Annotated in this window: 60 protein-coding genes (2 of these 60 cut by a window edge); 36 read left to right on the top strand and 24 right to left on the bottom strand. The window is 64.7% G+C overall.

From position 1 onward, the window contains the following. The 3 genes from A7A77_RS17755 to A7A77_RS03975 all read right to left on the bottom strand — a co-directional run. Window positions 1-4, bottom strand: the beginning of a protein-coding gene (locus A7A77_RS17755) for a hypothetical protein (RefSeq protein ID WP_156500399.1). It extends 161 nt beyond the left edge of the window; the window shows 4 of its 165 coding nt (coding positions 1-4); its start codon is at window positions 2-4; the stop codon falls past the left edge of the window. A gap of 184 nt (window positions 5-188) precedes the next feature. Further along, complete coding sequence (locus A7A77_RS03980; RefSeq protein WP_066553967.1) at window positions 189-782, bottom strand: SOS response-associated peptidase; 594 nt, start codon at window positions 780-782, stop codon at window positions 189-191. A gap of 321 nt (window positions 783-1,103) precedes the next feature. Next, entirely contained in the window at window positions 1,104-1,772 is a 669-nt protein-coding gene (locus A7A77_RS03975) for a hypothetical protein (RefSeq protein WP_156500395.1), read from the bottom strand. 172 nt (window positions 1,773-1,944) lie between these two features. Between A7A77_RS03975 and A7A77_RS03970 the strand changes: the two genes are divergently transcribed. After that, window positions 1,945-2,133 (top strand): YgaP family membrane protein, encoded by a 189-nt coding sequence (locus tag A7A77_RS03970; protein WP_066554462.1) that lies wholly within the window; start codon window positions 1,945-1,947, stop codon window positions 2,131-2,133. Between the two features lie 3 nt (window positions 2,134-2,136). Here A7A77_RS03970 and A7A77_RS03965 read toward each other — a convergent pair whose 3' ends face one another. Next, window positions 2,137-2,490 (bottom strand): YbaN family protein, encoded by a 354-nt coding sequence (locus A7A77_RS03965; RefSeq protein ID WP_066554456.1) that lies wholly within the window; start codon window positions 2,488-2,490, stop codon window positions 2,137-2,139. Between the two features lies 1 nt (window position 2,491). After that, window positions 2,492-4,570 carry a transglycosylase domain-containing protein gene (locus A7A77_RS03960; RefSeq protein WP_172799829.1) on the bottom strand — a complete coding sequence of 693 codons (2,079 nt, stop codon included), beginning with the start codon at window positions 4,568-4,570 and terminating at the stop codon, window positions 2,492-2,494. 628 nt (window positions 4,571-5,198) lie between these two features. On the opposite strand from A7A77_RS03960, the gene A7A77_RS03955 reads away from it, so the two are divergent. The 7 genes from A7A77_RS03955 to A7A77_RS03925 all read left to right on the top strand — a co-directional run bounded on the left by A7A77_RS03955 (window position 5,199) and on the right by A7A77_RS03925 (window position 10,695). Further along, on the top strand, window positions 5,199-6,389 hold the full coding sequence (locus A7A77_RS03955) for a hypothetical protein (protein WP_156500393.1): 1,191 nt from the start codon (window positions 5,199-5,201) through the stop codon (window positions 6,387-6,389). 4 nt (window positions 6,390-6,393) lie between these two features. Next, window positions 6,394-6,960 carry a GTP-binding protein gene (locus tag A7A77_RS03950; protein WP_066553945.1) on the top strand — a complete coding sequence of 189 codons (567 nt, stop codon included), beginning with the start codon at window positions 6,394-6,396 and terminating at the stop codon, window positions 6,958-6,960. After that, the gene (locus tag A7A77_RS03945; RefSeq protein WP_066553942.1) at window positions 6,957-7,373 is read left to right on the top strand and encodes a roadblock/LC7 domain-containing protein; all 417 of its coding nucleotides are present in this window, start codon (window positions 6,957-6,959) and stop codon (window positions 7,371-7,373) included. Before A7A77_RS03950 ends, A7A77_RS03945 begins: the two co-directional genes overlap by 4 nt. Window positions 7,374-7,452: 79 nt before the next feature. Continuing rightward, a complete protein-coding gene (locus A7A77_RS03940; RefSeq protein WP_066553940.1) occupies window positions 7,453-7,815 on the top strand; it encodes a hypothetical protein in 363 nt (120 codons plus the stop codon). A 173-nt stretch (window positions 7,816-7,988) separates the two neighbouring features. Next, on the top strand, window positions 7,989-8,804 hold the full coding sequence (locus tag A7A77_RS03935; protein WP_066553937.1) for an outer membrane protein assembly factor BamD: 816 nt from the start codon (window positions 7,989-7,991) through the stop codon (window positions 8,802-8,804). 141 nt (window positions 8,805-8,945) lie between these two features. Next, on the top strand, window positions 8,946-9,749 hold the full coding sequence (locus A7A77_RS03930) for a class I SAM-dependent methyltransferase (RefSeq protein WP_156500392.1): 804 nt from the start codon (window positions 8,946-8,948) through the stop codon (window positions 9,747-9,749). A gap of 76 nt (window positions 9,750-9,825) precedes the next feature. Beyond that, window positions 9,826-10,695: a transglutaminase-like cysteine peptidase gene (locus A7A77_RS03925; RefSeq protein ID WP_082835881.1), complete on the top strand. Its 870-nt coding sequence runs from the start codon at window positions 9,826-9,828 to the stop codon at window positions 10,693-10,695. A 121-nt stretch (window positions 10,696-10,816) separates the two neighbouring features. Here the strand turns inward: A7A77_RS03925 and A7A77_RS03920 are convergent, their stop codons facing one another. The 3 genes from A7A77_RS03920 to A7A77_RS03910 all read right to left on the bottom strand — a co-directional run bounded on the left by A7A77_RS03920 (window position 10,817) and on the right by A7A77_RS03910 (window position 12,095). After that, window positions 10,817-11,215 carry a VOC family protein gene (locus tag A7A77_RS03920; RefSeq protein WP_066553925.1) on the bottom strand — a complete coding sequence of 133 codons (399 nt, stop codon included), beginning with the start codon at window positions 11,213-11,215 and terminating at the stop codon, window positions 10,817-10,819. Window positions 11,216-11,394: 179 nt separating this feature from the next. Further along, a complete protein-coding gene (locus A7A77_RS03915) occupies window positions 11,395-11,628 on the bottom strand; it encodes a hypothetical protein (RefSeq protein ID WP_066553923.1) in 234 nt (77 codons plus the stop codon). Between the two features lie 20 nt (window positions 11,629-11,648). After that, complete coding sequence (locus A7A77_RS03910) at window positions 11,649-12,095, bottom strand: MarR family winged helix-turn-helix transcriptional regulator (protein ID WP_172799828.1); 447 nt, start codon at window positions 12,093-12,095, stop codon at window positions 11,649-11,651. 98 nt (window positions 12,096-12,193) lie between these two features. Between A7A77_RS03910 and A7A77_RS03905 the strand changes: the two genes are divergently transcribed. After that, window positions 12,194-13,249 (top strand): aromatic ring-hydroxylating oxygenase subunit alpha, encoded by a 1,056-nt coding sequence (locus A7A77_RS03905; protein ID WP_066553917.1) that lies wholly within the window; start codon window positions 12,194-12,196, stop codon window positions 13,247-13,249. A gap of 60 nt (window positions 13,250-13,309) precedes the next feature. Here A7A77_RS03905 and A7A77_RS03900 read toward each other — a convergent pair whose 3' ends face one another. Next, window positions 13,310-14,407 (bottom strand): glycosyltransferase family 4 protein, encoded by a 1,098-nt coding sequence (locus A7A77_RS03900; protein ID WP_066553913.1) that lies wholly within the window; start codon window positions 14,405-14,407, stop codon window positions 13,310-13,312. Continuing rightward, window positions 14,407-15,354 carry a UDP-2,3-diacylglucosamine diphosphatase gene (locus A7A77_RS03895; RefSeq protein WP_245638385.1) on the bottom strand — a complete coding sequence of 316 codons (948 nt, stop codon included), beginning with the start codon at window positions 15,352-15,354 and terminating at the stop codon, window positions 14,407-14,409. The genes A7A77_RS03900 and A7A77_RS03895 overlap by 1 nt, the downstream gene beginning before the upstream one ends. Before the next feature lie 192 nt (window positions 15,355-15,546). Between A7A77_RS03895 and recN the strand changes: the two genes are divergently transcribed. Then, the gene (gene recN / locus A7A77_RS03890; protein ID WP_066553911.1) at window positions 15,547-17,208 is read left to right on the top strand and encodes a DNA repair protein RecN; all 1,662 of its coding nucleotides are present in this window, start codon (window positions 15,547-15,549) and stop codon (window positions 17,206-17,208) included. A gap of 54 nt (window positions 17,209-17,262) precedes the next feature. On the opposite strand, the gene A7A77_RS18445 is transcribed toward recN, so the two are convergent. Both A7A77_RS18445 and A7A77_RS03885 read right to left on the bottom strand, forming a co-directional pair. Beyond that, on the bottom strand, window positions 17,263-17,388 hold the full coding sequence (locus A7A77_RS18445; RefSeq protein WP_281179977.1) for a hypothetical protein: 126 nt from the start codon (window positions 17,386-17,388) through the stop codon (window positions 17,263-17,265). A 146-nt stretch (window positions 17,389-17,534) separates the two neighbouring features. Further along, window positions 17,535-18,032 carry a DUF2165 family protein gene (locus A7A77_RS03885; protein WP_066553908.1) on the bottom strand — a complete coding sequence of 166 codons (498 nt, stop codon included), beginning with the start codon at window positions 18,030-18,032 and terminating at the stop codon, window positions 17,535-17,537. 153 nt (window positions 18,033-18,185) lie between these two features. Here A7A77_RS03885 and ligA point away from each other — a divergent pair, with 153 nt between their 5' ends. From ligA to A7A77_RS03870, 3 genes are all read left to right on the top strand, one after another. Continuing rightward, on the top strand, window positions 18,186-20,246 hold the full coding sequence (ligA, locus tag A7A77_RS03880) for an NAD-dependent DNA ligase LigA (RefSeq protein ID WP_066554452.1): 2,061 nt from the start codon (window positions 18,186-18,188) through the stop codon (window positions 20,244-20,246). Window positions 20,247-20,328: 82 nt separating this feature from the next. Then, on the top strand, window positions 20,329-21,186 hold the full coding sequence (locus A7A77_RS03875; RefSeq protein ID WP_066553903.1) for a transporter family protein: 858 nt from the start codon (window positions 20,329-20,331) through the stop codon (window positions 21,184-21,186). A 22-nt stretch (window positions 21,187-21,208) separates the two neighbouring features. Then, complete coding sequence (locus A7A77_RS03870; protein ID WP_172799827.1) at window positions 21,209-21,778, top strand: GNAT family N-acetyltransferase; 570 nt, start codon at window positions 21,209-21,211, stop codon at window positions 21,776-21,778. A gap of 3 nt (window positions 21,779-21,781) precedes the next feature. Here the strand turns inward: A7A77_RS03870 and A7A77_RS03865 are convergent, their stop codons facing one another. From A7A77_RS03865 to bla, 4 genes are read right to left on the bottom strand one after another with little or no spacing between them, the layout of a single operon-like run. Beyond that, window positions 21,782-22,183, bottom strand: a complete 402-nt coding sequence (locus tag A7A77_RS03865; RefSeq protein WP_156500388.1) for a hypothetical protein — start codon at window positions 22,181-22,183, stop codon at window positions 21,782-21,784. 16 nt (window positions 22,184-22,199) lie between these two features. After that, entirely contained in the window at window positions 22,200-22,937 is a 738-nt protein-coding gene (locus A7A77_RS03860) for a DUF2459 domain-containing protein (protein WP_245638384.1), read from the bottom strand. Next, entirely contained in the window at window positions 22,910-23,815 is a 906-nt protein-coding gene (locus A7A77_RS03855) for a 50S ribosomal protein L11 methyltransferase (protein WP_066553896.1), read from the bottom strand. Before A7A77_RS03855 ends, A7A77_RS03860 begins: the two co-directional genes overlap by 28 nt. Next, window positions 23,812-24,729: a subclass B3 metallo-beta-lactamase gene (bla, locus tag A7A77_RS03850; RefSeq protein WP_066553893.1), complete on the bottom strand. Its 918-nt coding sequence runs from the start codon at window positions 24,727-24,729 to the stop codon at window positions 23,812-23,814. The genes A7A77_RS03855 and bla overlap by 4 nt, the downstream gene beginning before the upstream one ends. Before the next feature lie 214 nt (window positions 24,730-24,943). Between bla and sdhC the strand changes: the two genes are divergently transcribed. The 5 genes from sdhC (at window position 24,944) to A7A77_RS03825 (ending at window position 29,059) form a co-directional block, all read left to right on the top strand. Next, window positions 24,944-25,333: a succinate dehydrogenase, cytochrome b556 subunit gene (gene sdhC / locus A7A77_RS03845; RefSeq protein WP_066553890.1), complete on the top strand. Its 390-nt coding sequence runs from the start codon at window positions 24,944-24,946 to the stop codon at window positions 25,331-25,333. An 11-nt stretch (window positions 25,334-25,344) separates the two neighbouring features. Further along, complete coding sequence (gene sdhD, locus A7A77_RS03840) at window positions 25,345-25,722, top strand: succinate dehydrogenase, hydrophobic membrane anchor protein (RefSeq protein ID WP_066553886.1); 378 nt, start codon at window positions 25,345-25,347, stop codon at window positions 25,720-25,722. 4 nt (window positions 25,723-25,726) lie between these two features. Further along, on the top strand, window positions 25,727-27,547 hold the full coding sequence (gene sdhA, locus A7A77_RS03835) for a succinate dehydrogenase flavoprotein subunit (RefSeq protein ID WP_066553883.1): 1,821 nt from the start codon (window positions 25,727-25,729) through the stop codon (window positions 27,545-27,547). Window positions 27,548-27,571: 24 nt separating this feature from the next. Beyond that, window positions 27,572-28,435, top strand: coding sequence for a glycoside hydrolase (locus tag A7A77_RS03830; RefSeq protein ID WP_245638383.1), 864 nt, complete (start codon window positions 27,572-27,574; stop codon window positions 28,433-28,435). A 75-nt stretch (window positions 28,436-28,510) separates the two neighbouring features. Then, window positions 28,511-29,059 carry a hypothetical protein gene (locus A7A77_RS03825; RefSeq protein WP_156500386.1) on the top strand — a complete coding sequence of 183 codons (549 nt, stop codon included), beginning with the start codon at window positions 28,511-28,513 and terminating at the stop codon, window positions 29,057-29,059. Here the strand turns inward: A7A77_RS03825 and A7A77_RS03820 are convergent. Beyond that, the gene (locus A7A77_RS03820; RefSeq protein WP_066553871.1) at window positions 29,056-30,207 is read right to left on the bottom strand and encodes an alpha-hydroxy acid oxidase; all 1,152 of its coding nucleotides are present in this window, start codon (window positions 30,205-30,207) and stop codon (window positions 29,056-29,058) included. The two genes, A7A77_RS03825 and A7A77_RS03820, sit on opposite strands and share 4 nt — an antisense overlap. A 135-nt stretch (window positions 30,208-30,342) precedes the next feature. Between A7A77_RS03820 and A7A77_RS03815 the strand changes: the two genes are divergently transcribed. From A7A77_RS03815 to creD, 3 genes are all read left to right on the top strand, one after another. Further along, entirely contained in the window at window positions 30,343-30,726 is a 384-nt protein-coding gene (locus A7A77_RS03815) for a BlaI/MecI/CopY family transcriptional regulator (RefSeq protein ID WP_066553869.1), read from the top strand. Further along, window positions 30,723-32,270 (top strand): M56 family metallopeptidase, encoded by a 1,548-nt coding sequence (locus A7A77_RS03810; RefSeq protein WP_066553866.1) that lies wholly within the window; start codon window positions 30,723-30,725, stop codon window positions 32,268-32,270. Before A7A77_RS03815 ends, A7A77_RS03810 begins: the two co-directional genes overlap by 4 nt. 80 nt (window positions 32,271-32,350) lie before the next feature. Then, entirely contained in the window at window positions 32,351-33,757 is a 1,407-nt protein-coding gene (creD, locus tag A7A77_RS03805; RefSeq protein WP_066553864.1) for a cell envelope integrity protein CreD, read from the top strand. An 81-nt stretch (window positions 33,758-33,838) separates the two neighbouring features. Here creD and A7A77_RS03800 read toward each other — a convergent pair whose 3' ends face one another. Then, entirely contained in the window at window positions 33,839-34,237 is a 399-nt protein-coding gene (locus tag A7A77_RS03800) for a hypothetical protein (RefSeq protein ID WP_066553863.1), read from the bottom strand. Between the two features lie 170 nt (window positions 34,238-34,407). Next, the gene (gene ypfJ / locus A7A77_RS03795) at window positions 34,408-35,268 is read right to left on the bottom strand and encodes a KPN_02809 family neutral zinc metallopeptidase (RefSeq protein ID WP_066553862.1); all 861 of its coding nucleotides are present in this window, start codon (window positions 35,266-35,268) and stop codon (window positions 34,408-34,410) included. 71 nt (window positions 35,269-35,339) lie between these two features. Here ypfJ and A7A77_RS03790 point away from each other — a divergent pair, with 71 nt between their 5' ends. The 6 genes from A7A77_RS03790 (at window position 35,340) to A7A77_RS03765 (ending at window position 40,842) form a co-directional block, all read left to right on the top strand. Further along, entirely contained in the window at window positions 35,340-36,125 is a 786-nt protein-coding gene (locus A7A77_RS03790) for a 3-hydroxybutyrate dehydrogenase (RefSeq protein ID WP_066553861.1), read from the top strand. A gap of 33 nt (window positions 36,126-36,158) precedes the next feature. Next, window positions 36,159-37,199 (top strand): M28 family peptidase, encoded by a 1,041-nt coding sequence (locus A7A77_RS03785; protein ID WP_066553859.1) that lies wholly within the window; start codon window positions 36,159-36,161, stop codon window positions 37,197-37,199. Window positions 37,200-37,289: 90 nt separating this feature from the next. Further along, window positions 37,290-38,774 carry an IMP dehydrogenase gene (guaB, locus tag A7A77_RS03780; protein WP_066553856.1) on the top strand — a complete coding sequence of 495 codons (1,485 nt, stop codon included), beginning with the start codon at window positions 37,290-37,292 and terminating at the stop codon, window positions 38,772-38,774. Further along, window positions 38,774-39,067: a hypothetical protein gene (locus A7A77_RS03775; RefSeq protein WP_066553854.1), complete on the top strand. Its 294-nt coding sequence runs from the start codon at window positions 38,774-38,776 to the stop codon at window positions 39,065-39,067. Before guaB ends, A7A77_RS03775 begins: the two co-directional genes overlap by 1 nt. After that, complete coding sequence (locus A7A77_RS03770; RefSeq protein WP_066553852.1) at window positions 39,064-40,257, top strand: RsmB/NOP family class I SAM-dependent RNA methyltransferase; 1,194 nt, start codon at window positions 39,064-39,066, stop codon at window positions 40,255-40,257. Before A7A77_RS03775 ends, A7A77_RS03770 begins: the two co-directional genes overlap by 4 nt. 75 nt (window positions 40,258-40,332) lie before the next feature. Then, a complete protein-coding gene (locus tag A7A77_RS03765; RefSeq protein ID WP_156500380.1) occupies window positions 40,333-40,842 on the top strand; it encodes a tetratricopeptide repeat protein in 510 nt (169 codons plus the stop codon). Window positions 40,843-40,883: 41 nt separating this feature from the next. On the opposite strand, the gene A7A77_RS03760 is transcribed toward A7A77_RS03765, so the two are convergent. Next, window positions 40,884-41,366, bottom strand: coding sequence for an RNA pyrophosphohydrolase (locus tag A7A77_RS03760; RefSeq protein ID WP_066553849.1), 483 nt, complete (start codon window positions 41,364-41,366; stop codon window positions 40,884-40,886). A 185-nt stretch (window positions 41,367-41,551) separates the two neighbouring features. On the opposite strand from A7A77_RS03760, the gene A7A77_RS03755 reads away from it, so the two are divergent. Genes A7A77_RS03755 through A7A77_RS03745 form a run of 3 tightly spaced genes read left to right on the top strand, consistent with a single transcriptional unit; the run spans window position 41,552 to window position 45,530 of the window. Then, the gene (locus A7A77_RS03755) at window positions 41,552-43,474 is read left to right on the top strand and encodes a 2-oxoacid:acceptor oxidoreductase subunit alpha (RefSeq protein ID WP_156500378.1); all 1,923 of its coding nucleotides are present in this window, start codon (window positions 41,552-41,554) and stop codon (window positions 43,472-43,474) included. 11 nt (window positions 43,475-43,485) lie between these two features. Next, window positions 43,486-44,520 carry a 2-oxoacid:ferredoxin oxidoreductase subunit beta gene (locus A7A77_RS03750; RefSeq protein WP_066553846.1) on the top strand — a complete coding sequence of 345 codons (1,035 nt, stop codon included), beginning with the start codon at window positions 43,486-43,488 and terminating at the stop codon, window positions 44,518-44,520. Between the two features lie 47 nt (window positions 44,521-44,567). Continuing rightward, on the top strand, window positions 44,568-45,530 hold the full coding sequence (locus A7A77_RS03745) for a metal-dependent hydrolase (RefSeq protein WP_066553844.1): 963 nt from the start codon (window positions 44,568-44,570) through the stop codon (window positions 45,528-45,530). Here A7A77_RS03745 and A7A77_RS03740 read toward each other — a convergent pair. Continuing rightward, on the bottom strand, window positions 45,527-46,297 hold the full coding sequence (locus A7A77_RS03740; RefSeq protein ID WP_082835880.1) for a phosphatase PAP2 family protein: 771 nt from the start codon (window positions 46,295-46,297) through the stop codon (window positions 45,527-45,529). The two genes, A7A77_RS03745 and A7A77_RS03740, sit on opposite strands and share 4 nt — an antisense overlap. 57 nt (window positions 46,298-46,354) lie before the next feature. On the opposite strand from A7A77_RS03740, the gene A7A77_RS03735 reads away from it, so the two are divergent. Further along, on the top strand, window positions 46,355-47,740 hold the full coding sequence (locus A7A77_RS03735; protein WP_066553843.1) for a cryptochrome/photolyase family protein: 1,386 nt from the start codon (window positions 46,355-46,357) through the stop codon (window positions 47,738-47,740). Window positions 47,741-47,804: 64 nt separating this feature from the next. Then, window positions 47,805-49,064 carry an SAM-dependent methyltransferase gene (locus A7A77_RS03730; RefSeq protein ID WP_066553842.1) on the top strand — a complete coding sequence of 420 codons (1,260 nt, stop codon included), beginning with the start codon at window positions 47,805-47,807 and terminating at the stop codon, window positions 49,062-49,064. 18 nt (window positions 49,065-49,082) lie between these two features. Here the strand turns inward: A7A77_RS03730 and A7A77_RS03725 are convergent, their stop codons facing one another. The 3 genes from A7A77_RS03725 to purF form a co-directional block, all read right to left on the bottom strand. Continuing rightward, window positions 49,083-49,436: a PilZ domain-containing protein gene (locus tag A7A77_RS03725; RefSeq protein WP_066554440.1), complete on the bottom strand. Its 354-nt coding sequence runs from the start codon at window positions 49,434-49,436 to the stop codon at window positions 49,083-49,085. A gap of 107 nt (window positions 49,437-49,543) precedes the next feature. After that, a complete protein-coding gene (locus A7A77_RS03720; protein ID WP_066553840.1) occupies window positions 49,544-50,275 on the bottom strand; it encodes an SDR family NAD(P)-dependent oxidoreductase in 732 nt (243 codons plus the stop codon). Continuing rightward, window positions 50,275-51,753: an amidophosphoribosyltransferase gene (purF, locus tag A7A77_RS03715; protein ID WP_066554437.1), complete on the bottom strand. Its 1,479-nt coding sequence runs from the start codon at window positions 51,751-51,753 to the stop codon at window positions 50,275-50,277. The genes A7A77_RS03720 and purF overlap by 1 nt, the downstream gene beginning before the upstream one ends. A gap of 291 nt (window positions 51,754-52,044) precedes the next feature. On the opposite strand from purF, the gene A7A77_RS03710 reads away from it, so the two are divergent. From A7A77_RS03710 to dnaE, 4 genes are all read left to right on the top strand, one after another. Continuing rightward, the gene (locus tag A7A77_RS03710; RefSeq protein WP_066553838.1) at window positions 52,045-53,286 is read left to right on the top strand and encodes a lipoprotein-releasing ABC transporter permease subunit; all 1,242 of its coding nucleotides are present in this window, start codon (window positions 52,045-52,047) and stop codon (window positions 53,284-53,286) included. Further along, window positions 53,279-53,959, top strand: coding sequence for an ABC transporter ATP-binding protein (locus A7A77_RS03705; protein WP_066553836.1), 681 nt, complete (start codon window positions 53,279-53,281; stop codon window positions 53,957-53,959). Before A7A77_RS03710 ends, A7A77_RS03705 begins: the two co-directional genes overlap by 8 nt. Before the next feature lie 81 nt (window positions 53,960-54,040). Then, window positions 54,041-54,325 (top strand): hypothetical protein, encoded by a 285-nt coding sequence (locus A7A77_RS03700; RefSeq protein WP_066553834.1) that lies wholly within the window; start codon window positions 54,041-54,043, stop codon window positions 54,323-54,325. Between the two features lie 97 nt (window positions 54,326-54,422). After that, window positions 54,423-54,536: the start of a DNA polymerase III subunit alpha gene (gene dnaE, locus A7A77_RS03695; protein WP_066553833.1), read on the top strand. 3,372 nt of this gene lie beyond the right edge of the window; the window shows 114 of its 3,486 coding nt (coding positions 1-114); it begins with the start codon at window positions 54,423-54,425; the stop codon falls past the right edge of the window.

The following is a 54,536-nucleotide window of genomic DNA, read 5'->3' as shown; positions in this document are numbered from 1 at the left end:
TCATAGCTGGGTTGTACGCAGAGGGTAGCGGCCCCGCACCTTATTTGTCTGAGTCCCTCAAGCGCCGGGCGCGGGCCATCCGGCCCGCTTGGCTACCTCGCACAAGCTCGGGCGGCCGTTCGGCCTTGCGGGAGTCGCTTCGCGCCCCGTTTTGGTGTTGGCCAGCGGACTTGGCTTGGTTGTGGTGCCTAATTGGTCGCCGTCACACGCATCAACTGGCTCGGATAGCTCGCCTGCAAGGCGCGTGCTTCTTCCGCCGTTCCGCTCAACCATCTTTCATGATCCTCGGCCAGCAGCACCACGGGCATCGCCTTGGGGTGGAGCGGGGCGGTCAGGGCATTGGGTTCCGTCGTGCAGAACGCGAACACCGGTCCGCTCTCCGTCTTGCGCCACAATCCGGCGAACGCCGCGATCTCCTGATCCTCTATCGTGAACCAGTATTGCGCGGGCCTTCCTTCCCCGTCCTTCCCCGCCTTGGGTTCGGCAAAGCTGGTAAACGGCACAAGGCAGCGGTGCGCCGCAAGGCTCCCCCGCCACATCGGGCTGTCCAGATTGCGGGCATTCGTGACATGCTTTGTGATCATCTTCGTCTTGCCCTGCACCTCCAGCGGAAAGCCCCAGTGCATGGGGCCAAGCCGCCTTTCGCCATGCGCGGAAACGATCACCGGCGCTTCCATGCGCGGATAGATGTTTTCGGCCCACTCGAACGCGTTGCCCTGCGCGGCGTCGAACAGGTTCGCGATCTCCGCGACGGACTTTCGCATGCGGTAGAGGTTGCACATGCGCTAAGGCTACTGCGGTTGCGCGCTTTGCTCAATCGCGGGGCCGGCCCGCGGCGTTGCGGGGGAAGGGGGCGGGCGGCTCCTGCCAAGGGTCGGCCACTCCCAACATCACCCGCAGCTTGCGTTGGTGCGAAATCGGGTAGCCTAAGTCGATGGGATCACACTTCAGGAAATCGGGAATTGATCTGATGGTCATCGGGGTAGGTCCTTTTTGTTCTGGGCCCTCAAGCGCCGGGCGCGGGCCATCCGGCCCGCTTGGCTACGCGCCAATAAGGCGCGGCGGCCGTTCGGCCTTGCGGGAGTCGCCTTCGGCGCCCCGATTCAGTGTTGGCCATCTTGGTCGTCCTGTTGCGCCGCTTCTTCTGCCGCCCTCGCATCCTCGTCGCGTTCGGCTTCCTCCATCCTCTCGCGCATCATATCCAGCTTCCTGTTGATGCTCTCGACCGTGGCGGCTTCCTCCTCGGCCCATCTTGTCGTCAGTTCGCGCTCCCACTCGGCGCGCCATTCCTTTTTCAACCTCGCCAACATCGTGCGATCCAGCGCGGACAGGCCTCTCGCCCCGTCCGCTGCGAACCTTTCCGGCGCGCGGTTCCTCAGCAGGAACATCAACAACCTGTCATTATAGATCCGCCTCGTGCCCACCACGGCGCCGAAGTGGTACACGGGCACCTCCACACCATTGAGCGCCCTTTCCATCGCCACATCCTCCAGCCGCTGGACGCCCAGCGCCAGTGCGGCTTCCCAAGCCTTGCGAAAACTTTCCGCGCCCGGCTGTCGCCGCAAATAATATGCGCTTTCCGGCGTCATGTTCATCGTGCGCGCTGCGGTCTTCACACTGCCGGTATCGGCCAGCGCCTCGATAAACCCCGTCTGCCGCTGTGGCGTCCATCCGTCGTGCCTTTGGCACTTGCGCGGAACGGGGGTGAAGGCGGGAAGCGGCGCGGACTTGCGCCGGTTGTCTTTAAGGCGGGGTTGCTTGTGGACGGTCACGACAATTCTCGCTGCTGCCAAACGGGGCAGGGGCCATGCCACAAGCGGACCTGTGTAGGACAATAACACGGGTGGATTGCGCAAAAAGGGGGGCGATTTGATCTTCGTCATGGATCGCGGGCCGGTGGCTTGCGAAAACGCGGATGTGGTCGCGATGTGGAGGAGGCAGGATATGCCCTGCAACGAAGGCAAGATCGACCGCGCGTTGCGCGTTCTCGTTGGGCTGGTGCTGATCGCGCTGGTCTTCGTTGGCCCGCAAACCGCCTGGGGATGGCTCGGCCTGATCCCGCTGTTGACGGGGCTGTTCGGGTTCTGCCCGCTCTATGGCCTGATCGGCGTGAATACCTGCAAGTCGGAGTAGGGGCTAGGCTTCCGGTCTGGTCCAGATCCACGCACCCCCGATCAACGCTGCCGCCAGCGTGATCAACGGTGCGGGCATCGGGGCAAAGGCAAAGGCAACGATCGCACTGACGGCAAAGGCGGCAAGCGCGGCCCGCTTGCCCTTGCGGCTGATCGCGCCCTTTTCCCGCCACGCCACGATATGGGGGCCGAAGCGCGGATGTTCGACCAGTCGCCTTTCCAGCGCGGGGCTGGATCGGGCGAAGCAGAACGCGGCAAGGATGACGAACGGCACGGTGGGCAGCAGCGGCAGGAGCGCCCCCACCGTGCCAAGCGCCAGAGAGGCGAACCCGCCCGCGAGATAGAGCGTTCGTTTCAGATCACTGCTCGCCCTGCGCGCCTTCGCGGGCAGCGGGCACTTCCTGCGGCTGGCCAACCGGCGGCGCGGCGGGTTGCGCATTGGGCTGGGCGGCGGGGGGCTGGTCGTCCGGATCGCCTTCGCGGAACACGGTGCCGGGCAGCTGGATGCCTTCTCCCTCCGGCAGTTCGGGGATTCCTTCTAGGATGAATTCCACCTCGCCCTCCGGCAGGTTGTCGATGTCGATGGCGCTCATGTCCGCCTCGTCCGCGCTCGTCGTGCGTTTGGGCACGGGGCGCTTGATCGCGGCGGCCTTGATCGGCAGGTTCAGCGGTTCCAGCTTCACCCCGCTCATGAACTGGCGCCAGATCTGCGCCGGATTGCCGCCGCCGTGGTTGCCGGGAATGGCAGCGTTGTCGTCGCGGCCGACCCACACGGCGGTGATCATGTTGCCGGCAAAGCCCACGAACAGCGCGTCGCGCCCTTCCTGCGAAGTACCGGTCTTGCCGAAAGTCGGTTGCCCGTCGATCAATGCCGCGCGGCCGGTGCCGTGGTTGGCGGCATTATAGAGCAGCGTCAGCATCGGCGCCCATTCGCGCTGCGGGTCCAGTTTGCGCGAACGGTCCCGCCCGCCGGTCACGATGCCATGCGGGCGCACCGGATAGCGGCCGCCGGCAAAGGCGGCATAGGCACCGGCCAGTTCCTTCAGCGTCAGGCCCGCGGTGCCCAGCGCCATGCTGGGCGTTTCGGGGATCTCGGACGCGATGCCCAGATCGCGCGCGGCCTTTATCACCGCGTCGTGCCCCGCCATGTCGGCCACGCGGATCGCCGCCGTGTTCGAACTGATGGCAAAGGCGCGCGACAGCGGCATCGGGCCGTAATATCCGGAATAGGCATTGCGCGGTTGCCAGCCGTCGACGTCGATCGGGCTGTCGCCGATCATCGTGGACGGTGTCATCCCGCTGCGTATCCCCGCGAAATAGTCGAACAGCTTGAACGTCGATCCCGGCTGGCGCTGCGCCGTCGTTGCGCGGTTGAAGGCCTGCGGCGTCCATTCCTTGCCGCCGACCATGGCCGCGATCGATCCGTCGGGGCGCAGCGCGATTAGCGCCACTTCCGCCCCGCCCAGCCGGGCATTGCGCACGACACGTTCGGCCCGCGCCTGCGCGTCGGGTTCCAGCGTGGTCTGCACTTGTCCGGAGAAATCCTTGTCCATGTCCTGCATCAGCCAGTCCACGAACCACGTGCCGCTCGGCCCGTCGTCATCCTCTGCGCCGGGCGTGACTTTCGGGTCCGCTTCGTCCTTTGCCGCGTCTTCGGTAATGAAACCGGCATAGGCCATCGCGCCCAGCACGACGCGCATGCGTTTCACCGATGCTTCGTAATCCACCGTGGGGGCAAGCCGCGAAGGGGCCTTTACCATGCCCGCCAGCAGTGCCGCCTGCCCCAGCGTCAGCTCGTCTGGCGTACGGTCGAAATAATGGTGGGCGGCAGCGACAAGGCCGTATTGGCCTTCACCGAAATAGCACAGCTCCAGATAGCGCGAGAGAATCTCGTTCTTGCTCATCCATAGCTCGGCCCAGTCGGACAGGATCATCTCCTTGCCCTTGCGGGTGAAAGTGCGATCCTGCGTCAGGAAGGCGTTTTTCACGTATTGCTGGGTGATCGTCGACCCGCCCTCGACCACGCCGCCTGCCTGCAGGTTGGCCAGCGTCGCGCGCGCCAGCCCGCGAAAATCGATGCCGCCATGGTCGAAGAAACGCCGGTCCTCGATCGCAAGGAAGGCCTGAACGACATGATCGGGCAATTGCGCGGCGTCGACCGGGGTTGCCGTCTTCGGCCCGCGATGGGCGATAAGGGTGCCGTCACGGGCCAGAAAGTCGATGCCCTGCGGCGGGGGCGGGCCGCCCAGTTTCCACGGCGGGGCGGCATATGTTTCCCACGCGACCAGCAGCGCCAGCGCCACGAGCAGGGCCTGAAACCACAGCGGCCAGCCACGGAACATGCCGTAACCGCGCCCGGCGCCGCCGGAAATACGTCGGCCTACACCGTGCAGGGGAGGCTGGCCGGTGGTGCCGTCTGGAAAGGTTTGCGTATTCATCCTGGCCTTGTCGTGCAGTGGGCGGGGTAACCGGTCGAACGGATCGTCCCGCATTGTCGGGCAAAACGCGGGCGAGGACGACAGGAATCTTGCGTGTCGAACGCACGAAATTCGCAAATGGGACCCGGATCGCTATGCCGCAGGTGCGAAAAAACATGTTTTGCGAAATTTTTTCAGCCCTGCGAATGATCCGGCCAAGAGGCGCAATCCTTACCCGCAATGCGCCGCAATGACGAACGCAACTGGTTAACCCGGCCTTGTCGATGATGACGTTTGCAACCGGTTCTGTCGAAAGCCGCCGATAATATGCATTTTCGATGCCGGAAAAGTCCCGCATTTCACACGGGATAGTCCGATAACGCGTAAACGGTATCCAAAATACATAATTTTTCGATCACGCAGCGGGATTAACTTTGCTCCCTCGGCGTTAGGGTAAGTTAAGAAGACGCTGCCTCCCAAACCTATGGGATTGGGCGGTTTTTAGCAGTTTCATAAGGATCGGGTTTAACCGTTAATTAGGCGGCCCTGCCATAGCTCTGCGGTCCTTGGCGACGCGCAACGGATCATTTTCGAAGCGGTCGTGTCATGTGGAATGGCCCTCTTCGGAGTCTCGCGGGCAATGGTATCGATGACCAAAGCACGGCACAGCCTGGGTCTCGTCGGTCTTTCGCCGATCGAATGCGCGAAAATCGCGACGTTTATCGAAAGCGAGGCCGAGGCCGCCGGCTGCCCGTGGCTGGTGCTCCATTCCGACAGTTGCGACGCACTGATTGTTCCAGCCGACGTCGAATTCAGCGCCGACCCCTATCAAGTACTCATCCGGCTCGTTCGCTTTGGCGGCACGCCGGGCGAGGGGCTTTCGATTACCACGCCGATCAGCGCACGGGAACTCATGGACGTATTGAAGCAGGCGCAGGAACTGCTGGGCAGGCAGCAGAAACCCGCGGCCACCGGCAGCCTTCGCGTGAAAATGGAAGACTGGGGCGGGATGCCCGCCAATGACCGGCATGATGTTCCGGCCAGAGATATCCCGGCAGGCTTTGGCACCACGGCACGTCACATGACCGACGGGTCGGCCGCGCTGAAGACGGACCCTTATGCCGTTGCCGCGCAAATAACCCATCCGCATGCGCAGCCCAGCGCCATGGCCACGCCGCAGCCGGTGCAGCAGATGCCGCCGCAACCGGCCGCGCACGCCGGTTATGGCGAGGCGGGCGAGTTTTCCGCCGCGTGGGACCAGATCGCCGTCGCGCTTTATTCCATCGTGCAGAATTCCGCGCCCGCCGTGGCCGAAATCCGTGTCGAAAACCTCGACATGATCCGCATCGATTTCCGTTTCCGCGCCTACAACTCGCGCATTCCGCTGGAACAGGTGAACACCCACGGCCATCGCATCGCGATCCGGTCCACGCTGGTGGAAGCCTATCGCCCGCCGATCGTGAACCTGCCGGGGGAATCGCTGGACAAGCTGTTCTGGTTCATCGGCAGCCAGGCGTTTCACGGCATGGCCGCACCATGGCTGAAGCCGGAGGAGCGTTATCGCCTGCGCCGCTGGCCCAACTTTACCGAATTGAACCACGCGGTTGCAGACATGCGCACGGCGGCGGCCATCGGCAACTGCTACCTCAATGCGGCAGAGCTTTCGTCTGCGGCGGGGATCACGCCGGAGGCCGCGACTCGCACATTGAATGCCTATTCGCTGATGGGCCTGCTCGAAATTCAGGCCAACCGCTCTGCGCCGCCGGTGGTGTTCACGCCGCCGCCGCCTGAAAAATCGGGCGGACTGTTTTCCAAGCTACGCACGAAACTGGGGCTTTAGGACCATGGCCGAACACGTCATTCTCTTTGCAGGGCCGATGGGTGCGGGCAAGACGACCGCGATCGAAAGCCTTTCCGAAATCGAGACGATCCGCACAGAGGCGAACAACACCGATCGCGAGACCGCGGACAAGGATACCACTACCGTCGCGCTCGACTATGGCGAGATCACGGTGGGCGATGAAGACAAGGTGCGTCTTTACGGCGTGCCCGGCCAGCGCCGGTTCAATTTCATGTGGACCATCCTGAAGGAACGCGCGGTCGGCCTTGTCCTGCTGGTCAACAACGATGCAGCCGATCCCATTCAGGAACTGGCCGACTTTCTCGACGAATTCGGCGACCTTCATGAAAAGGGCGGCGTTGTCGTGTGCGTCACCCGGTCCGACGTCGCGACCAGCCCGCATATCGACCAGTATGCCGAAAAAATCCGCGAAGTGCTGCCCGGACGCATGATCCCGGTCTTCACCGCCGATGCCCGCAACACCGATCAGATGCGCACCTGCCTGATGAGCCTGATCGCCAATATCGAAATGACGGCGATGATCGCCGCAAGCCAGGAACGCGCAGCATGAACAACGCCGCACCCAGTGCCCACAAGGATCCCCACATAATTGCCTGCGCCGGCGAAGTGCTGGAAGGGCTGAACGAATTCTGCCGTTCGCTGCGCTATGCCACGTTTCTGACCGACGACGGGTTCGAAGTGGCCAGCTTCGGCGGCGACGACAAGCAGAACCGCCGCGTCGCATCGATGGCCAGTTCGATGCAGGCGCTGGGCGACGCGGTCGCCAAGGACCTGCGCATCGGCGCGGCCGAATACATCATCATCGCGGCAGAGACCGGATACGTGATCCAGATGCGCGTGCCCGACCAGCTGATGGTGCTCGCCGCCCATTTCGACGCGGCCGAAACCGTGGGCAAGGCGCTCTCGGTCGTCCGGCTGGCGGCATCCAACATGTGCGCGATGATCCGCCGTGAAGCGGCGTAGGAGGAAGAGTTTACCGACCCAGGCTTTGGCGGGGCAGGGGTCGGTTCAAATTAAACCGCTGATAAAAAGGAATATAAATATGGCTAGCATCAATGAAACCCTTGAAGAACTGCTGACCGTCGATGGCGCGAAGGCTGCTGCTGTCGTCGATTCGGATTCGGGCATGGTCCTGGGCAAGATCGGTGGCGGTCTCGACCTCGACGTTGCCGGCGCCGGAAACACCGAAGTGGTTCGCGCCAAGCTGAAGACGATGAAGGCCCTGGGCCTTACCAAGGACGTGATCGACGACATCCTGATCACGCTGTCGTCGCAGTATCACATCATCCGCCCGATGGCGCAGCGCCCGGCGGTGTTCATCTATCTCGTGCTCGACAAGTCGAAGTCGAACCTGGCCCTTGCCCGCATCAAGACGGCCGAGTGCGAAGGCTCGCTCGCTCTCTGAGCTGACGGAATATAGTGGCGACCGGTCCCCACGACCGGTCGCCACGGTATCACCCGGACGACGGGGTGGGCCTGAAGAAGGCTCACCCCGTTTCGCATTTGTCGCAGTGCCTTCGGTGGACAGGGGTGCAAGCTTCACTTGGCGTTCACGAGGGGCGAGGCTATAGGCGGCGCATGACAGCCTTCGATCGTTCGGCCAGCCCGCTTGTAAAGCCCGTCCGCATCCTTGCGCTCGCCCTTGCGGCTGGCGCCATGTCGCTGACCGCGGCCTGTGCCGGCGGCGGCAAGCCGGAAGATACCGCATACGTCGCGCGCGACGTCGAATCGCTTTATTTCGCGGCCAAAGACCGGCTGGACCGCGGGCAGGTGAAACAGGCCGCCGCCCTATTCGACGAGGTGGAGCGCCAGCACCCCTATTCGCCGTGGGCCCGCCGCGCCCAGTTGATGAGCGCGTTTTCCTACTACGTTGCCAAGGATTACGGACAGGCGATCAGCGCGGCACAGCGCTTCCTGTCGATCCACCCCGGCAACAAGGACGCGCCCTATGCCAGCTACCTGATCGCGCTTTCGTACTATGAACAGATCAGCGACGTGGAGCGTGACCAGCAGACGACGGCTCTGGCCAAGACCGCGCTGACCGATGTCGTGCGCCGCTATCCCGAAAGCGACTATGCCGCCGATGCGCAGCTGAAGCTGGACCTTGTCAACGATCACCTCGCCGGCAAGGAAATGACCATCGGCCGGTTCTACGAAAAGACGGGCAAGTGGCTGGCCGCCACGATGCGCTTCCGCAAGGTGGTGGACGAATACCAGACGACCAGCCACACGGCGGAGGCACTGTACCGCCTGACCGAAACCTACCTCGCGCTCGGCCTGCCGGAAGAGGCGAAGAAGAGCGCGGCCGTGCTCGGCGCCAACTATCCGGGCGACGAGTGGTACGAGAAAGCTTACGAGCTGATGGAAAAGAAGGCACCCGGCTTCACCAGCTGAGGGTGTCCGGCAGACTCCGGTCTTCCGTCGCGCGGTTGCCAAACGGGGCTTGCTCGGTCACAGTTCCCCCTTCGGACGGGCACCGGCCTGATCGCTTCGACGCGATCGGCACGAAGGGTGCCGATTGAGGAGGAGGCCCCCATGAAACGCCACCCGCGCCTTTGCCTGGTCGCGCTTATAGCCCTGTCGGCCTGCAACATGCATGAACCGGACGTCGCATCGACGCCGGTGGTCGATCCCGCCCCCGCTTCCGCTGCAACCCCCGATTATGCGGCGATTGTCGCCGAAACCGCGCGTCCGCAAGAGGACCGCGCCGCCGATGCAATGCGCAAGCCCGCCGACATGCTGGCATTCGCGCAAGTGCAGTCGGGCATGGCCGTTGTCGACATGCTGCCGGGCGCGGGCTATTTCTCGCGCCTGTTCGCGGGCACGGTGGGCGATAAGGGCCGCGTCATGCTCTACGTTCCCGACGAACTGGTCGACAAGAAATGGGTGCCGCTGGAAAAGGCCGAAGCGCTAAAGGACGAGATGGCCAATCCCATCGTCTCTGTCGCGCATTTCCCGCTGGCCGGGCCGGTGCCCGAAGCGATGGGCGAAAACTTCGACGTCGTCTGGACCTCTCGCAATTATCACGACTTCCACAATGTCGACGGGTTCGACGCCAAGGCGTACAACGCGATGGTGCTGGACCTGCTGAAGCCGGGCGGCATCTATGTCGTGCTGGACCATTCCGCACCGCAGGGGGCCGGCGCGTCGGCCACCGACACCACCCACCGGATAGAGGGCGAGTTCGTGCGCCGCGAAGTGGAAAGCGCAGGCTTCCTCTATGACGGGTCGAGCGCGGTTCTGGCCAATCCGGAAGACGACGGGACGAAGGGCGTGTTCGATCCCGCGCTGAAGGGGCACACCGACCAGTTCGTCCTGCGTTTCCGCAAGCCCGGCTGAAGCGGCTGGCGGCCGTGCCGTGCCTTGTTCACAGGTGGCGGCACAGGGGGGGCGTAGCCGTGCCGAAACTGGTAGAATGAGCGCCATGCCGCTGTCTGCGATCCTGCCCCTGCTTCAGCTGGCCGCCGTGGCGGAAGCGCCGCCGGTGCCGGTCGTGCAGAGCGCGCCGCAAGTTGCGTGCGCTGCCCCGGAAGCAATTGGTGATGTGTCGCTCGACGGGGTGCCGGACGATCCGGCGCAGGCAAAGGCAGCCGCGCCGCAAACCTACATCCTGCCCGAAACCGGCTTTGCATTCGTCATTCCCGGCACGGAGGAAGACGCCGCCGCCGATCCGGTATTGCCTCCGTGTGAGCCGGTTGTGCCCATGCCGGTCCGCCCGCGCGATCCGGCCATCTTCGGCTTTTACGCCCTGCCGGTTACCAGCCAGCGCATTGCCGCGCGCTGGCAGGAAGGGCGGCTGCTGGAACTGGCCGAAAACGACGCTCTTGCAGCCTCGCTTTCGTGGGGATTGAACCGTCCGGGCACAAACCCGCTGGAACTGGTCAACAGCCGCGTGAACAGCGAATTCCGCCAGACCGACGACGTGGCCGGCGACAGCTGGGCCAGCGCGACCGAAACGCTGGTGAAGGGGGCGGGCGACTGCGAGGATCTGGCGATCCTGAAGCTCGCCCTGCTGGCCCGCGCCGGGCTGGCGATGGACGACCTGTTCCTCGTCATCGTGCGCGACACGGCGCGGAAGATCGACCACGCCGTTGCCGCCGTGCGCTACGAAAACCGGCTATGGGTGCTCGACAACCGGATAGACCGGCTGCAACCGGCAGAACGGGTGATGGATTATGTGCCGCTGCAAAGCTTCTCCGGCCCGTGGGCATGGACTTACGGCTACAAGGGCGGAACCAGCGCAGGGCGCACCGTGCGCGCGGCCTATCGGCAGGCGGGGCGGTAAGGGCGACTTTCGGTGTTTCGGGCGGCTTGCGGGGATGGCGGGAATGGGGTGGGAAGCGGCCATTCGCGGGATCGTATGATCGAGGTCCGCTAGGTTTAGAAGCAGACCCGTGCCGGACAGATCAGGCAGGAAAATGAATTCCGCACAGTTTGTTGCCGTCAGGATCACGAAAATAAGCCAATTCGATGGTGCCCATGCAGGCAGTTTCGCGCGGTCCGGGCGGGGCTTCGATCGAGGTTCCGCCAGCGGCTACGGCGGTATCGTGAAGCTGCTTCACCTGCTCGGGCGAGTCGCAGGAAAAGGCGACGGTGCTGCCGTTGGCGACGCTTGCCGGTTCGTCGTTGATTGGCTGGCTGACGATGAAGTTGGTTCCGCTGCCGTTATTGTAGATCAGACGTGTATGGCCGCTGTCGGCGATATTCCGCGTCCCTTCCCCTGCACCCAAGATGCCGAGCACCGTGTCGTAGAAACGCTTGGATCGTTCAATGTCGTTCGATCCGACCATGGTGTGAAAAAGCACGCATACTCTCCTGAAGGCTGATCAACTTCCGATCGCCATTAGCGGTCTCACCTATCAGGCACGTAGCTCGCAGTCACCCCGGCTCTCGAAATGCGGGCGATTGGGTCGTTAGCCGTCAGACAACTTCTGGCTGTATCTTTCGGAAAGATGCCATGCCCCTGCAGGACAGCCCCATGCCCTCAGGCCGCGACTGCTTCCGCCTCTAGCGCGCCTGTCAGCGCGGCGACGAACTGGTCGGTTGCCGCTTCCCAGCTATATTCCGCGCCGTAGCGGGCGCAGTCTTCGCGGCGGCATTGGAGGGCGCGGGCGATGGCGGCGCCGAGATCGTCGTCCACCGCGCCGATCGGGAACAGCTGTTCGTCCAAACCGCCGCATCCTGCGGGGCCGATGGCGTTACGCCGGGAAATGGCCATCTACGAACAATCTTGCAGCGTCAGGGCTTGCGGGAAATCCGTCCTGCCAAGGTGCGCAACACGGAAAAGAAGACTGCGCGTTCCTGATCCGGAATGCCATCCATCAAGCCGGCAATCATTTGTTCTTCAACCAGACAGGCCGCTTCCAGCCGCTCCAGCCCCTTGCCGGTTATCGTCAACCCGGTGCGGTTACGCCCCGGTAACGGTTCGCGCGACACCAGGCCTGCTTCTGCCAGTTGGACGGACGTCGCCATGGACGACGCGCGATTGACGCACAGCTTCCTTCCCAACGCCGCCTGTGAAATGCCCGGATGCTGTTCGATGATGGCAAGCGCCGTGACCCAGCTTGGCCGCAGGCCCAGCGGCACCAGCCGGTCACGATAGGCGCTGTAAAAGGCCGCCCCGCCAAACGACAGCCAGACACCCGGCCGGTCACGAAAGCGCGCGATCCCGTCGGCATCGGGCACATAAGTCGAAATATCTGGCGATCCCTTGCTCACACGATGGCGCTAGCAAATTTTGAGTGTATGGCATACATACGCTCAAAATTCGGGAGACCCTGTCGATGTTCCTGCGCAATTGTTGGTACGTTTTTGGATGGTCGCGCGATGTCGTGGCGGGCGGGAAGCCTGTCGGTCGGGTCATCATCGGGCAGCCGATCGCGGTCTGGCGCAGCGATGCCGACGGCCGGTTGCACGCGGCAGAAGATCGCTGCCCCCACCGCCACGCCCCGCTTTCGGCCGGGCAAGTCGAAGGTGAGGCGATCCGCTGCCTTTACCACGGCATGAAATTCGGCACGGACGGCCGGTGCCTGCACGTGCCATTGCTGGAAACCGCCCCCGACATATCCATCCGCATTTATCCGGTGGTGGAAAAGGACAGCTGGATCTGGATCTGGACAGGCGATGCCGACAAGGCGGATGAAAGCCTGATCCCGGACGCCTTCGGGCTGGATAACCCGGATGAACCGATGCAGGCGAACAGCATCGAATACGATGCCAACTACCAGCTGATCCACGACAACCTGTGCGATCTGTCGCACGTCGATTTCGTGCATGAAAGCACGCTGCGGCTGGCGTCCGGTGCCTGGTGGGCGCAAAGCAAGCCGCGCATCACGACGCGCGACCGCGCGATCCGGTTCGAACGCTGGTTCGTCAACGCGGACCTGCCCGGCGGGCAGTCCGGTGAGAAGGTGGATACATGGATCGCCTATGATTTCGTCGTGCCGGGTATCTTCATCATGCGCGGCGCGCGATATCCGGAAGGGACCGCGGCGCGATGCGGGATGCAGGAACCGGTTGGCATCGAACCGCATACCCGCAATATCGAGCAGCAGGCGGTTACCCCGATCGACGAGGCGCGTACCGCATACCATTTCGCGACAGGGTTGATCGGCAACACGCCGGAACTGACGCAAAAACTTGCACAGCGTATGGGCGTGGTGATCGCCGCGTTCGCCGAAGACCGGACCATGATAGAGGCGCAGCAGCGCATCTGGAACAGGACCGATCCTTCGGTTGAGAAATATTTCCTGCCGCAGGACAAGGGTCCGCATCTGATGCGCAAGCTGATGGAACGGCTGGTCCGCGAAGAGCGGGAGGCTGCAAGTCAGGGCGCGTGAACGCCAAAGCCGGCGTTCCTGCTCTCCACCATTAGCGCACGGGCAGCGGGTGGGCCGGCTTCAGGCCGCGACCGGATCCACTTCCAGTGCGCCTGCCAGCGCTTCGGACAGTGCGGCGACGAACTGGTCGGTTGCCGCTTCCCAGCTATATTCCGCGCCATAGCGGGCGCAGTCTTCGCGGCGGCACTGGAGGGCGCGGGCGATGGCGGTGTCGAGATCCTCGTCCACCGCGCCGATCGGGAACAGCTGTTCGTTCATGCCGCCGCGCCCTGCGGGGCCGACGACGTCGATCGGGCCCTGCACCGGAAAGCCCGCGACCGGCACGCCGCAGGCCAGTGCCTCCACCATGACAAGGCCGAAGGTGTCGCTGCGGCTGGGGAAGACGAAGCAGTCCGCCGCGGCATAGGCGCTGGCGAGCGCGGTGCCGGTCAGGCGGCCCATGAAATGCGCATCGGGATAACGGGCCTTCAGCGCGGCGAGCGCGGGGCCGTCGCCCACCACGACCTTGCTGCCGGAATGCTGGCAACGCAGGAAATCGTCGAGGCCTTTTTCCGGCGCGACGCGCCCGACGTAGAGCAGGACCGGACCCGGCAGATTGGCGATGGCCGGATCGGCATCGACGTTCGGGTGGAACAGTCCCGCGTCGATCCCGCGCGACCACGGCATGACCGGCGCGATACCGCGCCCGACCAGTTCCTTACGCAGGCTGGGCGTTGCCGCCAGCACGGCGCGGCTGGGTGCGTGGAAACACTGCATCATCGGCCAGAACCGTTCCGGCGACAGGCCGGTGCGCACCGCGACGTAATCGGGAAAGCGGGTGTGGAACGCGGTGGTGAAGGGCACGCCGTGCTTCAGGCACCAGCGGCGGGTGGCCCAGCCGATCGGCCCTTCGGTGGCGATGTGGACGATATCCGGCGAAAACGCCGCCAGCCTGCGGGCGGCGCCGCGCCAAGGGGCCAGCGCCAACCGAATTTCGTTATAGAACGGCATCGGCAGGTTGGCGAACAGGTCCGGCGTGATCGTCATCACCTCGTGCCCGCGCGCGGCAAGGCGGGAGATCGTTTCGTCCAGCGTGCGAACGACACCGTTTACTTGCGGCTTCCACGCATCGGTGGCGATGGCGATGCGGGCAGGAAAGGTCGTACCGGCAAGTGGCATCAGGCAGGAACCTCGGCGGGAACGGGGGCGGCTTCGAACGGCTTTTTCGCGGCGCGGGCGCGAACTTCGGCGGCCCAGTCGAGGATTTCGAAATGCCCGCTGGCATCTTCCACCAGCGCGGTGCAGCTTTCCACCCAGTCGCCGTCATTCATGTATTCGATCTGGCCGATCTTGCGGATTTCGGCGCAGTGGATGTGGCCGCAGACCACGCCGTCCACCCCGCGTTCGCGCGCGGCGTGGGCAACCGCTTCCTCGAAATCGCAGACGAACTGGACGACGTTCTTCACGCGGTGCTTCAGGTATGCCGAAAGCGACCAGTAGGGCAGCTTCATCGCCTTGCGCGCTTTGTTGAACCAGACGTTGGCCTGCAGCAGCATGCCGTATGCCTGATCGCCCAGAAATGCGAGCCAGCGGTGATAGAGCACGACCCCGTCGAAGGCATCGCCGTGGGTGACGAGCAGCCGGCGGCCGTCGGCGGTTACGTGGATCGCCTCGAACGCGATCTCGATCCCGCCGAAGTGCATGCCGGCGTAAGATCGCAGCATCTCGTCATGGTTGCCGGCCACCAGGATGACGTGCGTGCCGCGGTGGGCCATCTTCAGGATGCGGCGCACGACTTCGCTGTGTGCGTCGGGCCAGTACCAGCCCTTTTTCAGCCGCCAGCCATCGACGATGTCGCCGACGAGGTAGAGCGTTTCGCATTCCACCGAATGCAGGAAATCGAGCAGGAGTTCGGCGTTGCACCCCTTCGTGCCGAGGTGGACGTCGGAAATGAACACGGTGCGGAACTTGCGTTTCGGCACGAAGCCGCGCGGGCCGCCGGTGTCGGGAAGGTCCAGCCATTCGGGCGCGCGACCGGGAAGCGAGAAGGCGGCTGCCTCCTTGCCGAGGTGGGTGAAGACACTGCTTTCAATCCGATCGACCTTCATCGCGCTGGCCCCCATCATTGGCTTCGACGGGGCCTTTGTCTCATGCGCAGGTTGCGGTTGTGCGTCGTTGTGACGGGCCGGTTACAGCCGCGTGAATGACTTTGTGGATAAGCGGGGCAAAGCCTGTGCGCGGGTGCGGGAGAAGCTGTGGGAGAATGTGCCGCGCGGGGCTGACTGGCGCGGCGCGGACGGATAGGACATAGAGCGAACATGCTGACGCAACTGGCCATCCGCAACATCGTGCTGATCGAGGCGCTGGACCTGTCCTTCGCGCGCGGCCTTGGCGTGCTGACCGGCGAGACGGGGGCGGGCAAGTCGATCCTGCTGGATGCGCTGGGGCTGGTGCTGGGCAACCGGGCGGACAGCGGGCTGGTTCGTGCGGGCGAAGACAAGGCCAGCGTTACCGCCACGTTCGAATTCGCGCCGATGCCCGACGGACTGGCCGAAGTGCTGGACGACGCGGGCGTGGAAGTGGAACCGGGCGAGGCGCTGGTTCTGGGCCGACAGGTCAAGGCTGATGGCGGGTCGAAGGCCTTCGTCAACGGGCAGCCGGTGGGCGTGGCGACGCTGCGGGCGCTGGCCCCCTTCCTTGTGGAACTGCACGGGCAGCATGACGATCGCGGGCTGGTGAACGCGCGCGGGCACCGCGCCCTGCTTACCCGTTACGCGCAGGCGGACGAGGCTGCCGTGGCAGAGGCCTGGCGGCGCTGGCAGGCGGCGGAAAGCGATCTGGCGGCGGCACACGCGGCGGCGGACAACGCGGCGGCGGAGCAGGAGCTGGCTGCGGCGCATCTGGCCGAACTGGAACGGCTTGCCCCGCAGGAGGGTGAGGAGGAAGACCTCGCCGGACAGCGCGCAGACATGCAGAAGGGCGAGCGTCTGTCGGAGGATCTGTCATCCCTGCAGCACTTGTTCGCAGGGTCGGATTCCGCACTGGCGCAATTGCGCGCCGCCGCCCGCCGGCTGGACCGGATCGCGCCGGAGCACGAGGCGCTGGCCGAAGCGCTGGCCGCGCTGGACCGCTGCCTGATCGAAGGGGGAGAGGCGGAGGCTGCGGTTGACCGCGCGCTCGATGCCCTGAGCTTCGATCCTGCGCGGCTGGACGCGGTGGAAACACGGCTGTTCGATCTGCGGGCGGAAGCGAGGAAGCACGGCTGCGCGGTGGACGAACTGCCCGCCAAGATGCGCGAGTTGCGCGAAACGCTGGACGCGATCGAGGGCGGGGAGGCGCGGATCAAGGCGCTTTCCGCCGCCGCGTTCGAAAAGGGCGCCCATTACCGCGCATTGGCCGAAACGCTGTCGGCGCAGCGGGTGGAAGCGGCGAAGCGGCTGGACGCGGCAGTGGCAGCGGAACTCGCGCCGCTGAAGCTGGATGCGGCGAAGTTCAAGACTCTTGTCACCCGCACGGCGGAGGATCGCTGGGGCCCGCACGGGATGGACGCGGTGGAATTCCTGATCTCCACCAATCCCGGCGCGCCCTTTGCGCCGCTGGCCAAGATCGCTTCGGGGGGCGAACTGTCGCGCTTCATCCTCTCGCTGAAAGTTGCCTTGGCCGAAGAGGGCGGGGCGGCCGTCATCATCTTCGACGAGATCGACCGCGGCGTCGGCGGCGCGGTGGCCAGTGCCATCGGGGAACGGCTGGCGCGGCTGGCCTCTGGCGGCCAGCTTCTTGCCGTGACGCACAGCCCGCAAGTCGCGGCGCGCGGCAATATCCACTTCATGATCGCCAAGTCGAGCGAGGGCACGGTGACGCGCACTTCCGTCGGCCAGCTGGATGCGGGTGGACGGCAGGAAGAGATCGCGCGGATGCTGTCCGGCGCGGAAATCACGCCGGAGGCACGCGCGCAGGCAGAGCGGTTGCTCGAAGCCTGAACATATCGGGCAACGCCCCCGCCAACGGCAGGGCCGCCGCCCGTTTCGCCGCGATCAGACCGTGTCCATCACGCCCATCAGCACGAAAGCCACGAGCAGGATCGCCATGCCGGCGATCACGAGGATCCAGCGCAAGTTGTAGTCGGGTTGGTGTTCCCGAAACCATTGGGGCAGGTGCATGACGCTCTCCTTTCCCTTGCCCGTACGCGCCCCGCACGCGCGGAGTCGCTTGAACAGGTGCGATTATACGCCTTTTTGGTGCGGTTTCCCAGCGATGCGGCGGGGTGGGGTAGCGCAGAGCTAGCGGCCTGCGACTGTCTTACGTGTCATGCCGCCACCCGTTCCTCCGGCATCGAGATGTAGATCAGGCTCGCCATCGCGATCGTGCCGAAGAAGAACGAGCCGTAGAACGGGCCTTCGCCCAGCGGCATCTGCCACAGCTGGTATCCGGCGACCGCAACGCCCTGAAACAGGCCCCACCAGTTCAGCACCGCGCAGCCCGCGCCGATCTTTGCCCATTTCTTCGCGGCGAGGAACGTGGCCGCATCGGCATCGCGCGCGGCGAAGATCTTCCATGCCCCGTAAAGGCCGAGCAGGCCCGCCGCCATTTCCAGCGCGAAGACCACGACCATCGCCACGACGATCAGGATGGCGGGCGGGACGGGCAGCAGCGTGACTGGATAGGCCGCCTGGTCCACGTGGCTGGTCGTGTAGACGAAGAATTCATAGGCCGGGCCCACATTGGCGATGTTGTGCAATACATACAGCAGCGCCATCAGCCCCGAGACGGCGCTTGCCATCGCTTTCAGGATCCGGTCGGTCATGCGTGCAGTCCCCCAGTTGCTTCGGCCAGTGGTTTCGGCCCGCTGTTTCGACAGGGCAATTCGGCCCTGTATTTCTGCGCCCCGGCGGTTAGATAACATGGAAATACAGGGCAGGGAAAACGCGTGACCGAAGCATTGGAAGACCTTGGCAGCATGAGCGAGGCTGAGGCCGCGAACCAGTTGATGCGGCTGGCGCGGCAGATCCGCCATCACAACAAGCTGTACCACGCAGAAGACGCGCCGGAGATTTCCGACGCCGATTACGACGCGCTTGTCCGCCGCAATGCCGCGATAGAGGCAGCCTTTCCGCACCTGATCCGCGATGACAGCCCGTCGAAGGCCGTGGGGCACGAGGTTGCCGCGTCGCCGCTGGCGAAGGTTCGCCACGAGGTTCGGATGATGAGCCTCGACAATGCATTTTCGGACGAGGAAGTGCGCGATTTCGTCGCCCGCGTGCGCCGTTTCCTGTCGCTGCCCGAAGACGAGCCGATGGCCTTTACGGCAGAGGACAAGATCGACGGATTGTCCTGTTCGCTGCGCTACGAACAGGGCAGGCTGGTCCGCGCCGCGACGCGCGGTGACGGGCAGGTGGGAGAGGATGTGACCGCCAACGTCGCCCACATCGCCGACATACCCCAGCAGCTGCACGGCAACGTGCCCGACATTTTCGAGATCCGGGGCGAGGTGTTCATGGCGAAGGCCGACTTCCTCGCGCTCAACGCCGCGCAGGAGGAAGCGGGCGGCAAGCTGTTCGCCAACCCGCGCAATGCCGCCGCCGGATCGCTGCGGCAAAAGGACGCTAGCGTGACGGCCAAACGTCCCTTGCGCTTCTATGCCCACGGCTGGGGCGCGGCGAGCGATTTGCCGGGCGCGACCCAGTTCGGCGTGATGCAGGCCATCGGCAATTGGGGCGTGCCGATTTCGGCGGCGCTGTTCCGCTGCCGTTCGGTGGACGAGATGCTGGAGCATTATCGCCAGATCGGCGCGATGCGGGCGGACATGCGCTATGACATCGACGGCGTCGTCTACAAGGTGGACCGGCTGGACTGGCAGCAGCGGCTGGGCTTCGTGGCGAAGGCTCCGCGCTGGGCGCTGGCGCACAAGTTCCCTGCCGAACAGGCCCAAACTACGCTGGAGGCGATCGACATACAGGTCGGTCGCACCGGCAAGCTGACGCCGGTGGGGCGTTTGACGCCGGTGACGGTGGGCGGTGTCGTCGTGTCCAACGTGACGCTGCACAACCGCGACGAGATCGCGCGGCTGGGCGTGCGGGTGGGCGACCGCGTGGTGATCCAGCGCGCGGGCGACGTCATCCCGCAAGTGGTGGAGAACCTGTCGCGCGACGAGGAACGCGACGCCTACCTGTTCCCCGACCATTGCCCGATCTGCGACAGCGAGGCGGTGGCAGAAGAGGGCGAGGTCGACGTGCGTTGCACCGGCGGCCTGATCTGTCCGGCCCAGCGGACAGAGCGGCTGAAGCACTTCGTCAGCCGCGGCGCGCTGGATATCGAGGGGCTGGGCGAGAAGACCATCGACGAGTTCTTTGCCTTGGGCTGGCTGGAAAGCCCCGCCGATATCTTCCGGCTGAAGGCGCGGCGGGACGAGATCCTGAAGCTGGAGGGGTGGAAGGAAAAGTCGGTCGACAACGTGATCGCCGCAATCGATGCCAAGCGGGAACCCGATGCGGCGCGGCTGTTGTTCGGCCTTGGCATCCGGCATGTCGGCGCGGTGACGGCGCGGGATCTGATGAAATCGTTCGTGACACTGCCCGCCCTGCGCGACGTGGCCGAACGCGCGCGCAACGGCGCGGGCGAAGTGGCAAGCGAGGCCGTGTCCGACCTTACCAGCATCGACGGTGTCGGCCCCGTGGTGGTGGAAGCGCTGGGCGACTTCTTCCACGAGGATCACAACAAGGCGGTGTGGGACGACCTGCTCTCGGTCGTCTCTCCGCCCGACTACGTGGTCGAAACGAAGGACAGCGCGGTCGCGGGCAAGACGGTGGTCTTCACCGGCAAGCTGGAAACGATGAGCCGCGACGAGGCCAAGGCACAGGCCGAGCGGCTGGGCGCGAAGGCGGCGGGCACGGTGAGTGCCAAGACCGACCTTGTCGTCGCCGGACCGGGTGCGGGATCGAAGCTGAAAAAGGCCGCGGAACTGGGCATCGAGGTGATCGATGAAGCGGCGTGGGCGGAGATCGTCGCCGCAGCCGGATAGGTTTTTCACGAAGCAAGCGGATTAAACCGGCGGGGCCATTCGTCTGTCCGGGGTGAACTTTTACCCCAGGACAGGAATTTCCATGACGTTTGTACCCCGTTCCGCCGCGCTAGTTCTGGCGCTGGCCGTTCCCCATGCCGTGAATGCCGAGCCCGTTGTGCAGGTCGGCGTGGGCGCCGACTATTCCAGCGGCGACTATGGCGCAGAGGACAAGACCGAACAGCTTTCCGTGCCGGTTTCAGTGCAGGTCCAGTCGGGGCGGGCGTGGGTTCGCGCCTCTGTGCCGTACCTCAATGTCAGCGGCCCGACGGGCGTCGTCGTCGGTGGCGGCAACGGGTCCGTGGGCGGCGCGACGGGCGGTGTGGTTGGCGGCGGCGGCCTGATCGGCGGCCTGCTGGGCAGCGACACAGGCAGCACGCCAAGCAGCGCCGAGACATACGAGATCGTCAACTATTCGCGCAGCGGCATCGGTGATGTCGACCTGTCTGCCGGTTATTCCGTGCCGCTGGGCCGGCGCAGCTGGCTGGGCGCGGCAGGCGCGGTGAAGTTGCCGACCGCGTCGGAAGAGAAATTCCTTGGCACCGGCACCACCGACTATACCGCCGCAGCCGAACTGGGCCACGATTTCGGCGGCTTCACCCTCTCTGCCAATGGCGGGCGGCGCTTCAACGGCAGAAACGAACGATACGCCTTGCGCGATACCTGGCAGGCGGGCGGCGCGGTGCGGGCGCGCGCGTCGGACAATCTCACGCTCGGCTTGGGCTATAGCTGGCGCGAGGCGGCGCTGGCGGGTTTTGCCGAACGCAGCGAGGCGAGCGCATCGGCCAGCTATCGCCTGAACGGCGGGCTGACGCTGCAGGGTTACGGCTACACCGGCTTTACCGAAAGCAGCCCCGACATTGGCGGCGGGGTCCAGTTGCTCTATCGACTGGGCGGTTGAAACTGCCCGAAGGATGATTGCCTTGCCGATCGAGATCGTTCCGCTGGCGCCGGAACGCGCCGACCTGTTCATGGAACTGTTCGACGGGGAAGGTTTTGCCGACAATCCCGGATGGTCCGGCTGTTACTGCCGCTGCTACCACTTCGACGACGCCGGCGGGGAGTGGGACGAGAGTGCGGGAACGGCCAACCGTGCGGCGTCTTGCAGCCTGATCGCGGATGGCACGATGCGCGGCTGGCTGGCGCTAGATGACGGTCGGCCCGTCGGCTGGATCAGCGCCGCGCGCAAGAACAGCTACATCGCCTTTCGCGATGCAGACACGCCGGGGATGAGCGGCGACGATGTCGGTATGGTCACCTGCTTCCTCGTCGCGCCAAGCGCGCGGGGGCAGGGCGTGGCGCGCAAGTTGCTGGATGCGGCGCTGGCCGGTTTTCGGGCGGAAGGGCTTTCATGGGCCGAGGCGAAGCCGGCGAAGAACCCCGACAGTGCCGCGCGCAACTATCACGGCCCGCTGAAGCTATACCTCGACAACGGGTTCGGGATCGTGGGCGAGTTCAGCGAGCGGCAACACCTCGTACGGCTGGCGCTCTGACGATCAGTCGGCGACGGCGCCCGGCACCGGTGGCTTGCCGGTGCGTTCGTCGATGACGCCCACCTCATCCTCGGTCACCTCGTCCTGCGGCACGGCTTCGGGCGCGCCCATCGTCTGTTCGCCGTCCAGCGCGCGCGGGTCGTGTTCGCTGCCGCAGATCGGGCTCATCCTGTCGCCGTGGCGATTGGCCGCGCGGCGCACCGTCACCGCGGCAATGCGCGACTGTTCGATCGATGCGGCGGTGTTGTTGAAACTGGGCGAGATGACCTGCGGCAGGACGCAGCCTTCGCGGTTGGCATAATCGACCGCGGCGTCGCGCTGGTCGTTTCGATCCGGCGCGCGTGCGATGGCGGGGGAACAGGCCGCGATGGCCGCGAGTGTCAGGATCATCTTGCGCATAGGCATGGTTTGTAGCCCTGCGCTAGTGAACCGGCATTGAATGCAGTTCCGGCGGCGGCGAATGCGGTTCCGGCGGCGGCACCCATTTCATCACGCCGCCGGGAAACGGTGTCCACGCGCCCGTCTCTATCCCCGCCATGCGCAAAGTCTGGCCGGTCCATTCGTTGCAGGTCTTGTAGACGGTGTAAGTGCCGCGCGCGTCATAAAATACGTCCTGATCGGTATAGCCGGGATATACGGCGCGGGTTCCCGTCCGTTCCGGCAAGTCGCGCAGCAGCGCGCGGACAAGGCGGCGGTATTGCGCGCGGCTGATCCGCATCGGCCTGAAATTCGCGGAAGGTGCGGGGCGGACCCAATGCTCGACATGGTAGAGCGCGTCGCCGCCCACGCTTATGACGCGCAGCACCGTCAGTGGCGAGAGATCGCCCCATGTCGGCGTGTCGAGGAATACCGCCCGCTCGCCCCAGCTGATCGCGACATGGGTATAGGGGCGAAACGGGTTCGCCGTGTCCGATGGCGGGAATACGCGGGTCCAGTCCATATCCGCGCTGCGCAGCGGAACGGCGATGGTGGTGTGCACGCCGTTGGTGCCGACGATGATGTCCACGCAGCACTTTTCGATAGGCGGCGTGGTCAACACGCGGTTGACCGGAAACGACGATCCGATCCAACCGGCAAGGAAATAGCACCCCACCGCCAGCGCCAGCCAGCCAAGCACGGCGCGGACAGCGTTCAGCGCGCGTTTCGTCTGCGCAGCCACAGGATCGACCAGTCGCCGTTCGTCATCCGGCGCGCCAGCCGGAAACCGGCCTTGAAACAGGCGCGGCGCACCCCCTCTTCCTGCGTCGTCAGCAGGCCTGCCAACAGCAGGTGCCCACCCGGCAGCACGGCGCGTCCGAAATCGGGCGCGAGTTCGACCAGCGGCCCGGCAAGGATATTCGCGATCAGCAGGTCGTAAGGCGCGCGCGCGGCGATCAGCGGACTGTCCGTGCCCGCCGCCACCGTCATCACCAGCCGCCCCGGCCCTTCGCCCAGCGGCACGCCGTTGGTGGCCGCGTTATCCTCCACCACGCCCACGCAGACCGCGTCGATGTCGCTGGCAAGGCCATGCGCCATCGACCACAAGTCGCGCGCGGCAAAGGCCAGCAAGCCGGTGCCCGTGCCGATATCGGCGTAGTTGCGCACATTGACGCCCGCCGCCTTCATCTCGGTCAGCATGGCAAGGCAGCCGGCGGTCGTCTCGTGCTGCCCGGTGCCGAAGGCCTGGCTGGCGGGAACCGTGAAATCGGTCACGCCCTGCTCTTCCACTGCGGGAAAATCGGGGGTGTGGACATGGAACCGCCCTGCGCGGATCGGCGCGACATCGGCCTGCGACAGGCTGACCCAGTCGGCATCGGGCAGTTTTTCGGCCTTCAGGTCCGGCGCGTTGTTCGCAAACAGCGCGGCCAGCGCGGCGTGGTCGGCCTTCGTCGGGCGGCGCGGGTAGTATGCTTCCAGAACCCAGTCGTCGGGCCTGTCCTCGGCAATCTCGCTGCCGGTCAGCACGACCTCATAATCCCAATCCAGCGCATCCTCGTGCGCGAGGAGGGCGGACTGCACCTGTTCCTTCGATCCGTGGGCGACGATTTTCCAGCTCACTGTCCGGCTTCCTTGGCAAGGCGTGCGTCAAGCGTGCGTTCCAGCTTTTCGGCATAGGCGCGACAGGCTCCGCTGTCGACGAGGGTGCCTTCGACAATCCGCTGGCGCATCCCGCTTGCGCTGGGGTGCGGGGTCAGCAGGATGTCGCAGTCCAGCGCGCGGACCGCATCGATGCTTTGCCGGAACGTGGCGACAAGATCGGGATGGTCGGTAAACCGGTAATCGTCGCGCGATACGGGGCTGAGGCTGTCGGCATAGACGATCGTGCGGCAATCATCGCCGTCGCAGGCACGCCACTGCCAGCTTGCCGCGCCCAGCGTGTGGCCGGGCGTCGGCACCATCGTCAGTTCGATGTTGCCCAGCGTGACGGGCTGGCCGGGTGCGACCGTTTCCACAGTTGCGACCGGGCTCATTGCGGGATGAATGCCATATTGCGGATCGTCCTTGCCGACATTGCCGGCCTTCAGCACTTGCGCGGCGATATCGTTCGCCATCACCCGCGCCCTTGTCCGTTCGGCCGTGCGCGCCACGCCGCCGGCATGATCGTGATGTTCGTGACTGATCAGCAGGACGCGAATATCGCCGGGCGCAAAGCCCAGCTGCGCGACATTGGCCAGAACCGCATCGGCGCCCACATCCGATCCGGTGTCGATCAGGACATGGCCCTCATCTCCAGCAATCAGGATGGCCGAAATGCCGCAGGTGCCGACGTAATATGTATTGGCGTGCACGTGAAAGGGCGGGCCGGGCTTGTCCCACTCGTCCCAATCCGCGCAGGCTTCGGCATATGGCGCTGCGGGGGCGAGCGCCGGAATCGCGGTCTGCCCCGCATTTTCCGGTCCGGCCGCGACGCATCCGCCGCTTGCCAAAAGGGCGCTTGCAGCGAACGCGAAACTGGCCTGTCTGAATTCCATCCGGCGCGATTAGGGCGCGCTCCGGCATGCGGCAAGACCGCTTGCGACGGACCGAGCATCCGTCCGGCATCGCCGGAACCGGCCCAACTTGTGCAATTCCCCTCTTGCCTAGCAGGCCGGTGCCTGCCATTCGCGCCCGCAACAAGCGATAAATGACAGGTCTCCGCGCGGGGATTCTGTGCGCATCGCAACGCAGGACACGGGGACACGACACATGGCGAAGGCAGCGAACAGGCCACTTTCTCCGCATCTCTCGATCTGGAAATGGGGTCCGGCAATGGCCGCCTCCATCCTTCACCGCGTTTCGGGCAACGGCCTTGCGGTGGCAGGTCTGCTGGTGCTGCTCTGGTTCCTTGGCGCGTTGGCATCCGGGCCGGAAGCCTATGTGGACTTCGCCCGCCACGCCGACAGCTGGTACGGCATGGTCGTGCTGGTCGGCATCTCGTGGTCCTTCTTCAATCACCTTTCCAGCGGCATCCGGCACCTCGTGCTGGATACCGGCGCCGGGTTCGAGGTCGATTCGAACAATTCCTGGTCGATTATCTCGATCGTCGTCGGCGTTCTGCTGACAGCGGCCTTCTGGGCCGTGATCCTGCTGGTCTGAGGAGCGGATAGATGGGTAACGGAACTCGCATCGGACAGGTTCGCGGCCTCGGCTCGGCCAAGCACGGTGCGCATCACTGGCTGGTCCAGCGCTTTACCGCGATCGGCAACCTCGTCCTTGTTCTGTGGTTCGTGTTCAGCCTCGCGATGCTGCCGGACTATACTTATGCCACCGTCCACAGCTGGCTGGCCGCGCCGTTTGCCGCCACCGCGATGGTGCTGCTGGTGATCTCCACCTTCTGGCACGCGCGCCTTGGCATGCAGGTCATGATCGAGGATTACGTCCACGGCGCCAACCGGTTCGCGGCCATCGTGCTGCTGAACCTCGTCTTCGTCGCCGCCGGTGTCTTCGGCGTCGTCTCCATCATCCGCATCGCGCTGGGAGCCTGATCACATGGCCGACGCAAGCACACAGCCTGCCTACAAGATCATCGACCACACTTACGACACCGTCGTCGTGGGTGCCGGCGGTTCGGGCCTTCGCGCCACGATGGGCAGCGCCGAAGCGGGCCTGAAAACGGCCTGCATCACCAAGGTATTCCCCACGCGTTCGCACACCGTTGCGGCGCAGGGCGGCATCGCCGCATCGCTGGGCAACAACACGCCCGACCACTGGACGTGGCACATGTACGACACCGTGAAGGGGTCTGACTGGCTGGGCGACCAGGACGCGATCGAATACATGGTCCGCGAAGCGCCGCAGGCCGTGATCGAGCTGGAGCATGCGGGCGTTCCGTTTTCGCGCAACCCCGAAGGCACGATCTACCAGCGCCCGTTCGGCGGCCACATGCAGAACATGGGCGACGGCCCGCCGGTTCAGCGCACTTGCGCCGCGGCCGACCGTACCGGCCACGCCATGCTGCACGCGCTGTACCAGCAATCGCTGAAGTACGACGCAGACTTCTATATCGAGTACTTCGCCATCGACCTCATCATGGTCAATGGCGAGTGCAAGGGCGTCATCGCCATGTGCATGGACGATGGCTCCATCCACCGCTTCCGCGCCCACGCGGTCGTGCTGGCAACCGGCGGCTACGGCCGTTGCTACTATACCGCGACTTCGGCCCACACCTGCACCGGCGACGGTGGCGGCATGGTGCTGCGCGCCGGCCTGCCGCTGCAGGACATGGAATTCGTGCAGTTCCACCCCACCGGCATCTACGGCGCGGGCGTGCTGATCACCGAAGGTGCGCGCGGCGAAGGCGGCTACCTCACCAACAGTGAGGGCGAGCGCTTCATGGAGCGTTACGCGCCTTCCGCGAAGGACCTTGCATCACGCGACGTCGTTTCGCGTTCGATGGCGATGGAAATCCGCGAAGGCCGCGGCGTCGGCGCGGATTCGGACCACATCTTCCTGCACCTCGATCACATCGATCCCAAGGTGCTGGCCGAACGGCTTCCGGGCATTACCGAAAGCGGCAAGATCTTTGCCGGCGTCGACCTGACGAAGCAGCCGCTGCCGGTGGTGCCGACCGTTCACTACAACATGGGCGGCATCCCCTGTAACTATCACGGCCAGGTCGTCACGATCGGTGCCGATGGCGATCCGGAAACGGTTGTCCCCGGCCTCTACGCCGTTGGCGAAGCGGCCTGCGTCTCGGTCCACGGCGCGAACCGCCTTGGCTCCAACTCGCTGATCGACCTTGTCGTGTTCGGCCGCGCCACCGGCCACCACCTCAAGGACAACATCAAGCCGAATTCGGCGCACGACAACCTGCCCAAGGACAGCGCGGACTTCGCCCTGTCGCGGCTCGACCATTTCCGCAACGCCAGCGGCGGTTCGCCCACGGCTGCGGTGCGTGACGAGATGCAGCGCACGATGTCGGCCCACGCCGCCGTGTTCCGCACCGACGAATCGATGGCCGAAGGCAAGGAAAAGCTGACGAACGTCTACAAGCGGATGGAGGACATCTCGGTTGCCGACAAGTCGCTGATCTGGAACAGCGACCTGATCGAGACGCTGGAGCTGGACAACCTGATCAGCCAGGCGACCGTCACCATGCATTCGGCCTTCAACCGCAAGGAAAGCCGCGGCGCCCACGCGCACGAGGATTTCCCCGACCGCAACGATGCGGAATGGATGAAGCACACCGCCAGCTGGTTCGACGGCTGGGGCGGCAAGGGCGGCGCGGTCAAGCTCGACTACCGTCCGGTGCACGAATACACGCTGACCGACGATGTCGAGTACATCAAGCCTAAGAAGCGCGTTTACTAAGGGCTTGCGGGGCACGGCGCTGGCGTGAAGCGCGTCGTTGCCCTGTTCTCCTGCCTGCTGGCCGGTTGCGCCGCTGCTGGCGCGACCGAGCCGCCCGCAGCGCTCGGCCTCGACCCGTTCTACCGGCAGTACCTTGACGCTGCCGGCATTCCGGTCGTCGCATCGGAAAAGCCGCCTGCCGAAGCGCTGGAACGCGCGCGCACCATTGTCGAAGGCATGCTGGCCTTTCGCCCGGACTTGCGCGACGCGCTGATCGCACAAGGCTACCGCGTTGCCGTTATCGCGGAAGAGGAAGCTCTGCTCGACCTGCCAGAGCATCGCGACTGGCACAAACCCGCACGCGACGATCCGCGCCTGACCCGCTGCGAGATCAAGCATTACGAAGAGCGGATCGGCCGCCTTTCCGATCGCGAGTACTGGGACCAGCGCGCCCGTGCCATATCCGGCCCGACGACCACCGCTGCGGCAGAGGACCTGCTCGGCCTGCCGTCATCGCGCTGGTATGGCGAGACGATCTTCGTGCACGAGTTTGCCCACAACGTCCTGCTGGTGGCAAAAGATGCCGATCCGGCCCTCTACGCGGCGGTGGAGCGGGCCTATGCCAACGCGCTGAAAACCGGATTGTGGCGCGACGAATATACCGTCACCACGCTCGACGAATACTGGGCAGAGGGGACGCAGTTCTGGTTCAACTCCAACCGGCTGCAGGTGTTCGACGGGCAGCGCATCCTGTCTGACGAGGATCTGCGGGCTTACGATCCGGCGCTGCACGCGGCGCTTGCCCGCGCCTATGGCAATGTCCATCGGCTCGATGCCGATCCGTTCTACCTGTCGGATGCGCGGCTTCCCGTCGGCCCGATCCCGCAGAACACGGCAGAAGTCTGCTGACAGCACGGGTGTTATTGTCGGTTTAACCGGCGCGAACTAGTCTGTGCTGCAAACCGGTTATGTGGGGAACGGGACATGGCGCACGAAGTCCGGCCGGACGGGTCGTTGCGGTTTCGCATGGGGGAACAGCCGCTTTATCAGGTGATCGTCGTGATCCTGGTCGCGTTTGGCATCGGGGTCATGTTTCTCTATGCGCTGACGACCGAACAGGGCACCGAAATCGTGATCCGCAAGTTCGCCACCGGCTATCACCTGCCGGTCTGGGGCTGGCGAATCCTGTTCGCCATCGGCGCAGCGATCGGTATCGGCGCGGGCAGTTTCATCCTGCTGGGCCTGCTGCGCGGCAACCACCCGTTCGTGCGGGTCGAGGACAGGCGCATCGTCGTCGGCGGATTTGCGATGATCGCGGACAAGGCCATGCGCTGGGACGAAGTGGCAGAGATCAAGCGGTTCCGTATCATGGGTGACGATGCGATGACGCTGAAGTCGAAGTCAGGCAAGAAGCTGCAGGTTTCCGCCCATACCTTCAAGGACAAGCGCGATTTCGCGATTTTGGCCAATCAGTGCGCGGTGCGCGTGCGCCGGGCGAGGGAAGGCATCGAACCCGGCCCGCGGCCCGGTTAACGCCGGTAACGCAGGCGAGACCGGTCCAGTTCGTCGATGCGCTCCACGCCCATCAGGTTCATGCCGCGTTCGATCTCGTTCTTCATCAGGGTGAGCGCGCGTTCCACCCCGGCCTGCCCGGCGGCGGCCAGCGCATAGAGGTAGAGCCGACCGCCAGATGCCGCGCTTGCCCCTTCGCACAGGGCTTTCAATACGTGGGTGCCGCGCCGGATGCCGCCGTCGCAGATCACCTCGATCTCTCCGCCTACGGCGTCGACGATTTCGGCGATCTGGTCGAAAGGCGCGCGGCTGCCGTCAAGCTGCCGTCCGCCGTGGTTCGATATCCAGATCGCGTCGGCCCCGATCTCCACCGCGCGGCGCGCGTCGGCGGCGCTCATCACCCCCTTCAGCGCGAACGTGCCGCCCCAGTCCTGCCGGATGCGCGCCGCCGTGTCCCAGTCCATCGCCCCGTCGAGCATGGTGTTGAAGTATTCGGCGATAGACACGGACTTGCCCGTCCCTTCAACGACATGGGTGTCGAGGTTGGGCAGGGCGAACTTTTCGCGCAGCACATAGTCCAGCCCCCAGCGCGGGCGGGTGGCATAGCTGAGCAGGGACGAAGCGGTGAAGCGCGGCGGCGTTGTGAAACCCGAACGCTGGCACCGTTCCCGATTACCCGAAACGCTGGTGTCCACCGTCAGCGCGATGGCATCGAATTTCGCGGCCTTGCACCGCTCTATCATGCTGGCATTCAGCCCCTTGTCCTTGTGGACGTAGAGCTGGAACAGCTTGGGCGTGGAGACGAGGGCGGCGATCTCCTCGATCGAAACGGTGGCAAGGCTGGAAATGCCGAACCACAGCCCGAACTTTTCCGCCGCGCGGGCGACGGCGCGTTCGCCCTGGTAATGGAACACGCGCTGCAGCGCGGTGGGTGAGAGGACGAGCGGCAGCGCGCTCTTGCGCCCCATGATCGTGCAGGACGGATCGACTGTGCCGACCCCGGACAGCACGTTCGGCACCAGGTCGACATCGTCGAATGCGGAAGTATTGCGCGCCTTCGTGATCTCGTCGTCTGCCGCGCCGTCGATATAATCGAACACCGGCCACGGCAGGCGGCGCTTCGCCAGAAGGCGCATGTCCGCGATGTTGTGACAATCGGTCAGCCGCATGATGGCGCGCAGTCTGCGCCACGACGCCGGTCGGCACAAGTTGGTCGTTCGTCGATTGCCGCCACCGCTGTGTTTACAGATGTAGTCATATCGTTTACGTCTGTAATCGTTAGTCGCGCAAAAACCGGAAACCCCATGGACAAGCCCGCCGCACCCGAACGCATTTCCGACGCCGAGCAGGCGGTGATGGAGGCATTGTGGACCCGATCGCCGCTGACCGCCGCCGAAGTCGCGGATGCCGTGGGGGCAGATCGGGGGTGGAGCCTTGCCACGGTAAAGACCCTGCTTTCGCGCCTTACCGCCAAGAATGCCATTGTGGCACAGCCTGACGGACGGCGGTTTCTCTATTCGCCGCTGATCGCGCGGGCCGACTTCGTGGGTCAGGAATCGCGCCGCCTGCTCGACCGGCTGTTCGGCGGGCGCGCGGCATCGCTGGTTGCCCATCTGGCCGAGGCCGAGGAACTGACCGAGCGCGACCTGAACGAGATCGAGACCCTGTTGAAGGAGCTGCGGAAATGACCGGGGACTGGTTCGCTGTCGTATCCGGCTGGGCGGTCGATACCGCGCTATATACCGGCGCGCTGATCGCGGCGGTGCTGGTGCTGCGCAGGCCGGTGGCGCGGGTGTTCGGCGCGCGCACGGCCTATGCGCTGTGGCTGCTGCCGCTCATGCGTTTCGTGCTGCCGCCGATCGTGTTGCCGGCGTGGATGCGGCCTGCGGAAGTTTCCGGTTCCGCCCTGACGGTCGATCCGGCGTCGCTGCCGGTGGTGGCGGACACTTCCGTGGCAGAGCCGCTTGTTACCTTCGCGATGGTGATGAACGCGGCCATCGCGGTCTGGCTGGTCGGCGCGGTGCTGTTCCTTGGCTGGCGCATCGCCTGTTATCGCGCGATGACGCGGCACCTGACGGACGGTGCATGGCCGGTGGGGGATGCCGGTTCGATCCGGCTGGTCGAGACCCCGGCCGTTTCCGCACCGGTAGCGTTCGGTGTGCGCCGCCGCGTGATCGCGCTCCCGCCGGGCTTCATGGCGAGCGAGGACGTGGCCGCCCGCGACTTCGCCATTGCGCACGAGATTGCGCACCACCGCGGGCAGGACCTGATTGCCAACCTTGCCGCCCAGCCGCTGCTGGCGCTGCACTGGTTCAACCCGTTGGCGTGGATCGGCTGGCGAGCGATGCGGCGCGATCAGGAAGCGGCCTGTGATGCCCGCGTCATGGCTGGCCGTACCAGCGAAGACCGTGCCCGTTATGGCGAAGTCATCGCCGCGTGCAGCCGCGAGCAAAGCACAGCGCCCCGTCTCATGCTGGCCGCGCCCATGGCCGGTTTCCGCGAAATCGGACCGGTGTTGGGCGAAAAGGCCATTGTCCACCGCTTGAGGAGCCTTGGCATGAATACCACCACCCGCCGCCACCGCACCGGCCTGCTGCTTGTCGGCACCGCAGGCCTTGCCGCGCTATCCGCCACGGCCAGCGTGTCTTATGCAGAGGCCGAGCCCTCTGCTGTCGGCACTACGGATGTGCCTGCCTCCAGCGTAGCCGAAGCGGCAGACGCGGCGAAGATTCACATGATCGTGAAGGATGGAGAGGGCGGCGATTTCGAATGGCATTCCGACGGCGAGGAACTCCCGCCCGAGGAACAGGCCAGGATCGAAGCGGAACTGAAGCGCGCCGAGGCTGAAATCGAACGCGCGGGCGCAGAGATCGAGCGTGCGCATGCGGAGCACGAGCGCGCGATGGAAAAAGTGGAGAGAGTCCACAAGATGAAGGTCCTTGCCCTGACCGACGTGCCGGAAGTCGAGGAAAAGGTCTCCGCCGACGGCAAGGTCCGCACCGTCCGCATCTTCCGCCACGCCGAAGGTGGCGAGCGGGCGATGGTGCGCGAAATGGTGATCGACGAAGGCCGGATCGAGCGGGACGCGATTCAGGGCGCGATACGCGGCATCGAAAAGGCGCGCGCGGCGCTGGCGGGCGACGCAAGCCTGTCTGCCGTAGTGCGCAGCGAAGTGCTGGCCGAACTCGATGGCGAGCTGGAAGAATTGCGCGCCGAACTGGCCGGAAACTGAACCCGCCGCGCATCGATTAACTCTCCATTCATCGCTGTATTTGCACGGTTCGGCGCAGCGATCATCTGGGGAGAATCGTCATGGAAATTTCGCACCGGCGGACTAGATCGCCGGGAATCAAGCTCTTGTTCGCTGTTCTGGTGGCCGCCGCGCTCGCGGTGCCGCTGTTCATGGTCTACGCCCTTGTGTGGGACCGGCAGGAACAGTCGAACACCGCGCGCGGCACGATAACGCGCGGCTGGGGCGGGGCGCAGACCGTCACCGGTCCGGTGCTGGTCGTGCCCTATGCCGTCAACGTGACGGAGACCGAGGTGGTGGACGGCAAACAGGTCCAGAAAGTCCGCCGCGTCACCCGCGAACTTTTCATTTCGCCCAAGGCGCAGGAAGTGACGACCAGCCTCGATCCGGAACGGCGCCAGAAATCGATTTACGAATCCGTGATCTATCGCGCCAAGATCGCGGGCAAGGCCAGTTTCGTGGTGCCGGAAGACGATCTCGACCGGCTGGATATCGATGCCGGTGCGCTGATGCTTGATCGTGCGGAACTGCATTTCGGAGTGTCCGATCCGCGCGGGATGGAAAGCGCAAGCAAGGTCGTCGCGAGCGGCAAGGCGCTGGCCGCGCGGCCCGGCGGGGGGCTGGAATCGACCGGCCGATCCGGTTTCTTCGCGCCGCTTTCGTGGAACGGGGAGGGCACGCTGCCCGTCGCGTGGTCCTACGACCTTCGCGGCAGCGAGAACCTTTCGCTGATCCCGCGCGGCGGCGATACCCGCTGGCACGTGAAGTCGGCATGGCCGCACCCCAGCTTTGCGGGCAGCTTCCTGCCATCGACCAGCGAGATCGGGGAGGACGGCTTCAGCGCCGAATTCTCCGTCCCCGACCTCGCGCTGGGGCAGGGGCTGGTGACGACGCAGGATTACGCGCAGCCGATCGTCAGCGGCCCCGGCGTCTATGTGGAAACGGCGATGATGGATCGCGGCGGTGCCGGCGGGCCGAGCATGGTGGCCAGCGTCGCGATGGTGGAGCCGGTGGACCTCTACAGCCGCATCGACCGTTCGGTGAAATACGGGTTCCTGATCATCGGGTTCACCTTCCTGGCCTTCCTGATGTTCGACATCGTCGCGGGCGCAAGCGTGTCCGGTCCCGAATATCTGCTGACCGGCGCGGGGCTGGTGCTGTTCTTCGTGCTGTTGCTGGCGTTTTCCGAAGTGATCGGATTTGCCGCCGCCTATGGCGTGGCGAGCGTTGCGATCATCGGCCTTGTCACCGCATACAGCGCGGCGGTGCTGAAAAGCTGGGGCCGGGCGAAAGTGATCGGCGCGCTGCTCGTCGGCCTTTACGCGCTGCTGTTCGTGCTACTCAGCCTTGAGGCGTGGAGCCTGCTGATCGGTTCGATCCTGCTGTTCTTCGCGCTGGCCGGCGTGATGTACGCGACGCGCAACGTCGACTGGCAGGGGCTGGGGCGGGCGGCTGACGTCGAGGGCTGATCTGGCCTGATGCCAAGGAAGGGGCCGCGATCCGGTTTGGGTCGCGGCCCTTTTTGTCAGCAATTGGGTGGTAAGCTGACGCTAGTTTGGATTTCGGATGCGTCGCTTTTCACTCCAGCTTGCCCAAGCAATGAACCAGCCGAAAATCGCAATGAACGGCTGGATGTAGCTGAACAGAACGTAGGGTAGTTTGTAATCCATGCCAGTGTAGACGAGATGTTCAAAAGATTTCGAAAAAATGCCGAAAGCTGCAATCGTTGCGGCCATCAAGATCAATCCCCACCGCTTAGCATCTCGGAATAGCGCGTTCTTCAAGATCAATAGAAGCATCGCGAGGATAACAAGACCGCTGAAGGCATCTACGATAGGCGGGAGTGGCCCCTCATAAAAACCCATTTTGCTTTGCGGGACGAGCCACAGACCCACTGTTGCGCAATAGGCAAATTCGAGGGTGCGAAGATACTTGGCTTCAATATGCATCAACGCGTTATCGGCTGATTGACCAATGTCCGCAATCGGGTCGCAAGCCGCTATAACCCGTCCGTCATCCCGCGCAGGCGGGGATCCAGGTACACCGACAGCGGCTCCGCACTGGATTCCCGCCTGCGCGGGAATGACGAAGTGTGGGGACGGTCAGCGCCAGCCCGCCATCACCGCCGCACATCCGCGAAGGTATCGCACTGGTCCTCGTCACCCGTGCGCAGGCCCTTTTGCAGCCATTGCATGCGCTGCTGGCTGGTGCCGTGGGTGAAGTTGTCGGGGGACACGCGGCCTTGCGTCAGTTTGTCGTCGCCGATGGCGCTCGCCGCGGTGAGGCCTTCCTCGATATCGCCCGGTTCGATCAGCTGCGGGTTCTTTGCCGCCCAGACGCCCGCGTAGCAATCCGCCTGAAGCTCCATGCGTACCTGTAGCTGGTTGGCTTGCCTTGGGTTCTGCTGCTGCATCTGGCGCACCCAGTTGCTGGTGCCCGTCAGCGTCTGGACATGGTGGCCGTATTCGTGGCCGATGACATAGGCGCGCGCAAAGTCGCCGCCTGCGCCAAGCTGCCTGTCAAGCTGGTCGTAGAAGCTGGTGTCGATGTAGATGCCCTGATCGGTCGGGCAATAGAACGGGCCCATCGCCGCCTGCGCCGCGCCGCAGCCCGAACGGCCCGTCCCGTCGTAGAAGTTCAGTGTCGGCTGCTCGAAATCGATATTGGCCGCGGCGAACAGCGGTGCCCACGTCTCGTCCAGAGAGGAAAGGGCCGAGCAAGTCTCGCGGCTGTACTGGTTGACCGAGCAGGATTCCTCCACCGTGCGGCCGCTCGCTTGCCCCTGTCCGCTGCCGGTTTGCTGCTGCACCTGATCGATCGTGCCCAGCGTCGTCATCGGGTCGATGCCGAAGACGACCGCGCCCAGAATCGCGATCACGACAGCGCCGCAGCCCAGCTTTCCGCCGGCGCCGCCCCCCAGTCCGCCTTGGCCCCGCTGATCGTTTACGCGAATATTCTTGGAAAAATCATTGAGCCGCATCGTTTGTCCTCCATATATCCGGCCAAAGACACGACCGACCCACCTTTCCGACAAACCTGAAGGAGACGCAAATGTTCCTTACCGGCAAGACTGCGCTTATCACCGGATCGACTTCCGGCATCGGCCTCGCATATGCCAAGGCGCTCGCCGCCGAAGGGGCGAACATCGTTATCAACGGCTTTGGCGATGCTGACGAGATCGAGAAAGAGCGCAAGTCGCTGGAGGAAGCGAGCGGCGGCAAGGCGGTCTATATCAACACCGACCTCACCACCGCACAGGGGTGCGAGGAACTGATGCAGGGGGCCTTTGCCGAATTCGGCGCGGTCGACATCCTGATCAACAATGCCGGTATGCAGCATGTCGCCCCGATCGAGGAATTTCCGGTCGACAAGTGGGACAAGATCATCGCGCTCAACCTGTCGAGCAGTTTCCACACCTGCCGCCTTGCCGTCCCGAAGATGAAGGAAAAGGGCTGGGGCCGGATCATCATGACGGCCAGCGCCCATTCGCTGACCGCATCGCCGTACAAGGTCGCCTATGTCTCGGCCAAGCATGCGCTGGCGGGCATGACGAAGACGCTGGCGCTGGAACTGGCGCAGGAAAACATCACGGTGAACTGCCTGTCGCCGGGCTATGTCTGGACGCCGCTGGTCGAAAACCAGATCCCCGACACGATGAAGGCGCGGGGGATGACCCGCGACGAGGTGATCAACGAGGTCCTGCTGGAGCGGGAGCCGACCAAGAAGTTCACACAGCCGGACGATCTGGCCGCGCTGGCCGTGTTCCTGTGCCGCGACGTGGCCGAAAACATCACCGGCGCGAACTTCTCCGCCGACGGCGGCTGGACCGCGCAGTAGGTCTTTCAGGCCAGTAGTAACGACAGGGGCGCGATGGGGGCAACGGGGGCACGTCTGACGATCCTGACCGGCGCGATTGCGCTGCTGGCCGCTTGCGCCCCTGCTGCCCCGCCCGTCACGCCGCTGTCGCGCGATGGTTCCGCGCTGGAACAGGCGCTGCATGCCCATGTCGACATGCTCGCCTCCGACGCCTTTGCCGGGCGAGAGGCGGGGACGATCGGCGAGGACCTGACGCTTACTTACCTGGAGGAGGCCTTTGGCGCGGCAGGGCTGCGTTCGGGCACGCTCGACCCCGGCAATCCGTGGCGAGAGCCGGTTTCCTATTCCCGCAATGGCCGCACGCTGGACACCTACAACTTTATCGCCCGCCTGCCCGGAAGCGAGCCGCAGGCGGGCGCGGTGCTGGTCATGGCGCATTGGGACCACCTCGGCTACGGCAGCCGCTGCCGCGCCAACGGGGATGACCGGATCTGCAACGGCGCGGTCGACAATGCCAGCGGCCTTGCCATGCTGATCGAGATCGCACGCACGCTGGCGCAGGGGCCGCAGCTGGACCGCGATGTCTATTTCCTGGCCACCGGGGGCGAGGAGGACGGGCTGCGAGGCGCCAGCGCATTCGTTTCCGATCCGCCGGTGCCGCTGGAAAACTTCGTCGCGGCCTTCAACCTCGATACAGAGGGGATTGCCCCGGCCGGTGCGCCCGCGGTCGTGCTGGCCACCCCCGATCCGGCCACCACGGACAAGCTGATGCGCATCATTTCGGGCACCGCGCACGAACAGGGCGTGGAACTCGTTCCGCCCGACGGACGCAACCGCAAGTTCCTGCGGCGGCAGGATGGCTGGGTCTTCGATGCAGAGGGTATTCCCGCTGTCCTGATCAGCACGGCATTCGCCCAGAAGGAGCGCCTGTCGAGCTATATGCGCGGGCGCTATCACCGTGCGGATGACGAGGCCGCTTTCGTCGAACTGGGCGGGGCTGCGGACATGGTCCGTTTCCATGCCGCGCTGGTGACAAGGGTGGCCGATCCGGCCCGGATGCCCCGCGCGACGCTCACTCCGGCAGGGGGCGGCTGAAATAAGCGCATTCGCCCACTAGCGGCGAAGGGACGAGGTGGTTACATGGGCCGCCACGAATCCCTCCCTCTTTTCGCGACAGCAGGGCCCATGGCAAACCGTTTCACCACTTCCGACATCCCCCTGGGCCTGACGTTCGACGACGTCCTGCTGCGTCCGGCGGAAAGCTCGATCGTCCCTTCGCAGGCCGACACGCGCACGAAGCTGTCGCGTTCGATCTCCTTGAACATCCCGATCGTGTCGAGCGCGATGGACACCGTGACGGAAGCGGACATGGCCATCGTGATGGCCCAGCTGGGCGGCATCGGCGTGCTTCACCGCAACCTGACCATCGAACAGCAGTGCGCCGCCGTGCGGCAGGTGAAGCGGTTCGAAAGCGGCATGGTGGTGAACCCGATCACCATCGGACCTGACGCGACGCTGGGCGAGGCGCGCGCGATCATGGAGGCGAACCGCATCTCCGGCATTCCCGTGGTGGAAGCTGGCGGCAAGCTGTGCGGCATCGTCACCAACCGCGACGTGCGCTTTGCCGCCAATGACGCGCAGCCGGTGAAGGAATTGATGACGGCGGAAAACCTTGCCACCGTCCACGCCGGGATTTCGTCAGAAGAGGCGCGCCGCCAGCTGCACCAGCGCCGGATCGAAAAGCTGCTGGTGGTCGACGATGCCTATCGCTGCATCGGGCTGATCACGGTGAAGGATATCGAGAAGGCGGTGACCTACCCCAACTCGACCAAGGACGCATCGGGACGCCTGCGCGTCGCGGCGGCCAGCACCGTGGGCGACAAGGGCTTCGAACGGACCGAGGCGCTGGTCGATGCCGAAGTCGACCTGATCGTGATCGACACCGCGCACGGCCACAACAGGGACGTCGCGCTTTCGGTCGAACGGGTGAAGAAGCTTTCGAACTCGGTACAGGTCGTGGCCGGCAACGTCGCCACGGCAGAGGCGACGAAGGCGCTGATCGGCGCGGGCGCGGATGGCATCAAGGTCGGCATCGGCCCCGGTTCGATCTGCACGACCCGCATCGTGGCTGGCGTCGGCGTGCCGCAGCTGACCGCTGTCATGGAATCGGCAGAGGAAGGCGAGAAGCACGGCGTGCCGGTGATCGCCGACGGCGGCATCCGCACTTCGGGTGACGCGGCAAAGGCGATCGCGGCGGGCGCGAGCTCTATCATGGTCGGATCGATGCTGGCCGGAACCGAGGAAGCGCCGGGCGAGACGTTCCTCTATCAGGGCCGCGCCTACAAATCCTATCGCGGCATGGGCAGCGTCGGCGCGATGGCGCGCGGCAGTGCCGATCGTTATTTCCAGCAGGACGTGAAGGAGCAAATGAAGCTCGTTCCCGAAGGCATCGAAGGGCAGGTCCCCTACAAGGGGCCGGCGCGTGACGTCATCCACCAGCTGGTCGGCGGGGTGAAGGCGGCGATGGGTTACACCGGCTGCGCCGACATCGATTCCCTGCGCAAGAACGCGGAATTCATCCGCATCACCAATGCAGGGCTTCGCGAAAGCCACGTTCACGATGTTGCCATCACGCGTGAGGCACCGAACTATCCGACCAGCGGTGGCTGATGCCTGAAAAGACCGCAAGGGACACGCTGAAGCTGGCGACCAGCGCCTACTGGCTCTGGGCGGAAAGCTGCTTCGTGATCTGGTCGCGCAGCTGGATGATCATATCCGGCGCGCCGGGCTCTCAGGCAGAGGCGCAGCGCATGGTGCTGGAAAAGGTGCAGGCGGGCAACGAACTGATGTGGCAGGCGATGACCGGCGGCCTTGGTACCGGACTTTTGGCTGCGCAGAAAAGCGTGGACCAGCTGGGCCGCAAGGTATCGGCCAACCGCCGCCGCCTCGCCAAAAAGATATGACCCCCGCCGCGCGCATTCAGGCGGCTATCGAGATTCTCGACACCGTGATCGCGGCCGTGCGCTCGGCCAATCACGGCTCTGGCGGCGCGAGCGCCGACAAGCTGGTGGCCGAAGGGCTGAAGGCGCGCCGCTATGCCGGATCGAAGGACCGGCGCGCGATCCGCGAATATATCTACGCCGCGATCCGCGCTTGCGGGCCGGTTCCTGCTACTGGCCGTGCCGCGATGTTGCGGCTGGTGCAGGTGGAGCCGGACATGGCAGCGCTTTTCGACGGATCGAACTATGGCCCCGCACCGATCGATGTGGGCGAGCCTGTGGCCGAAGGCGGCATCGCACCCGCGTGGCTGGAACAGAAGCTGGCAGACAGCGGCGTGGCGGGGGAAGAGGCGGCAGCGCTGCTGGAACGTGCGCCGCTCGACGTGCGAGTCAACACGCTGAAAACAGCGCGCGACACGCTGGACCTGCCCGAAGCGGGTGAGGCGATCGCCGCGCCCAATGGCCTGCGCTTTCCCGCCGGTACGCCGGTCGAACGCTGGGATGCTTTTGCCGGTGGCGCAATCGAGGTGCAGGACGGCGGCAGCCAGCTTGCCTGCGCCGCCGTGGCCGCACAGGCGGGCGAAGTGGTGATCGACCTTTGCGCAGGGGCGGGCGGGAAGACGCTGGCGCTGGCCGCGCAGATGGCGAATGGCGGCACACTGATCGCCGCCGACACCAACCGCGATCGCCTGCAGCGTCTGACCCCGCGTGCCGAACGCGCCGGTGCGAGCATGATCCGGACCGTGCTGCTCAATCCGGGCCGCGAACTGGAAGCGCTGGGCGAGTGGCAGGGCAAGGCCGATGCCGTTCTGGTCGACGCGCCCTGTTCGGGCACTGGCACGTGGCGGCGCAACCCCGAATCGCGCTGGCGATTGAGCGAATCGGAGATCGCCCGATTCGCCGCAACGCAGCAACGCCTGCTCGAAATCGCGGGCGAACTGGTGCGCCCCGGCGGGCGGATCGTTTTCGTCACATGCTCTCTGCTCGATGCCGAGGGCGCGGACGTCGTAAACCTTTTTCTTGAACGGAATCCGCGATTTTTACCGTTGCCTGTCAAGCTTGCGACAGGCGAACCGCGCGGACCCGGCTGGCGGCTTTCACCCGCGCGGGATGGCACCGATGGATTTTTCATCGCACGTATAGGAACCGTCTGATAGGTTAAGCGTGTTATGGCAGTTGTTAACGAAGCAAATTTTGCTGCCAGTCGGAGCAGGACCAGGGAGCTGTTGATGCGCTACATGCCCATTGCCGCCGCCATTTCGCTTTTCGTTGCGGTGAGCGCGAGCACCAGTTTCGGGCAGGCTCCTGTCACAAACGATCCGCGCGTTGCGGATCTTCTCAACACCGGCAAGACGGCGCTGGCCTCCGGCGATTTCGATGGCGCGACGGACAGGTTCGAAGCCGCCCTCGTCCTCGCCCCCGGCGATGCGCGCGTGTACATCGCGCTTGCCAATGTTGCCCGTGAAAAGGGGCTGCAGGGCCGCGCGATCCACTATTTCCGCGAAGCGCAGGAAGCCGATCCCGGCAACCTTGCCGCGATTTCGGGCGAAGGCGCGGCAATGGCGGAAAAGGGCGCGACCGCAAAGGCGGAACGCAACCTTGCCAAGCTGCAGTCGATGTGCGGCAGCAATTGCGCAGAAGCCGGCGAACTGGCCAGCGTGATTGCTCGCGGCCCGCTGCCGCAGGTCAAGTCGGCAGAGGCCAGCCCGACGATGGCAGACCCCGCCGCCCGTAATTGATCGGGTTGTGCGGCCATTCCAGGCCGCCAGCGCCGGATATCTCAGAGATGCGGGCGGAAGATTTCCAGAACGGCTGAATAGACCGGCCGTTTGAACGGGATGATGAGGTCGGGCAGCAGTTCGGCCTCTGTCCAGCGGTATTCGTTGAATTCCGCCGGATCGTGGGCGTTGAGGTCGATGTCCGCATCGCTGCCGGAAAAGCGCATCAGGTACCAATTCTGGCGCTGGCCGATATAACGCCCGCCCCACAGCTTGCCCTTCAGTTCTTCCGGCAGGTCGTAGAACAGTTCTTCCTCGGTACGCGCGATGACCTCAACCTTGTCGCGCGCGATGCCCGTTTCCTCGTACAGTTCGCGGAATGCCGCCTCGTCCGCGTTCTCGCCCGGATCGACGCCGCCCTGCGGCATCTGCCACCAGTCGCCTTCCTTCGTGTCGATCCGCTTGCCCACGAAAACGCGGCTGGCCTCGTTCACGATCATCAGCCCGGCGCAGGGGCGGTAGAGGGCAGGGTCGCGTTCGGCCATGGGGAATCCTTTGATAGCGGTGGATGTATCACCATATCGGTATTGCACAATTGCCGCGCAACATGTCTGGTCAGCCTCGCATATCAGGGTGCAAAGTTTTTCTGAATTGAAACCCTGCGCCGGCGAAACTAGGTGCCACGGCACAATCGGGCCGATGCCGCGCTGGCAGGGGCCTCGGCAAGGAAATGCAAATGGCGTCAGTCAACACCACCGCCCCAGAAGCAGTCGTCGTCCGGTTCGCGGGCGATTCCGGCGACGGCATGCAGCTGACCGGCGGTCAGTTCACGCTCTCGACCGCGCTTGCGGGGAACGACCTTGCGACTTTCCCCGACTTCCCGGCGGAAATCCGCGCGCCGCAGGGTACGCTGTTCGGCGTCTCCGCCTTCCAGATCAATTTCGGATCCACCGCGATCGAAACCGCGGGCGATGCGCCGGACGTGCTGGTCGCGATGAACCCCGCCGCGCTGAAGGTGAACCTTGCCGCGCTGAAACCGGGCGGGCTGATCATCGCCGACACCGGCGAATTCACCAAGCGTAACCTCGACAAGGCGAAATACGACACCAACCCGCTGGAAGACGGCAGCCTTGCCAAGTGGGACGTGCTGGCATTCGACATCAGCGCGCTGACGATGGAATCGGTGAAGCCCTTCGGCCTTGGCAACAAGGAGGCCCTGCGCTGCAAGAACATGTGGACGCTGGGCCTTGCGCTGTGGATGTTCGACCGTCCGCGCGACCCCATTCACCAGTGGCTGAAGGGCAAGTTCGCCAAGGCCCCCGAACTGGCCGAAGCGAATATCGCCGCGCTCGACGCTGGGCACGCCTATGGCGAGACGGCGGAAATTTCCGGCCCGCTGAAGCAGGTGCATGTCGATCCGGTCGCTTCCGAACCGGGCCTCTACCGCACGATCACCGGCGCCGAATCGATCAGCCTCGGCCTTGTTGCCGGTGCCCAGCTGGCAAAGCTGCCGATGTTTTTCGGCGGCTATCCGATCACGCCGGCCTCCGCGATCCTGCATCACCTTGCGCGGCTCAAGGAATTCGACGTCCAGACTTTCCAGGCAGAGGACGAGATCGCCGCGATCTGTTCGGCGATCGGCGCGTCCTATGCCGGCCAGCTTGGCGTCACTTCGTCCTCCGGCCCCGGCATCGCGCTGAAGGGTGAGGCGATGGGCCTTGCCATCATGACAGAACTGCCGCTCGTCATCGTCAATTCGCAGCGCGGCGGCCCTTCCACGGGCCTGCCGACCAAGACGGAGCAGTCGGACCTGTATCAGGCGGTCTATGGCCGCAACGGCGATGCGCCGATGCCGGTGATCGCCGCGCGCAGCCCCGCCGATGCGTTCGAATGCGCGATCGAGGCTTGCCGCATCGCGGTTCAGTACATGACGCCGGTCATGCTGCTGACCGACGGTTATATCGCGAACGCCGCCGAACCGTGGAAGGTGCCGGATCCGGCCAGTTACAAGCCGTTCCCGGTGACGTTCCTGACCGAGAAGAACGACGGCGAGAACCTGCTCCCCTATGCCCGCGACGAAAAGGGCGCGCGCCCGTGGATCAAGCCGGGCACACCGGGCCTGATGCACCGCATCGGCGGGATCGAGAAGGCGCAGGGCACCGGCCACATCGACTATTCGCCCGCCAACCACCAGGCGATGACCGACGCGCGCAAGGCGAAGATCGACAATATCGACGTGCCCGATCAGGACGTCTGCCTTGGCAACACGACCGGCAAGCTCGTTCTCGTCGGCTGGGGTTCGACCTACGGCCCGATTCATCAGGCCGTGCGCCGCGCGCGCAAGAAGGGCCTTGATGTCAGCCACGTCCATGTCCGCAACGTCTGGCCGCTGCCAAAGAACCTCGGCCCGCTGCTGAAGGGTTTCGACAATGTGCTGGTGCCCGAAATGAACACCGGCCAGTTCAAGACCGTTCTGCGCGACCAGTATCTCGTCGATGCGCAGCCGCTGACCAAGACCAGCGGCCAGCCTTTCGCCATTGCCGAGATCGAGGCGGCCATCGCCAAGTTCTTCGACGGCGTCCCCGGTAACGAGGGCGGCGAAGTCGAAGTCAACGAAACCCAGCTTCCTAGCCCCGAAGCCATCAATCCCTGAAGGTCAGAACCATGAACGACATGACCCCCGTTACGACGACCCTCAAGGACTGGGAAACCGACCAGGAGGTACGCTGGTGCCCCGGTTGCGGTGACTATGCGATCCTGAAGGCGGTGCAGCGCACGCTGCCGCAGCTGAATGCCGATCCGGCCAAAACCGTGTTCGTGTCCGGCATCGGCTGTTCCAGCCGCTTCCCCTATTATGTCGAAAGCTACGGCTTCCACACGATCCACGGCCGTGCGCCCGCGTTCGTCACCGGCATCAAGCTGGCGAACCCGGAACTCGACGTCTGGATGGTAACGGGCGACGGGGATGGCATGTCCATCGGCGGCAACCACACGATGCACATCCTGCGCCGCAATCTCGACGTGCAGATCCTGTTGTTCAACAACGAGATCTACGGCCTGACCAAGGGGCAGTATTCGCCCACCAGCCGCGTCGGCACCAAGAGCCCGTCGACCCCCGCCGGTTCGGTCGACCGTCCGGCGCAGCCCTGCGCATTCGCGCTGGGTTCGGGCGCGCGTTTCGTGGCGCGCGGCTTCGACGTGTCGAAGAACCTGCCCGATGTGCTGAAGGCAGCCCACGCGCACAAGGGTGCGGCTTTCGTGGAAATCTTCCAGAACTGCATCGTCTACAACAAGGACGTCTTCAACGACTTCGCCGCGCCCAAGGGTGCGGAGGACCAGCAGCTGTGGCTGGAAGACGGCCAGCCGATGCTGTTTGCGAAAGGCACCAAGGGCCTTGCCCGCGATGTCGATCACATGACGCTGAAGGTCGTGGACGTAGTCGACGGCGATTGGGAAGCGGCGGGTGTGATGGTGCACGACACCAAGAACCGCGCGCTGGCCCACATGCTGGTGGAACTGCCGTTCGGCCCGTTCCCGATGGCGCTGGGCGTCCTGTATGACGATCCGCGTCCGGCCTACGACGCGGTTGTCGCCGAAGACCTGGCCAAGGCGCGCGAAGGCAAGTCGCCCGATCTCGCGGCTCTGCTCGCCAAGGGGCAGACCTGGACCGTAGACGGCACTGCGCAGGATCCGGTTTGAGTGTTTTCCGTCCTCAAGTAGCGAAGCGGTAGGACGGAAAAACACACATGGATAACCTGACACACAGCCTCGTCGGCGCCGTAATGGGGCAGGCGGGGCTGAAGCGGCGGACGGGGCTTGCAATGCCCGCGCTGATATTCGGGGCGAACCTGCCGGATATCGATGCGGGCTGCGTGGTCTATGGCCTCGAAAGCCTCGCCATGCGGCGCGGGCTGACGCACGGGCCGATCGCGTGGGTCGTGCTGCCGCTGCTGCTGGCGGGCTTCCTTTACTGGTTCGACAAGTGGCAGGCGAAGCGGGGAACGCGGCCCGATGGCCGGTTGCCGGTGCATTTCGGCTGGCTTTACGCGCTGTCCCTCATCGGCTGCCTCAGCCATCCGGCGCTCGACTGGCTGAATTCCTATGGTATCCGCCTGCTGGAGCCGTTTTCCAGCCGCTGGTTCTATGGCGACGCGATCTTCATCATCGATCCCTGGATCTGGGCAGTGCTGGGCGGTTCGCTGTGGCTCTCGCTGCGGCGGGAGAAGGCGGAGAAGGCGCAGTGGCGCCGGCCCGCGCTGGTGGGGCTTGCGGTCGTGCTGGCCTATATCAACGCGAACCTGATCGTAACCGCCAGCGCGCGGGCAGCCGCGCCGCAGCGCGATGCGATTGCCGTGCCGGTGCCGATCGAGTTCTGGCGGCGCGATCTCATCGTCGAAGCCGATGGCGTGATCTATGCGGGCAAGGCGCTGATGGGCTGGAGCTGGCCCGCCGGGCTGGATGCCGACGCGCGGGTGTTGACGCCGCGGCCGTCCTGCCTTCACCCGCTGCAATTGCCGCAGTTCGCGCCCGATGACAGGGCGCTCGCCGCCTTCCTGTTCTGGTCTCGCGCACCTTATATCGAGCCGGTGGAGAGGGATGGCCGGATCATCGATGTCCTGCACGATGCGCGCTTCACCGGCGACGCGGGCAGCCGTTTCAGCGTCGAGGTTCCCGTGCCGGACGAGGCGGAGGCATGCGCGTTCGATTAATGCACCGTGGGCGAACGTGTCGTCGGGTCGAGGTGTTCCACCGTCTCGCTCTTGGCCGCAGCCTTCGCCGGGTTGAAGAACAGGACAGAGGCAAGGAATGCCCAGCCAACCCCGCCAAGCCACCCTGCCGCAACGTCGCTGGGAAAGTGCACGCCCAGCCAGACGCGGCTCAACGCGATCAGGGCCGACAGTATCAGCGCGCAGCCGATGATGGTGAGGCGAACCGGTTCGCGCCGACTGAGCGTGGCAAAGGCCAGCGCGATGGCAAGGTAGACCATCGCCGAATTGAAGCTGTGCCCGCTGGGAAAGGAATTGCCGCCCGCTTCCGTCAGGTGCGGAACGATTTCCGGTCGTGCTCGTCCCACCAGCGCCTTGATGCCGACCTCGATGGCCGATCCGGCGGCGGCGGTGAAGGCCATGAGCAATGCCTCTCGCCGAAGCTTCAGGAACAGCAGCGCGACGGCAGAACCGATCACCACCAGCGTCAGCACCAGCGTTCCGCCCAGCGCGGTCATGTCGCGTAGCGCTTCCAGCACGGCTGGCGATCCGATGGGCAGGTTGTCCGGCCCGTTACGCCAGAACAGCAGGCCGGTGCGGTCGAACGCGGCGGTCATGTCGTGGTGGACCAGCCACGCCATCACGGCAAAGCCCGTCCAGCAGATCGCGGTGGCCGCAAGGGCCTTGCGCGGATCGATCCGCCAGCCGCGTTCGGGCAGGACCACGGTTTCGGGGGGCAGATGCCCGTCGTCGGTCAAAGGATCGTGCATGGTTGATGGAACCTTGGGACTGGGGAATCCGTTCCCGGTGGAAGCCTAGGGGATTTCATGACCAAGCCTATCATCGTCTGGCTCCGGCGCGACCTGCGTCTTGCCGATCATCCCGCATTATTTGCCGCCGCGTCGTCAGGGCCGGTGATCCCCGTTTACGTGCTGGACGATGAAAGCACCGGCAACCGGCGCATGGGCGGGGCTTCGCGCTGGTGGCTCCACCATTCGCTGGCATCGCTGGAAAAATCGCTGGGGCGGCACCGGTCGCAACTGGTCTTGCGCCGGGGCGATGCGGTGCGGGAAATCACCGCGCTGGCCAAGGAGGCGGGTGCCGAACAGGTTCATGCCATCCGCCATTACGAACCATGGTGGCGAAAGGCGCAGGGGAAGCTGGCGAAAGAGGTCGATCTTGTCCTGCATGACGGCAATTACCTGCTGCCGCCCGGCGCGGTGACGACGGGGTCGGGCGATCTGTACAAGATTTACACCCCCTTCGCGAAAGCCGCGCGCCAGTGCCTGCCCGCGCGCGAACCGCTGGACGAACCTTCGCTGACGAACCCCGATACTTGGCCGGCGTCAGACACGCTTGCCGACTGGAACCTGCTGCCCACCAAGCCCGATTGGGCGGGTGGTTTCGCCAAGGCATGGGATGTGGGGGAAAAGGCGGCGCACGACCGGCTGGAGGAATTTACCGACGCGGTTTCGGATTATGAAGACGACAGGAACATGCCGTCGATCGATGGTTCCTCCCGCCTCTCGCCGCATCTCCATTTCGGGGAAATCAGTCCGGCGCAAGTGTGGGACCGGCTTTCGCGCCATACCGGCAAGGGCGCGGATACCTATCGCGGGGAACTGCTGTGGCGCGATTATGCGCAGAACGTGATCTGCCAGTTTCCCGATTATCCGTCGCACAGCTATCGCGATTATGGCGAAGGGCTGTGGCGCAATCCCGACCGCGGGCACCTGATCGCAGAGGATCTGGCGGCATGGCAGCAGGGGCGCACCGGATATCCTATCGTCGATGCCGGAATGCGGCAATTGTGGGCCACCGGCTGGATGCACAACCGCGTGCGGATGATCGCGGCCAGCTTCCTGGTAAAGCACCTGCTGATCGACTGGCGGCATGGCGAACAGTGGTTCTGGGACACGCTGGTCGATGCCGATTACGGCAACAACGGCGTCAACTGGCAGTGGATTTCCGGCACCGGCGTCGACAGCAACATGTTCCCGCGCATCATGGCTCCGCTGACGCAGTCGGAGAAATTCGACGCGGGCGACTATATCCGCGAATGGGTGCCCGAACTGGCCGACCTGCCCGATGCGCAAATCCACGATCCCGACGATGCGCACCGGCCCAAGAGCTATCCGGCCAAGGTCATCGGCCACCGCGAAGCGCGCGAAAGGGCGTTGGCCGCGTGGCGTGATGTCAAATCGAATGGCTGATTTGTCTCGCAATTTGATCTGTGCCGGTTGATCGCCGCGCCTGCGCAAAGCATAAATGCACTCGATGGGACAGGGACACACACGCGGCCGGCATCTTCTGGATGCCGGGCTTCGTTTTCAGCACGGCACCGGCTGGCTGGCCCGGCTCGTCTCCGGCGGGGTGGACCGGATCGTCGAACGTATCGACGAAGGGCTGGATCACGGCTCCATCGAAGTGCGCTTCCCCGATGGCTCGACCCGCACGCTGGGCGGCAGGGGATCGGGTTTTCATGCACGCATCACCGTGAAAGACTGGCGCGCGGTGCTGCGGCTGGCCACCGGCGGGTCGGTCGGCTGCTATCGCGGCTGGGAAGCGGGGGAATGGGAAAGCCCCGATCCGGTGCCGATCTTCGCGTTGTTCATGGCCAATACCGACGGGCTTGGCGAACTGGGGCGGGCGAAAGGCCCGTGGCGCTGGGCATCGCGGCTGGCGCACTGGCTGAACCGCAATACGCTGAGCGGGGCGAAGGCCAATATCTCCGCGCACTACGATCTCGGCAACGATTTCTACGCACCGTGGCTCGATCCGACGCTGTGTTATTCCAGCGCGCTTTTCGCCGGAACGGATCTTCCGCTGGAACAGGCGCAGCGTGAAAAGGTGCGCGCGCTGGCAGAGCGGCTGGACCTGTCCAAGGGGGACGAGGTTCTGGAAATCGGCTGCGGCTGGGGCTTCCTTGCCCGCACGATGGCGAACGATTTCGGGGCGAATGTCACCGCGATCAGCCTGTCGGACGAACAACTCGCCCATTCGAGGCAAGCGAACGCGCGCGACGCGGTGAAAGTCGATTTCCGGCATCAGGACTACCGCGACACCACCGGCACTTACGATGCCATCGCCAGTGTCGAGATGGTGGAGGCATTGGGCCGCGAATACTGGCCGACATACATGGATTGCATCGCCCGCTGCCTGAAACCGGGGGGCAGGGCCGCGATCCAGTATATCTCGATGCGCGACGACCTGTTCGACGCCTATGCCCGCAGCGCCGATTTCATCCAGACCTTCATCTTCCCCGGCGGATTGCTGATCCGGACCAGCGAGTTTCGCAAGTTGGCGCAGGAGCGCGGGCTGGAATGGCGCGACCAGCACGATTTCGGCATCGACTATGCCGAAACGCTGAAACTATGGCGCGAAAGTTTCGACCGCGCGGCAGCCGAGGGGTTGCTGCCGCGCGGGTTCGATGCCCGGTTCATCGGGCTATGGCGTTTCTACCTGATGTATTGCGAAGGCGGCTTCAGGGGAGGAGGGATCGACGTTCACCAGGTCACGCTGGTGAAGCCGACCTGAAGCCGTCTTCGCGAACTCTTAAACCCTGCGCGCGTTCTGCATCGCACCGCGATAGCGGTTCACGATGTCGTCGTAGACGATCGGGCTAAGCAGGTTCTGGAAGGCGCAGCCGACCAGGTTGTTCTGCCACCAGATCACCTCGCACTGCAGCGCGGCAAGGCCGGGAAGCTTGAGCCAGCACAGCGTGCCGACGGCAAGGCGGTTGACGCAGATGGCGGAAAAGCCGCCAAGCGACAGGTCCTGCACCTCGCTTGAAAATCCGTGTCCGCCGGCCGGGCGCAGCGTGACGGGTATCGTCAGCTGCAGACGCGGAGAGCTGCGATCTTCCTGCGACGCCGCGAAATAACGGTCGGAGAGGAAAAATTCGGTCATGGCGTTCGTTCCCATACCAGAGGACAACCATGGCCGACTGCATGCTCACGCACGAATCGGCCGTTCTTGAGTTCCACCAGTGTGCGATAAACGCGGTTAAGACGGAGTTACTTCGGATCCTTAACGGCGATAATTTCACCGTTGCCGAAGTCTTTACCAAGAATGTTGGCAATGAACTGCGCCACCACCTCGGGCGGCTGCACGGTTGCCGGATCCTCACCCGGAAAGGCCCGCGCGCGCATTTCGGTACGGGTGCCGCCGGGGTTCACGATGGCCGTGCGCACCTTGCTCGTATTCGCGTTTTCAAGGGCGTAAGTGGCCAGAAGATTGTCGAAAGCGGCCTTGGTGACCGAATAGCCGGACCAGTATGCCCTGGGGCTTGCCCCTACGGTGCTGGTAAGGCCGATGACCCGCGCAGCCTCGGCCTTTTTCAGCATCGGGTGGAACGCGGCCAGCAGCGTCTGCGTCGCCAGCACGTTAACCGTCAATGCGTGGCTGAAAGCCTTCGGATCGAGGTCCTGCACCGAAGTATGCGGCACGAAGACCGCCGCGTTGATGACCAGAACGTCCAGCGCGTCCCAGCGTCCGGCGATGGCCGTGGCCAGACGCGCGATCGAGTCGGGCTCTGCCAGATCCATCGGCGCGATCGTCGCGCTGCCGCCGGCGGCGTGGATCTGTTCCTCCACCTGTTCCAGCTTGCGGGCATCGCGCGCGGTCAGGATCACGTGGGCGCCGCGCGCGGCCAGTTCGATGGCCGTGGCCGCACCGATCCCGCGGCTTGCCCCGGTGACGAGCGCGAGCTTCCCCTGAAGGGGCTTGCCGGTCGCGGTGTCGGTCATCAGGCGGCCTTTTCGTCCAGCTTCTTGCCCAGCAGCGGCAGCTGCGGGGTCTCACGCTCGGCCAGATCGGTCAGGCTGGTGGGATATTCGCCGCTGAAGCAGGCGTCGCAATATTGCGGGCACTTGGCCTTGCGCTCGCTTTCGCCGACCGCGCGGTAAAGCCCGTCGATCGACACGAAGGCAAGGCTGTCGGCCTGAATGAACGAACGCATCGCTTCGGTATCCATGCGCGCGGCAAGCAGCTTGGACCGTTCGGGCGTGTCGACGCCGTAGAAGCAGGAATGCATCGTCGGCGGGCTGGCGATGCGCATGTGCACTTCGGATGCGCCGGCATCGCGCATCATCTGCACGATCTTGAGGCTGGTGGTGCCGCGCACGATCGAATCGTCGATCAGGATGATGCGCTTACCCTCTACCAACGCGCGGTTCGCGTTGTGCTTGCGCGCGACGCTGGAATGGCGCTGGCCGTCGCTGGGTTGGATGAAGGTGCGGCCGACATAGTGGCTGCGGATGATGCCCAGTTCGAAGGGAACGCCCGATTCCTGCGCATAGCCGATGGCGGCAGGCACGCCCGAATCGGGCACCGGAATGACGATATCGGCATCGGCGGGGCTTTCGATGGCAAGCTGCTGGCCGATCGCCTTGCGCACGGAATAGACCGAGCGGCCGCCGCTGATCGAATCGGGGCGGCTGAAATAGACGTGTTCGAAGATGCACGGGCGCGACGCGGGCTTGCCAAAGGGGCGGTGACTGCGAACCGAACCGTCGAAGTCCACCTCGATCAGCTCGCCCGGCTCAACCTCGCGCTCAAACTTAGCGCCGACGATGTCGAGAGCGACGGTCTCGCTGGCAAAGACGGTGGCATCGCCCATCTTTCCCATAACGAGCGGGCGGATGCCCAACGGGTCGCGGCAGGCGGCCATGCCGTTGTTCGTCATCACGATCAGCGAATAGGCGCCCTCTACCAGCCGCAGCGCATCGACGAAGCGGTCCAGCATCGTGGGATAGCGGCTGGTGGCGACGAGGTGGATGATCACCTCTGTATCGCTGGTCGACTGGAAGATCGCGCCCTTGCGCACCAGATCGGCGCGCAGGTGCATCGCGTTCGAGATATTGCCGTTGTGGGCGATGGCGAAACCGCCGCTGGCCAGATCGGCATAGAGCGGCTGCACGTTGCGAAGCCCTGCGCCGCCGGTGGTGGAATAGCGCACGTGGCCCGCGGCCATTTCGCCCGGCAGCTGGGCCAGCGCCTCTCCGGTCGAGAAATTCTCGGCGACGTGGCCGGTGCCACGGCGGGAATAGAATTCATTGCCGTCGAAGCTGGTGATGCCGGCAGCTTCCTGCCCGCGATGCTGCAGCGCGTGGAGGCCCAGCGCGGTTACGGCGGCGGCGTCGCGCGCGCCGATCACGCCGAATACGCCGCACTCCTCGCGCAGCTTATCGCCATCAGTATCGAGGAAAGGATGGCCAACACCCATTCCGGATTGGTCGAACTCGATGGCCGTCATGCCGTGGATCTTCCGCTTGTTGCCTGCCGGGGGCTGCGTGGGTTGACTAGCAGAAAGGGTGCTGCGCGTCACCTGCGCCGTTCGGGGCGCCTTTGCCCATGTTTCACCGCGATTACAACCGGCGATTGCCTTGCTTTTTCGCAACCGCACAAATGCCGACGCGGGTTGCCAGTCGGGGAACCGGGGCCTAATCAACCGCGTTGAAGGCACCAGTCGGCGCGCACCCCATGTCCTGCGCCGCATAGCAGGCAGTTTCCCGGTTTGATTCTCTCACCTTTCGAATGGACCATCGCCAAGCGCTACATGCTGCCTGGCAAGGGCGAGGCGTACATCGCCATGGTGGCGGGCATCAGCCTTGCCGCGGTGATGCTGGGCGTGGCTGCGCTGGTCATCGTGATGAGCGTGATGAACGGCTTCCGGGCCGAACTGCTGGACAAGATCGTGGGGCTGAACGGCCATGCGGTGATCCAGGCTTACGGAGGGCGGCTGGATAACTGGGAATCCGTGTTGGAAGACGTGCGCAAGACGCCGGGCGTGACGCGTGCCGAACCGCTGATCGAACAACCGTTGCTGGGCAGCTACGAAGGCCGCGCGGAGGCCGTGCTGGTGCGCGGGTCGACGCCCGAATCGATTGCCGAGCTGAAGGACAAGAACCTGCTCGGCAATCTGGACCTGCTGCAGCCGGGCGCGGGCCGCGTCGCGATCGGTTCGCGGCTGGCGCAGAACCTTGGCATCCGCATCGGCGATGTCATCACCGTCATCAACCCGCAGGGGCGCACGACGCCGTTCGGCACCGTGCCGCGCGAAATCGGCTATGAAGTGGCCGCTATCTTCGAAATCGGCATCTACGACTATGACAACGCCTATGTCGTCATGCCGATGAAGGATGCGCAGACGCTGCTGCTGATCGGCGATTCGGTCGGCATGATAGAGGTGATGACCGAAGACCCCGACACCGTTGGCGAGACGCTGGCCCCGCTGGGCCGGAAGCTGGCAGGCCGCGCCGTGGTGAATGACTGGAAGACGATCAACGCATCCCTGTTCGAGGCGCTGGCCGTGGAACGCGTGGCGATGTTCGTGGTGCTGTCGATCATCGTGCTGGTCGCCGTGTTCAACATCCTGTCCAGCCTGATCATGCTGGTGCGTGCCAAGACGCGCGATATCGCGATCATGCGCACGATGGGCGCGACGCGGCGTTCGATCCTGAAAATCTTCGTGACGGCAGGTTTCCTGATCGGCACGCTGGGCACCGGCGCGGGCCTATTGCTGGGCTTCGTCGCGCTGGAATTCCGGCAGTCGGCGGTGAGGCTGGTCGAACTGCTGACCGGACAGGAATTGTGGGACCCGTCCATCCGCTTCCTTTCCGAACTGCCCGCGCGCACCGATCCGGGAGAAGTGATATTGATCGTGCTGATCGCGCTGGTGCTCTCGTTCCTCGCCACGCTTTACCCTGCGTTCAAGGCGTCGAGCACGGACCCGGTACAGGTGTTGCGCTATGAATAATGCGGTTGTCGAACTGAAGGGCCTGACCCGCTCCTTCACGCAAGGGGGCGTCACCATCGATGTCCTGCGCGGCATCGATCTTGCCATCATGCCCGGAGAGATCGTGGCCCTGCTCGGCCCGTCGGGTTCGGGCAAGTCGACGATGTTGCAGGCGGTGGGCCTGCTGGAAGGCGGCTTTGGCGGCGAAATCGCGATCTGTGGCCAGCGGGCGGAGAAGTCCAACGGCGACGCGCGCACGGCGTTGCGGCGCGAACACTTGGGCTTCGTGTACCAGTTCCATCACCTGCTGCCCGATTTCGACGCGAACGAGAACGTGATCCTTCCCCAGCTTGTCGCGGGCGTTCCGCGCGAAGAGGCGGAAGTGCGGGCAAAGGAATTGCTGACCGCGCTTGGCCTTGGCCACCGGCTGACGCACCGGCCCAGCCAGCTTTCGGGCGGGGAGCAGCAGCGCGTGGCCGTGGCCCGTGCGCTGGCCAACAAGCCCGATCTGGTGCTGGCGGACGAACCCACCGGCAACCTTGACGAGGCGACGAGCGACCGTGTGCTGGAGGAATTCCTGCGGCTGGTGCGCGGGCAGGGCAGCGCCGCGCTGATCGCGACCCACAACGAGCGTCTGGCCGCGCGGATGGACAGGGTTGTGCGCCTGCACGAAGGTGTGCTGCACCACGCCTGAATTTCCCGTAAATCAGGGAAAAAACGGATGCCTCGTGCGTTGATGGTGTGAAACACCGTAAAACGACGAAAGGGGGATTTGATGAGCGAACATCCCAGCACATTCCACGCAGAGCCGCTTGATCCGAACGCCAGCGACTGGAACGATCACGCATCGCTGCACCGCCGCGCCGAAGGACAGTCGAGCGATATGTTGCGCGGCCTCAACGTCATCCGCGAAGGGACGTTCGCGGAGATGATCCGCTTCGTGAAGATGCTGCCGGAAAGTGACCGGACGGGTCTTGTCATCCAGAAGTCGGGCGACCGCGTGTTTACCCTTGGCGAGATCGAGGCGCTGGCCCGGCGGGACGATTTTCCCGCCGCGTGATCGCGGGCGTCGAAGCGGGGCAGAAAGACGGGGACACCCCTGTTGAAACGCGCACTGCACTCTCGCGCGGGGCGGTTCGTTTCGTTAGCGTGACACCATGTCCTTCGCGCCCTTCGTACCCCTTCGCGTCTTTTCCAGCTTCACGATGCTGGAAGGCGCGATCGATCCGAAGAAACTGGCCAAGCTGGCCAAGGAACGCGGCTTTCCCGCC

Source organism: Croceicoccus bisphenolivorans (assembly GCF_001634625.1).
GTDB lineage: Bacteria > Pseudomonadota > Alphaproteobacteria > Sphingomonadales > Sphingomonadaceae > Croceicoccus > Croceicoccus bisphenolivorans.
This window is presented reverse-complemented; position numbering and strand designations above follow the sequence as displayed.

Coding starts and splice junctions, on each gene's coding strand:
- A7A77_RS03980 (WP_066553967.1), bottom strand. CDS start 782: ATGTGCAACCTCTACCGCATGCGAAAGTCCGTCGCGGAGATCGCGAAC.
- A7A77_RS03970 (WP_066554462.1), top strand. CDS start 1,945: ATGCCCTGCAACGAAGGCAAGATCGACCGCGCGTTGCGCGTTCTCGTT.
- A7A77_RS03960 (WP_172799829.1), bottom strand. CDS start 4,570: ATGAATACGCAAACCTTTCCAGACGGCACCACCGGCCAGCCTCCCCTG.
- A7A77_RS03955 (WP_156500393.1), top strand. CDS start 5,199: ATGACCAAAGCACGGCACAGCCTGGGTCTCGTCGGTCTTTCGCCGATC.
- A7A77_RS03950 (WP_066553945.1), top strand. CDS start 6,394: ATGGCCGAACACGTCATTCTCTTTGCAGGGCCGATGGGTGCGGGCAAG.
- A7A77_RS03945 (WP_066553942.1), top strand. CDS start 6,957: ATGAACAACGCCGCACCCAGTGCCCACAAGGATCCCCACATAATTGCC.
- A7A77_RS03940 (WP_066553940.1), top strand. CDS start 7,453: ATGGCTAGCATCAATGAAACCCTTGAAGAACTGCTGACCGTCGATGGC.
- A7A77_RS03935 (WP_066553937.1), top strand. CDS start 7,989: ATGACAGCCTTCGATCGTTCGGCCAGCCCGCTTGTAAAGCCCGTCCGC.
- A7A77_RS03930 (WP_156500392.1), top strand. CDS start 8,946: ATGAAACGCCACCCGCGCCTTTGCCTGGTCGCGCTTATAGCCCTGTCG.
- A7A77_RS03925 (WP_082835881.1), top strand. CDS start 9,826: ATGAGCGCCATGCCGCTGTCTGCGATCCTGCCCCTGCTTCAGCTGGCC.
- A7A77_RS03915 (WP_066553923.1), bottom strand. CDS start 11,628: ATGGCCATTTCCCGGCGTAACGCCATCGGCCCCGCAGGATGCGGCGGT.
- A7A77_RS03905 (WP_066553917.1), top strand. CDS start 12,194: ATGTTCCTGCGCAATTGTTGGTACGTTTTTGGATGGTCGCGCGATGTC.
- A7A77_RS03900 (WP_066553913.1), bottom strand. CDS start 14,407: ATGCCACTTGCCGGTACGACCTTTCCTGCCCGCATCGCCATCGCCACC.
- A7A77_RS03895 (WP_245638385.1), bottom strand. CDS start 15,354: ATGATGGGGGCCAGCGCGATGAAGGTCGATCGGATTGAAAGCAGTGTC.
- recN (WP_066553911.1), top strand. CDS start 15,547: ATGCTGACGCAACTGGCCATCCGCAACATCGTGCTGATCGAGGCGCTG.
- A7A77_RS18445 (WP_281179977.1), bottom strand. CDS start 17,388: ATGCACCTGCCCCAATGGTTTCGGGAACACCAACCCGACTACAACTTG.
- A7A77_RS03885 (WP_066553908.1), bottom strand. CDS start 18,032: ATGACCGACCGGATCCTGAAAGCGATGGCAAGCGCCGTCTCGGGGCTG.
- ligA (WP_066554452.1), top strand. CDS start 18,186: ATGAGCGAGGCTGAGGCCGCGAACCAGTTGATGCGGCTGGCGCGGCAG.
- A7A77_RS03875 (WP_066553903.1), top strand. CDS start 20,329: ATGACGTTTGTACCCCGTTCCGCCGCGCTAGTTCTGGCGCTGGCCGTT.
- A7A77_RS03865 (WP_156500388.1), bottom strand. CDS start 22,183: ATGCCTATGCGCAAGATGATCCTGACACTCGCGGCCATCGCGGCCTGT.
- bla (WP_066553893.1), bottom strand. CDS start 24,729: ATGGAATTCAGACAGGCCAGTTTCGCGTTCGCTGCAAGCGCCCTTTTG.
- sdhC (WP_066553890.1), top strand. CDS start 24,944: ATGGCGAAGGCAGCGAACAGGCCACTTTCTCCGCATCTCTCGATCTGG.
- sdhD (WP_066553886.1), top strand. CDS start 25,345: ATGGGTAACGGAACTCGCATCGGACAGGTTCGCGGCCTCGGCTCGGCC.
- sdhA (WP_066553883.1), top strand. CDS start 25,727: ATGGCCGACGCAAGCACACAGCCTGCCTACAAGATCATCGACCACACT.
- A7A77_RS03825 (WP_156500386.1), top strand. CDS start 28,511: ATGGCGCACGAAGTCCGGCCGGACGGGTCGTTGCGGTTTCGCATGGGG.
- A7A77_RS03820 (WP_066553871.1), bottom strand. CDS start 30,207: ATGCGGCTGACCGATTGTCACAACATCGCGGACATGCGCCTTCTGGCG.
- A7A77_RS03815 (WP_066553869.1), top strand. CDS start 30,343: ATGGACAAGCCCGCCGCACCCGAACGCATTTCCGACGCCGAGCAGGCG.
- A7A77_RS03810 (WP_066553866.1), top strand. CDS start 30,723: ATGACCGGGGACTGGTTCGCTGTCGTATCCGGCTGGGCGGTCGATACC.
- creD (WP_066553864.1), top strand. CDS start 32,351: ATGGAAATTTCGCACCGGCGGACTAGATCGCCGGGAATCAAGCTCTTG.
- A7A77_RS03800 (WP_066553863.1), bottom strand. CDS start 34,237: ATGCATATTGAAGCCAAGTATCTTCGCACCCTCGAATTTGCCTATTGC.
- ypfJ (WP_066553862.1), bottom strand. CDS start 35,268: ATGCGGCTCAATGATTTTTCCAAGAATATTCGCGTAAACGATCAGCGG.
- A7A77_RS03790 (WP_066553861.1), top strand. CDS start 35,340: ATGTTCCTTACCGGCAAGACTGCGCTTATCACCGGATCGACTTCCGGC.
- A7A77_RS03785 (WP_066553859.1), top strand. CDS start 36,159: ATGGGGGCAACGGGGGCACGTCTGACGATCCTGACCGGCGCGATTGCG.
- guaB (WP_066553856.1), top strand. CDS start 37,290: ATGGCAAACCGTTTCACCACTTCCGACATCCCCCTGGGCCTGACGTTC.
- A7A77_RS03775 (WP_066553854.1), top strand. CDS start 38,774: ATGCCTGAAAAGACCGCAAGGGACACGCTGAAGCTGGCGACCAGCGCC.
- A7A77_RS03770 (WP_066553852.1), top strand. CDS start 39,064: ATGACCCCCGCCGCGCGCATTCAGGCGGCTATCGAGATTCTCGACACC.
- A7A77_RS03765 (WP_156500380.1), top strand. CDS start 40,333: ATGCGCTACATGCCCATTGCCGCCGCCATTTCGCTTTTCGTTGCGGTG.
- A7A77_RS03760 (WP_066553849.1), bottom strand. CDS start 41,366: ATGGCCGAACGCGACCCTGCCCTCTACCGCCCCTGCGCCGGGCTGATG.
- A7A77_RS03755 (WP_156500378.1), top strand. CDS start 41,552: ATGCAAATGGCGTCAGTCAACACCACCGCCCCAGAAGCAGTCGTCGTC.
- A7A77_RS03750 (WP_066553846.1), top strand. CDS start 43,486: ATGAACGACATGACCCCCGTTACGACGACCCTCAAGGACTGGGAAACC.
- A7A77_RS03745 (WP_066553844.1), top strand. CDS start 44,568: ATGGATAACCTGACACACAGCCTCGTCGGCGCCGTAATGGGGCAGGCG.
- A7A77_RS03740 (WP_082835880.1), bottom strand. CDS start 46,297: ATGCACGATCCTTTGACCGACGACGGGCATCTGCCCCCCGAAACCGTG.
- A7A77_RS03735 (WP_066553843.1), top strand. CDS start 46,355: ATGACCAAGCCTATCATCGTCTGGCTCCGGCGCGACCTGCGTCTTGCC.
- A7A77_RS03730 (WP_066553842.1), top strand. CDS start 47,805: ATGGGACAGGGACACACACGCGGCCGGCATCTTCTGGATGCCGGGCTT.
- A7A77_RS03725 (WP_066554440.1), bottom strand. CDS start 49,436: ATGACCGAATTTTTCCTCTCCGACCGTTATTTCGCGGCGTCGCAGGAA.
- A7A77_RS03720 (WP_066553840.1), bottom strand. CDS start 50,275: ATGACCGACACCGCGACCGGCAAGCCCCTTCAGGGGAAGCTCGCGCTC.
- purF (WP_066554437.1), bottom strand. CDS start 51,753: ATGGGTGTTGGCCATCCTTTCCTCGATACTGATGGCGATAAGCTGCGC.
- A7A77_RS03705 (WP_066553836.1), top strand. CDS start 53,279: ATGAATAATGCGGTTGTCGAACTGAAGGGCCTGACCCGCTCCTTCACG.
- A7A77_RS03700 (WP_066553834.1), top strand. CDS start 54,041: ATGAGCGAACATCCCAGCACATTCCACGCAGAGCCGCTTGATCCGAAC.